This window comes from Geothrix alkalitolerans (genome assembly GCF_022808885.1).
GTDB lineage: Bacteria > Acidobacteriota > Holophagae > Holophagales > Holophagaceae > Geothrix > Geothrix alkalitolerans.
This window is the reverse complement of record NZ_JAKZLE010000002.1, coordinates 267692-324578: the sequence shown is the minus strand read 5'-3', so window position 1 is coordinate 324578 and position 56887 is coordinate 267692. Positions and strand designations below refer to the sequence as shown.

General features: G+C 67.6%; 48 protein-coding genes and 1 other RNA gene (1 of these 49 only partly in view). 25 read left to right on the top strand and 24 right to left on the bottom strand.

What is annotated here, in order from left to right:
- Nucleotides 1-280, bottom strand: partial view of a nucleoside 2-deoxyribosyltransferase gene (locus MLJ35_RS05545; protein ID WP_243383483.1) — the 5' end (the start) only. It extends 767 nt beyond the left edge of the window; only the first 280 of its 1047 coding nucleotides appear in the window; its start codon is at nucleotides 278-280; its stop codon lies off the left edge, out of view.
- A 34-nt stretch (nucleotides 281-314) separates the two neighbouring features.
- Nucleotides 315-3716: an adenosylcobalamin-dependent ribonucleoside-diphosphate reductase gene (locus MLJ35_RS05540; protein WP_243383482.1), complete on the bottom strand. Its 3402-nt coding sequence runs from the start codon at nucleotides 3714-3716 to the stop codon at nucleotides 315-317.
- A 283-nt stretch (nucleotides 3717-3999) separates the two neighbouring features.
- Here MLJ35_RS05540 and ffs point away from each other — a divergent pair.
- An RNA gene (gene ffs / locus MLJ35_RS05535) (signal recognition particle sRNA small type) lies at nucleotides 4000-4103 on the top strand.
- 212 nt (nucleotides 4104-4315) lie between these two features.
- On the opposite strand, the gene MLJ35_RS05530 is transcribed toward ffs, so the two are convergent.
- A complete protein-coding gene (locus MLJ35_RS05530) occupies nucleotides 4316-5188 on the bottom strand; it encodes a TIGR02757 family protein (RefSeq protein ID WP_243383481.1) in 873 nt (290 codons plus the stop codon).
- Nucleotides 5189-5393: 205 nt separating this feature from the next.
- On the opposite strand from MLJ35_RS05530, the gene MLJ35_RS05525 reads away from it, so the two are divergent.
- Nucleotides 5394-5726, top strand: a complete 333-nt coding sequence (locus tag MLJ35_RS05525; protein WP_243321475.1) for a hypothetical protein — start codon at nucleotides 5394-5396, stop codon at nucleotides 5724-5726.
- Nucleotides 5727-5799: 73 nt separating this feature from the next.
- On the opposite strand, the gene MLJ35_RS05520 is transcribed toward MLJ35_RS05525, so the two are convergent.
- The gene (locus MLJ35_RS05520; RefSeq protein ID WP_243383480.1) at nucleotides 5800-6315 is read right to left on the bottom strand and encodes a hypothetical protein; all 516 of its coding nucleotides are present in this window, start codon (nucleotides 6313-6315) and stop codon (nucleotides 5800-5802) included.
- 111 nt (nucleotides 6316-6426) lie between these two features.
- Between MLJ35_RS05520 and hemH the strand changes: the two genes are divergently transcribed.
- The 6 genes from hemH (at nucleotide 6427) to MLJ35_RS05490 (ending at nucleotide 11507) form a co-directional block, all read left to right on the top strand.
- The gene (gene hemH / locus MLJ35_RS05515) at nucleotides 6427-7374 is read left to right on the top strand and encodes a ferrochelatase (protein ID WP_243383479.1); all 948 of its coding nucleotides are present in this window, start codon (nucleotides 6427-6429) and stop codon (nucleotides 7372-7374) included.
- Nucleotides 7371-8630, top strand: coding sequence for a protoporphyrinogen/coproporphyrinogen oxidase (locus tag MLJ35_RS05510; protein ID WP_243383478.1), 1260 nt, complete (start codon nucleotides 7371-7373; stop codon nucleotides 8628-8630). Before hemH ends, MLJ35_RS05510 begins: the two co-directional genes overlap by 4 nt.
- A gap of 44 nt (nucleotides 8631-8674) precedes the next feature.
- The gene (locus MLJ35_RS05505) at nucleotides 8675-9538 is read left to right on the top strand and encodes a DUF481 domain-containing protein (RefSeq protein ID WP_243383477.1); all 864 of its coding nucleotides are present in this window, start codon (nucleotides 8675-8677) and stop codon (nucleotides 9536-9538) included.
- Between the two features lie 59 nt (nucleotides 9539-9597).
- Nucleotides 9598-9993, top strand: a complete 396-nt coding sequence (locus tag MLJ35_RS05500; protein ID WP_243383476.1) for a DUF2914 domain-containing protein — start codon at nucleotides 9598-9600, stop codon at nucleotides 9991-9993.
- 119 nt (nucleotides 9994-10112) lie between these two features.
- The gene (locus MLJ35_RS05495) at nucleotides 10113-10589 is read left to right on the top strand and encodes a DUF421 domain-containing protein (protein ID WP_420843023.1); all 477 of its coding nucleotides are present in this window, start codon (nucleotides 10113-10115) and stop codon (nucleotides 10587-10589) included.
- A 30-nt stretch (nucleotides 10590-10619) separates the two neighbouring features.
- On the top strand, nucleotides 10620-11507 hold the full coding sequence (locus tag MLJ35_RS05490; protein ID WP_243383474.1) for an SPL family radical SAM protein: 888 nt from the start codon (nucleotides 10620-10622) through the stop codon (nucleotides 11505-11507).
- Between the two features lie 48 nt (nucleotides 11508-11555).
- Here the strand turns inward: MLJ35_RS05490 and gltB are convergent, their stop codons facing one another.
- Nucleotides 11556-15953 (bottom strand): glutamate synthase large subunit, encoded by a 4398-nt coding sequence (gene gltB / locus MLJ35_RS05485; RefSeq protein WP_243383473.1) that lies wholly within the window; start codon nucleotides 15951-15953, stop codon nucleotides 11556-11558.
- Nucleotides 15954-16087: 134 nt separating this feature from the next.
- Between gltB and dnaX the strand changes: the two genes are divergently transcribed.
- Nucleotides 16088-17710 (top strand): DNA polymerase III subunit gamma/tau, encoded by a 1623-nt coding sequence (gene dnaX, locus MLJ35_RS05480; protein WP_243383472.1) that lies wholly within the window; start codon nucleotides 16088-16090, stop codon nucleotides 17708-17710.
- On the opposite strand, the gene MLJ35_RS05475 is transcribed toward dnaX, so the two are convergent.
- From MLJ35_RS05475 to dnaG, 6 genes are all read right to left on the bottom strand, one after another.
- On the bottom strand, nucleotides 17711-17932 hold the full coding sequence (locus MLJ35_RS05475) for a MoaD/ThiS family protein (protein WP_243383471.1): 222 nt from the start codon (nucleotides 17930-17932) through the stop codon (nucleotides 17711-17713).
- A gap of 45 nt (nucleotides 17933-17977) precedes the next feature.
- The gene (locus tag MLJ35_RS05470) at nucleotides 17978-22075 is read right to left on the bottom strand and encodes a translocation/assembly module TamB domain-containing protein (RefSeq protein WP_243383470.1); all 4098 of its coding nucleotides are present in this window, start codon (nucleotides 22073-22075) and stop codon (nucleotides 17978-17980) included.
- Nucleotides 22075-23049, bottom strand: a complete 975-nt coding sequence (locus MLJ35_RS05465) for a serine/threonine protein kinase (protein WP_243321450.1) — start codon at nucleotides 23047-23049, stop codon at nucleotides 22075-22077. Before MLJ35_RS05465 ends, MLJ35_RS05470 begins: the two co-directional genes overlap by 1 nt.
- 53 nt (nucleotides 23050-23102) lie before the next feature.
- The gene (locus tag MLJ35_RS05460) at nucleotides 23103-24722 is read right to left on the bottom strand and encodes an MFS transporter (protein WP_243383469.1); all 1620 of its coding nucleotides are present in this window, start codon (nucleotides 24720-24722) and stop codon (nucleotides 23103-23105) included.
- Between the two features lie 132 nt (nucleotides 24723-24854).
- On the bottom strand, nucleotides 24855-26576 hold the full coding sequence (gene rpoD, locus MLJ35_RS16110; RefSeq protein WP_338028441.1) for an RNA polymerase sigma factor RpoD: 1722 nt from the start codon (nucleotides 26574-26576) through the stop codon (nucleotides 24855-24857).
- A 147-nt stretch (nucleotides 26577-26723) separates the two neighbouring features.
- Nucleotides 26724-28463 carry a DNA primase gene (dnaG, locus tag MLJ35_RS05445; RefSeq protein WP_243383468.1) on the bottom strand — a complete coding sequence of 580 codons (1740 nt, stop codon included), beginning with the start codon at nucleotides 28461-28463 and terminating at the stop codon, nucleotides 26724-26726.
- A gap of 68 nt (nucleotides 28464-28531) precedes the next feature.
- Between dnaG and MLJ35_RS05440 the strand changes: the two genes are divergently transcribed.
- A complete protein-coding gene (locus tag MLJ35_RS05440; RefSeq protein WP_243383467.1) occupies nucleotides 28532-29527 on the top strand; it encodes a hypothetical protein in 996 nt (331 codons plus the stop codon).
- A gap of 37 nt (nucleotides 29528-29564) precedes the next feature.
- Here the strand turns inward: MLJ35_RS05440 and MLJ35_RS05435 are convergent, their stop codons facing one another.
- On the bottom strand, nucleotides 29565-30908 hold the full coding sequence (locus MLJ35_RS05435; protein WP_243383466.1) for an MFS transporter: 1344 nt from the start codon (nucleotides 30906-30908) through the stop codon (nucleotides 29565-29567).
- 70 nt (nucleotides 30909-30978) lie between these two features.
- Entirely contained in the window at nucleotides 30979-31524 is a 546-nt protein-coding gene (locus tag MLJ35_RS05430; RefSeq protein ID WP_243321437.1) for a hypothetical protein, read from the bottom strand.
- A gap of 100 nt (nucleotides 31525-31624) precedes the next feature.
- On the opposite strand from MLJ35_RS05430, the gene MLJ35_RS05425 reads away from it, so the two are divergent.
- Nucleotides 31625-32818: a glycine C-acetyltransferase gene (locus MLJ35_RS05425; protein ID WP_243383465.1), complete on the top strand. Its 1194-nt coding sequence runs from the start codon at nucleotides 31625-31627 to the stop codon at nucleotides 32816-32818.
- Between the two features lies 1 nt (nucleotide 32819).
- Here the strand turns inward: MLJ35_RS05425 and MLJ35_RS05420 are convergent, their stop codons facing one another.
- Genes MLJ35_RS05420 through asnB form a run of 3 tightly spaced genes read right to left on the bottom strand, consistent with a single transcriptional unit; the run spans nucleotide 32820 to nucleotide 35227 of the window.
- Nucleotides 32820-33065, bottom strand: a complete 246-nt coding sequence (locus MLJ35_RS05420) for a hypothetical protein (RefSeq protein WP_243383464.1) — start codon at nucleotides 33063-33065, stop codon at nucleotides 32820-32822.
- A 51-nt stretch (nucleotides 33066-33116) separates the two neighbouring features.
- On the bottom strand, nucleotides 33117-33488 hold the full coding sequence (locus MLJ35_RS05415) for a PilZ domain-containing protein (RefSeq protein ID WP_243383463.1): 372 nt from the start codon (nucleotides 33486-33488) through the stop codon (nucleotides 33117-33119).
- Nucleotides 33488-35227: an asparagine synthase B gene (gene asnB / locus MLJ35_RS05410; RefSeq protein WP_243383462.1), complete on the bottom strand. Its 1740-nt coding sequence runs from the start codon at nucleotides 35225-35227 to the stop codon at nucleotides 33488-33490. Before asnB ends, MLJ35_RS05415 begins: the two co-directional genes overlap by 1 nt.
- Nucleotides 35228-35499: 272 nt before the next feature.
- On the opposite strand from asnB, the gene tdh reads away from it, so the two are divergent.
- Nucleotides 35500-36531 (top strand): L-threonine 3-dehydrogenase, encoded by a 1032-nt coding sequence (gene tdh, locus MLJ35_RS05405; RefSeq protein WP_243383461.1) that lies wholly within the window; start codon nucleotides 35500-35502, stop codon nucleotides 36529-36531.
- A gap of 80 nt (nucleotides 36532-36611) precedes the next feature.
- Here tdh and MLJ35_RS05400 read toward each other — a convergent pair whose 3' ends face one another.
- Nucleotides 36612-37235 carry a type II secretion system protein GspG gene (locus tag MLJ35_RS05400; RefSeq protein WP_243293629.1) on the bottom strand — a complete coding sequence of 208 codons (624 nt, stop codon included), beginning with the start codon at nucleotides 37233-37235 and terminating at the stop codon, nucleotides 36612-36614.
- Between the two features lie 55 nt (nucleotides 37236-37290).
- Here MLJ35_RS05400 and udk point away from each other — a divergent pair, with 55 nt between their 5' ends.
- The 5 genes from udk (at nucleotide 37291) to MLJ35_RS05375 (ending at nucleotide 40520) form a co-directional block, all read left to right on the top strand.
- Nucleotides 37291-37944: a uridine kinase gene (gene udk / locus MLJ35_RS05395; protein ID WP_243321426.1), complete on the top strand. Its 654-nt coding sequence runs from the start codon at nucleotides 37291-37293 to the stop codon at nucleotides 37942-37944.
- A complete protein-coding gene (locus MLJ35_RS05390; protein WP_243383460.1) occupies nucleotides 37937-38254 on the top strand; it encodes a rhodanese-like domain-containing protein in 318 nt (105 codons plus the stop codon). Before udk ends, MLJ35_RS05390 begins: the two co-directional genes overlap by 8 nt.
- Complete coding sequence (locus MLJ35_RS05385; RefSeq protein WP_243383459.1) at nucleotides 38254-38883, top strand: NUDIX hydrolase; 630 nt, start codon at nucleotides 38254-38256, stop codon at nucleotides 38881-38883. The genes MLJ35_RS05390 and MLJ35_RS05385 overlap by 1 nt, the downstream gene beginning before the upstream one ends.
- Before the next feature lie 133 nt (nucleotides 38884-39016).
- A complete protein-coding gene (locus tag MLJ35_RS05380; protein WP_243383458.1) occupies nucleotides 39017-39514 on the top strand; it encodes a YajQ family cyclic di-GMP-binding protein in 498 nt (165 codons plus the stop codon).
- 10 nt (nucleotides 39515-39524) lie between these two features.
- On the top strand, nucleotides 39525-40520 hold the full coding sequence (locus MLJ35_RS05375) for a polyprenyl synthetase family protein (RefSeq protein ID WP_243383457.1): 996 nt from the start codon (nucleotides 39525-39527) through the stop codon (nucleotides 40518-40520).
- Nucleotides 40521-40530: 10 nt separating this feature from the next.
- On the opposite strand, the gene MLJ35_RS05370 is transcribed toward MLJ35_RS05375, so the two are convergent.
- Both MLJ35_RS05370 and MLJ35_RS05365 read right to left on the bottom strand, forming a co-directional pair.
- On the bottom strand, nucleotides 40531-41886 hold the full coding sequence (locus tag MLJ35_RS05370; protein WP_243383456.1) for a TPR end-of-group domain-containing protein: 1356 nt from the start codon (nucleotides 41884-41886) through the stop codon (nucleotides 40531-40533).
- 194 nt (nucleotides 41887-42080) lie between these two features.
- The gene (locus MLJ35_RS05365) at nucleotides 42081-43562 is read right to left on the bottom strand and encodes a type IV pilus twitching motility protein PilT (protein ID WP_243383455.1); all 1482 of its coding nucleotides are present in this window, start codon (nucleotides 43560-43562) and stop codon (nucleotides 42081-42083) included.
- Nucleotides 43563-43662: 100 nt separating this feature from the next.
- Here MLJ35_RS05365 and sucC point away from each other — a divergent pair, with 100 nt between their 5' ends.
- The 5 genes from sucC to MLJ35_RS05340 all read left to right on the top strand — a co-directional run bounded on the left by sucC (nucleotide 43663) and on the right by MLJ35_RS05340 (nucleotide 48364).
- Nucleotides 43663-44820 (top strand): ADP-forming succinate--CoA ligase subunit beta, encoded by a 1158-nt coding sequence (sucC, locus tag MLJ35_RS05360; RefSeq protein ID WP_243383454.1) that lies wholly within the window; start codon nucleotides 43663-43665, stop codon nucleotides 44818-44820.
- A 43-nt stretch (nucleotides 44821-44863) separates the two neighbouring features.
- Nucleotides 44864-45736, top strand: coding sequence for a succinate--CoA ligase subunit alpha (sucD, locus tag MLJ35_RS05355; protein WP_243321408.1), 873 nt, complete (start codon nucleotides 44864-44866; stop codon nucleotides 45734-45736).
- 112 nt (nucleotides 45737-45848) lie between these two features.
- The gene (locus MLJ35_RS05350) at nucleotides 45849-46247 is read left to right on the top strand and encodes an acyl-CoA thioesterase (RefSeq protein WP_243383453.1); all 399 of its coding nucleotides are present in this window, start codon (nucleotides 45849-45851) and stop codon (nucleotides 46245-46247) included.
- Nucleotides 46248-46265: 18 nt separating this feature from the next.
- Complete coding sequence (locus MLJ35_RS05345) at nucleotides 46266-47144, top strand: radical SAM protein (protein WP_243383452.1); 879 nt, start codon at nucleotides 46266-46268, stop codon at nucleotides 47142-47144.
- Nucleotides 47144-48364 carry a CapA family protein gene (locus tag MLJ35_RS05340; RefSeq protein ID WP_243383451.1) on the top strand — a complete coding sequence of 407 codons (1221 nt, stop codon included), beginning with the start codon at nucleotides 47144-47146 and terminating at the stop codon, nucleotides 48362-48364. The genes MLJ35_RS05345 and MLJ35_RS05340 overlap by 1 nt, the downstream gene beginning before the upstream one ends.
- On the opposite strand, the gene MLJ35_RS05335 is transcribed toward MLJ35_RS05340, so the two are convergent.
- The 5 genes from MLJ35_RS05335 to MLJ35_RS05315 all read right to left on the bottom strand — a co-directional run bounded on the left by MLJ35_RS05335 (nucleotide 48361) and on the right by MLJ35_RS05315 (nucleotide 52680).
- A complete protein-coding gene (locus MLJ35_RS05335; RefSeq protein WP_243383450.1) occupies nucleotides 48361-48918 on the bottom strand; it encodes an HD domain-containing protein in 558 nt (185 codons plus the stop codon). The two genes, MLJ35_RS05340 and MLJ35_RS05335, sit on opposite strands and share 4 nt — an antisense overlap.
- A gap of 8 nt (nucleotides 48919-48926) precedes the next feature.
- The gene (locus tag MLJ35_RS05330) at nucleotides 48927-49757 is read right to left on the bottom strand and encodes a tRNA pseudouridine synthase A (RefSeq protein WP_243383449.1); all 831 of its coding nucleotides are present in this window, start codon (nucleotides 49755-49757) and stop codon (nucleotides 48927-48929) included.
- Between the two features lie 2 nt (nucleotides 49758-49759).
- Nucleotides 49760-50158, bottom strand: coding sequence for a response regulator (locus MLJ35_RS05325; RefSeq protein ID WP_243321396.1), 399 nt, complete (start codon nucleotides 50156-50158; stop codon nucleotides 49760-49762).
- Nucleotides 50159-50189: 31 nt separating this feature from the next.
- Nucleotides 50190-51041 carry a PHP domain-containing protein gene (locus tag MLJ35_RS05320; RefSeq protein WP_243383448.1) on the bottom strand — a complete coding sequence of 284 codons (852 nt, stop codon included), beginning with the start codon at nucleotides 51039-51041 and terminating at the stop codon, nucleotides 50190-50192.
- Nucleotides 51042-51156: 115 nt separating this feature from the next.
- Nucleotides 51157-52680: a cellulose synthase family protein gene (locus MLJ35_RS05315; protein WP_243322259.1), complete on the bottom strand. Its 1524-nt coding sequence runs from the start codon at nucleotides 52678-52680 to the stop codon at nucleotides 51157-51159.
- Between the two features lie 126 nt (nucleotides 52681-52806).
- Between MLJ35_RS05315 and MLJ35_RS05310 the strand changes: the two genes are divergently transcribed.
- From MLJ35_RS05310 to MLJ35_RS05300, 3 genes are all read left to right on the top strand, one after another.
- A complete protein-coding gene (locus MLJ35_RS05310) occupies nucleotides 52807-54708 on the top strand; it encodes a serine/threonine-protein kinase (protein ID WP_243383447.1) in 1902 nt (633 codons plus the stop codon).
- A gap of 612 nt (nucleotides 54709-55320) precedes the next feature.
- The gene (locus MLJ35_RS05305; protein ID WP_243383446.1) at nucleotides 55321-55821 is read left to right on the top strand and encodes an ankyrin repeat domain-containing protein; all 501 of its coding nucleotides are present in this window, start codon (nucleotides 55321-55323) and stop codon (nucleotides 55819-55821) included.
- A 266-nt stretch (nucleotides 55822-56087) separates the two neighbouring features.
- Entirely contained in the window at nucleotides 56088-56465 is a 378-nt protein-coding gene (locus tag MLJ35_RS05300; RefSeq protein ID WP_243383445.1) for a hypothetical protein, read from the top strand.
- The last annotated feature ends 422 nt before the right edge of the window (nucleotides 56466-56887 follow it).

Here is a 56887-nt window from a genome sequence, read left to right as displayed (position 1 = left end):
AGTCTTTAATGTCTTGAGTAAGCATAATCACGGGTCTCTGAAGCGCATGAGCAATTCCAAGTTCATAATAAACATTGGGATTCGCGCCTGTCAGGTCCGCTACAATCAAATGAGAATGAGCGATTGAAGAAATAATATCTGAGAGTATGTTTTGAGAATTATTAATATCATCAGCGCGGAAGACTTCGTAACCGCATCCAGAGAGGGTCTCAGCTAAAAATAGATTATATACATCATTAAAATCCGATGAAAAAGGCATTATTACAAAAGCCTTCGGCATTGAGACTCCTGATGTTTAACGAGCAACAATCCTGCTAGCTGCATCCCGTCGTGGCACCACACGTCTGGCACTTCATGCAGGCGCCGTTGCGGACGAGGGTGAGGTGGCCGCACTCGGGGCAGGGGTCGCCGGTGTAGCCCTTCTCGCGGGCAGCCTGCGCCGCGGAGACGGCCTTGGCCGCACCCACGAGCACGGGCTGGAGGACCGGCTGCGGCGCAGGGGCGGGCGCAGCGGCGGCGGGTTCGGCGCCGGCCTCGGGGAAGGGCAGGGGCGTGCCCGTGGGCAGGCTGGGCAGGGCACCGGCTAGGCCGGGCGCCTGGCTGCCGGGGCGCAGGCCCGTGGCGGCGTTCACGATCTGCTCGGGCTCCACATGGGCCAGGTCATAGCGGCCCAGGTAGCTGATGGCCAGCTCGCGGAACACGAAGTCGATGATGCTGGTGCTCATCTTGATGGTGTCGCTGCCCATGACCATGCCGCCGGGCTCGAACCGGGTGAACAGGAAGGCGTCGCAGAACTCTTCCAGGGGGACGCCGTGCTGGAGGCCCATGCTCACCGCGATGGCGAAGCAGTTGAGCACGGCACGGAAGGCGGCGCCCTCCTTGTGGATGTCGAGGAAGATCTCGCCGAGGCTGCCGTCCTCATATTCGCCGGTGCGGAGGTAGAGCTTGGTGCCGCCCACGGTGGCCGCCTGGGTGTAGCCGCCCCGGCGGTTGGGCATGCGGCGCCGGTAGGTGCGCACCAGCTGCTGGGTGAGCGCCTGGGCCACGGCGGGGGCCTTCTCGGTGGCGGTGGCGGACTCGTCCAGCAGCGTGTCGGCGCCGTCCAGCAGGTCGAGGTTGGTGGCCATGGCCTGGCTCATCTTGGAGCCGTCGCGGTAGAGCGCCACGGCCTTGAGCATGAGCTGCCAGCTGGCCTCGTAGATCTTCCCGATCTCGACCACGGTGGCCTCGGCGGGCAGGTTGATGGTCTTGCTGATGGCGCCGCTGAGGAAGGGCTGGGCGGCGCCCATCATCTTCAGGTGGCCCATGGGGGCGATGTAGCGCTTGCCGGTGCGGCCGCAGCGGTTGGCGCAGTCGAAGATGGGCAGGTGCTCGTCCTTGAGGTGGGGCGCGCCCTCCACGGTCATGGTGCCGGCCAGGGCCAGCAGGAAGGTCTCCACCTGCTCGGCGCTGAAGTCCTTCTTCAGGCGCTCGACATCGATGGCGTAGGCGGGATCGAAGGCCGTGGGGAGCTTCTGCTCCACGACGGCGATCTCCTCCTCCGCCCAGCCGGCACCCTTCAGCATGGAGCGGGTGATGCCGGGAGTCTCGTCGGTGATCTGGAGCCAGCCCACCACGTGGCGCTCGATCTCGTGGATCTGCGCGGGGGCGTAGCCCAGACGGGCCAGGGCCTCGGGGATGGCACGGTTCACCAGCTTGAAGTAGCCGCCACCGGCCAGCTTCTTGAACTTCACGAGGGCGAAGTCGGGCTCGACGCCGGTGGTGTCGCAGTCCATGAGCAGGCCGATGGTGCCCGTGGGCGCCAGCACGGTCACCTGGGCGTTGCGGTAGCCCCACTGCTCGCCGTAGGCGAGGGCGGTGTCCCAGCTTTCGCGGGCGGCCTCGACGAGGCTCTTGGGCACGCCGGCGCCGGTGAGGCCCTGGGGCACGATGGAGAGCTGCTCGTACTCGGAGTCCGGGGCGTTGTAGGCGGCGCGGCGGTGGTTGCGGATGACGCGCAGCATGTGCTGGGCGTTCTTCTGGTAGCCGGGGAAGGGGCCCAGCTCCCGCGACATCTCCGCGCTGGCGGCGTAGGCGTCGCCCGTAAGGATGGCCGTCAGGGCCGCGCACCACTGGGTGCCTTCGGCGCTGTCGTAGGGGATGCCCATGCGCATGAGCATGGCGCCCAGGTTGGCGTAGCCGAGGCCCAGGGTGCGGAAGTCGTAGCTCCGCTGGGCGATGGCTTCGCTGGGGAACTGGGCCATGAGCACGCTGATCTCGAGGACCACGGTCCAGAGGCGGATGGCGTGTCGGTAGCCCGCCAGGTCGAAGCCGCCGTCGTCCGTGAGGAAGGTGCACAGGTTCAGGGAGGCCAGGTTGCAGGCGGTGTCATCCAGGAACATGTACTCGGAGCAGGGGTTGCTCGCGTTGATGGGGCCGTCCTCGGGGCAGGTGTGCCAGTCGTTGATGGTGGTGTTGAACTGGATGCCGGGGTCGGCGCAGGCCCAGGCGGCCTTGTTCACCTTCTCCCAGAGGTCCCTGGCCCGGAGCTTCTTGCTGGTCTTGCCGTCGATGCGCCGCTTCAGGTCCCAGTCGCCATCGATCTCCATGGCGCGCATGAAGGCATCGGGCACGCGGACCGAGTTGTTGGAGTTCATGCCGCCCACGGTGTAGTAGGCGTCGCCATCCCAGGAGGTGTCGTAGCCCTTGAGGTCGCGGTCGAAGTCGCCGTCGGCCAGGCGGCCCAGGCACTGGGTGAGGAAGGCCGGCGGCACGCCCTCGCGCTTGGCGCGGGCCAGGGCCTTGCGCAGGGCCTCGTTGGTCTTGGGATCGGCATCCTTGCTGGTGGAGCCCTCCACGGACTGGCAGAGGGCGTCCCAGTGGCGGCGCACGACGGCGCTGCCGGCGGCCAGCATGGCGACCTTGCGCTCCTCGGTCACCTTCCAGTCGATGAAGGCCTCGATGTCGGGGTGATCCAGGTCGAGGCAGACCATCTTCGCGGCGCGGCGGGTGGTGCCACCGCTCTTGATGGCGCCCGCGGCGCGGTCGCCCACGGCCAGGAAGCTCATGAGGCCCGAGCTGCGGCCGCCGCCGGAGAGGGGTTCCTCCGAGCCGCGCACCTTGGAGAAGTTGGTGCCTGTGCCGGAGCCGTACTTGAAGATGCGGGCCTCGCGGGTCCACAGGTCCATGATGCCGCCCTCGTTCACGAGGTCGTCGGCCACGCTCTGGATGAAGCAGGCGTGGGGCTGGGGGCGCTCGTAGGCCGAGGTGGACCGAGTCATCTCGCCGGTCCGCGGGTCCACGTAGCTGTGCCCCTGCGCCGGGCCCGAGATGCCGTAGGCGAAGTGGAGGCCCGTGTTGAACCACTGCGGGGAATTGGGGGCGCACATCTGGTCGGCGAGCATGTAGGTCAGCTCGTCGTAGAACGCCTGGGCATCGTCGGCGGAATCGAAGTAGCCGTGGGTCTCGCCCCAGTGGCGCCAGCAGCCCGCCAGCCGGTGGAAGACCTGGCGCGCGTCCTTCTCCCCGCCGTTCTGGGCGTCGATGCCCTTCCGGCGGAAGTACTTCTGGGCCAGGATGTCCACGGCCACCTGGGACCAGGCCTCCGGCACCATCACGTCCTTGGCCTCGAAGACCACGGTGCCGTCGAGCTTGGAGATCCGGCTGGTCCGGGGGACGAAGCGGAAGCCTTCCAGGGGGTCGTGGCCAGCCTTGGTGAAATGGCGGGAGATCTTCATGGTCGGTCCTGGGGGTCGGGGTGGGGGGGAGCGGTTCGAGGAGAGGGCATTCCCGGAGGCGCGCAGAGCCATCCCCTGTACCGGGGCGCTTTGGGGGGTGACCTCTATGGGTTGTGCCGGGAGAAAAGGATGGCCCCAACATGTGGGGGTGTCAAGGGTGCCCCACCGGATTTTTCCAGCAATTAAAAAACCCCATGAAATCCGTCACTTCGAGGGCCGGTGCGCCTCCGCGGTGGCCCCTTTCCCTGGCGCGACCTGCCCCTTCCGGACTACCCTGTACCCAAGCCGGGCCCCATGCATCGGGGTGCGATGAACCGGGTCAGGTCGGAAGAAGCAGCCCTAAGTCGTTAGGGCGGCCCCCCGAGTGCCGTGGCAAGCCCGGCCCTTTTGCGCCTGCGCAGAAGGGCCGGGCTTGCCACCGCTCAGGCTGCGCCTACGCGAATCGGCACTGGCCTGCGCTTCCAGTGGGTCCCCGCTCCGCAGAGCCCCCAGGGCTCTGCTCCGCGACCCACTTGGGTCGCGCACATGACCAGCCCGGCCCTTGGTTCCAACGACCGCAAGATGATTGGAATAGGGATCTTGGACTTGATTTGCTTTTCCTATCTCGGAATCCGCGCAGCGGATTCCGAGCCGGCACGACACACCGTGTACAGCGGACACTCCGCGCACGTGCTTCGGTGGCGCACCCCGGGGCAATCGCCCAGGATGCCAAGGTGGCTGAGGGCGAAGTCGTAGCGGAGAGGATCGACGGGATCGAGGCGGCGCAGGGCCTCGGTGATCTCCCGGGCCATTCGGCCGTCGGGCGTGGCGCGGCGGGTGAGGCCGATGAACCGCGACACGCGGGCCACGTGGGTGTCCAGCGGGATGACCAGCTGGTGGGCCGGATAGCGGGTCCAGAGGCCGAGGTCGGGCCAGCCCGGGCGGACCATCCAGCGCAGGAACATGCGCCAGCGCTTGCAGGCGGCGCCTTCCAATGGGTCGGGCAGGGAGAACCGGGATCCGTAGGAATCCGGCAGCTCGGTCCGGAGGCGCTGCACCAGTCGAGAGAGCGCGAGGTCGGGATCTTCGCTGGGCTGGGGCTGGAGGTGGGCCTCCAGGCCGCTCCCGCTCTGCGCGTCCAGCCGCTTCCAGGCCAACAGCCAGGCCGCGAGGTCGTCGGCCGTATGGAACCGCCAGGCCCAACCGGCCAGCGAGCCGTTCAGGCTCCGCCTGAGCTCGGCCTCCGACCGCTCGCGGAGCCAGGCGGCCGGCTCACGGCCAAGAGGCGCCAACGCGGCCTGCACGGCCCGGATCATGGGGGCGACCCGACCGTAGGCGAGATGGGCCGCCACGAACGCGGCCACTTCCTGGTCCAGCGGCGCGTCATAGGCCAGGGCCACGGAGAGGGGATCCTTGGCCAGGGCCCCTGCCGTGTCATATCGCTCGCACAGGCCGTCGAGGCGGGCTTTCAGGGTGGCTCGCGAGGTTCCCATTCCGTCCAGTGTCCCAGCAGGCGGCCGTTGGCGGCAAAAAACCGCACCACGTGTCTAAAATCACTATGTAAGCAAATGCGTTGCCGTTATCCTGATGAACGGTGGCCCGTGGCCCCATTGGGAGAAGCAACCGCACATGATGAACCTGCGTGGCCTTGGAAACCTGGCGAAAATCCTCGAAGAAGCAGCAAAGCCCGATTCCGTATTGCGTGAAGACCGCGAGAAGCCCAAGCCCAAGGTTCTCAAGAAGGGAGAGAAGGCCGCGAACACCCGGACCATCGATCCCAAGCGGAAGGTCTGGTACGAGAAGCGCCTGAAGGAGATCACGGCGAAGGCCGCCGCTCCTGAAGCCCCCGCCGCTGGCCCGGTGAGCGCCCCGGCGGTCCCCGCCGCCCCGGCCCTGGCCAAGAGCGTGGCCTCCAAGGTGGGCGGCTCTCTGCTGCAAACCCTGGCTGCCGCCAAGGACGCCAAACCCAAGACCGACAGTCCCAAGCGCTCCGAAGCCTGGCGCCGCAAGCCGGGCGAATCGATCTTCTAGGCTCAATCCATTCATGAAAAACGAGGCGGCTCTGCCGCCTCGTTTTCGTACCGCGGGGCGGTCGCCCCGAGTCTCAAGCCTGTGCAGAGGCAGTCCGCAGGTGTTTCCGTCCGATCCAGGTGGCGGCCAGGGGGCGCTCGAAGCGACCGCTCCGGAGGTCACCGAGGGTGAGCAGGGCGAGGTCCAGGATGGGCGTGCCTGCGTCCAGGGTGCCGTCCGCCAGGTGGGCTTCCAGGTCCGTGCGAGCGAAGGTTCGCACGTGGCCTGACACGCGGGCGACGACGGTCTGGGGGTCGAGGAGGCCCAGCCCCAGGCGCCCGGCCGCCTGTCCCACGCTCCGGAGCATGCCGTCGATGGCGCAGCCCGAGGGGTTCGAAGCCAGGGTGGGCTCTGCGATGGCCAGGATGCGATCCTCCAGCAGGGTCCAGATTCCCTGGTACTGGACGCCCTTGTGGCGCCAGCGGCCCATGAGCGCGTCCATGTCCGGGGCCAGGAGCGCCGCGTCCACCGGCCGGTCGAAGGCCACGAGCCAGAGCCGGGCCTCGTCGGGCAGGGCGGCGAAGGCGGACAGGGAGGCGGGGGTGGCCATGGCGGACTCCAGTGTCAGAACAGTTTATGGGATGCCGGGCATGCCGTCGTCATGCCGAGTCCGGGTTTCCGTGACGAAAGTTCCGCCATGTCTCGCGTAAGGTGGAAGGTGATGCGAGATACCGCGATCCTGCTCCTGAACCTCGGCGGTCCAGTGAACCTGGACCAGGTCGAACCCTTCCTCGCAGCCCTGTTCGGCGACCGGGACCTGATCCGGCTGCCCGGGCCCGCCTGGCTACAGGGCCCCTTGTCGAGGCTCATCGCCCGGCTCCGGGCTCCGGGCGCGAAGGTCCGCTACGGGCAGATCGGGGGCGGCTCGCCGCTGCTCCGGGAGAGCGCCCTCCAGGCCGCGGAGCTGCGCACCGCCCTCCGCGCCGCCGGCCGTCCCGAGCTGGTGAAGCTGTGCTTCCGCTATGCCGCCCCCCGGGCCGAGGGCCTGCTGAAGGCCCTGAAGCGCGATGGTGTCCGCAAGGTGGTGCCTGTGACCTTGTATCCCCACGACTGCCGCGCCACCACGGGTTCCAGCCTGCGCGAACTGGTTGTGGAAGCGGCGAAGGCGGGGATCGAGATCCTGCCGGGGATTGAGCACTACGCCACGGACCCCGACTACCTGGACGCTCTGGAACGGCCCCTGCGCGCGGCGCTGGAGGACCTGCCCGAAGCCACCGTGATCTTCAGCGCCCACAGCCTGCCCGTGCGCCAGATCGAAGCCGGCGATCCCTACGAGAAGGAGATCGCGGCCACCCGCGAAGCCCTGATCGCCCGCATCGGCCCCATCCCCGGCGGCTACCTCCAGGCCTACCAGAGCCGCACGGGCCCCGTGCGCTGGCTGGAGCCGCCGCTGAAGGACGTCCTGGAGACCATGGGCGGCAAGGACGTGATCATCGTGCCCATGAGCTTCGTGAGCGAGCACATCGAGACCCTGCACGAGCTCGACATCGAATACCGCCACGTGGCCGACCAGGCAGGCATCCGCACCTACCGGCGCGTGCCCACGCCGGGTACCGATCCGGCCTACATCCGCTGCCTGACGCGGCGTGTCCTGGAGATCCTCCCATGAGTACCCTCATTCTCGGCGGCGGCGTGACGGGCCTGGCCGCGGCCTGGCATCTGCAGCGGAAGGGCGAATCCGTCGAAGTGTGGGAAGCCGCGGCCTCCGTGGGCGGCTGGATGAAGACCCTGCCCTGGGAGGGCGGCCACTTCGAGACAGGGCCCCAGGGCGTGCTGTGGCAGAAGGGCACGGCTGTGGACCGCCTCTTCAGCGCCATCGAGCTGCCCTTCAAGTCGCCGGGCACCGGCGCCCGCTGGGTGGGGAAGGGCGGGCGCCTGATCCCCGTCCCGGCTTCGCCCGTGGGCCTGGTGACCTCGCCGCTGATGTCGGTCGGCGCCAAGCTCCGGATGATGCTGGAGCCGTTCCAGCCCGTGCGTCCGGCTGAGCCGGAGGAGGGCCTAAGCGCGTTCATCCAGCGGCGCCTTGGCAAGGGCGTGGCCACGGAGCTGCTGCCGTCCATGATCGCTGGCGTCCTGGCCGCACCCGCGGAGATCCTCTCCGTGGACGCCATCCCCAAGTTGCGCCAGTGGGAGGCCACCGGCAGCCTGGTGAACGGCATCCGCAAGGGCGGCGTGAGCCACATGGTGGTGCCCGAGGGCGGCATGGGGCAGCTGCCCATCCGGCTGGCTTCGAAGCTCGCCGCCGTGCGGGCAGGCCTGCGGGCCGAGCGCCTGGAGGCCCTGCCGGAAGGCCGCTGGCGCGTGAGCGGCGGGGGCGAGGTGCGCGAGGCGGATCGCGTGGTGCTGGCGCTGCCTGCCTACGAGGCGGCGACCCTCCTTGGGCCCGTGGCGCCGACGAGCGCCGAGGCGCTGGCGGCCATCCCCTACACCTCCGTGGACCTCTGGCACAGCCGCCACGCGCCGCTGCCCGCCCTGAAAGACAGCTTCGGCTTCCTCATCCATCCGCCCGAAGGGCGCGGCTACCTGGGCTCCCTCGTGCCCTCCTGGATGGATCCCCAGAGCGCGCCGGAGGGCGCCATGCAACTCCGCAGCTTCATCGGCGGAGCCTTCGGCAAGCCGGCGGACCTGGAGGCCTGGGAGGGCGTATACGCCCGCCTCAAGCACTGGGTCCCCACGCTCAGCGACCCCGCGGCCGTGCGCCACGAACGGGCCGAGCGGGCCATTCCGCGCCCCGAACTGGGCCACCGCGCGCGGGTCCGGACGGCCCTGGAGGGCCTGCCCGCCGGCGTGGACTGGCTGAGCAACGCCCGCTTCGGACCCGGGGTCCGCGACATCCTGGAGGGGCTGGAGGCCTGGATCGGCTAAGAGGTCCAGAAGGGTGGTATGGTCGCTTATTTCCAGGAGGAAGTATGCGCCATGCCTGTCTCCCGGTCTTTCTGGCGTCGAGCCTTCTCGTCCCTTCCTGGGCCCAGGAGGCGGCTCCCAAGCGGCCCTGGTCGGACAAGGCGGCCCTGAGCTACGTGGCCGTGGGCGGCAACGCCTCCAGTCAGAGCCTGGGATTCTCGAACGAGTACAAGTACCTCTGGACCGACGCGACCTTCGCCTTCAACGCGGGAGGCGTCCGCGTGTCCACCACCTCCATCGACCGCACGGCTTCTGGGCCCAGCCTCGGCGCCGCCACGGTCGTCGAGACCCGCACCACCAAGACGAGCACGGAGACGTACTACGCGAACCTCCGCTACGACCACAACATCACGGACCGGCTTCAGTGGTTCGGTGCGGCGGGCTGGGAACGGAACATCCCCGCCGGGCTCGAGGCCCGCATGACCGGGCTGGGCGGACTCGGCTACTGGTGGATCAAGGCGGACCGGACGAAGTTCTTCACGGACGCGGGTGTGGGCTACACCAAGGAGAACCTGGTGTTCCGCCCGGCGGGCACGGATGACCGCTTCGCCACGTTCCGGGTGGGGGCGAAGTTCGAGAAGAAACTCTTCGACACCTCGATGTTCACCTCCGAGCTGAGCATCTCCGACAGCTTCAAGGACTCGCAGAACTACCTTGGCGTGTGGCGGAACGCCCTGACCACCAGCCTCTCCTCGAGGCTGGCCTTGAAAGTGGGCTACGACATGACCTACAAGAACAAGCCGGCCTTCGTGGGGGTGCCCGTGGTCCAGACACCGGTGTCCACACCGCCGGTGATCCTGGGCGAGGTGCCCTTCCAGTTGAAGAAGACCGACACCGTGTTCACCACCTCCCTGGTCATCACCTTCTGATGACATCCGCGGCGGCCGGGAGCAGAATGGGGCGTCTTTCCTTTCCAAGGAGCTTTCCCATGCGCAAGGTCCTCCTCCCCCTGCTTGCCTGTGCGGCCCTGGTCGCCCAGGCGCCCGCCCCCAAGGCCGAAGCCAAGGCCAGCGCCGAGGTCAAGGTCGGCACCGGCGTGGAGAAGATGGAGATCCAGGGCGAGTCCGCCTCGTTCAAAGTGCCGGCCGGCACCAGGATCTACGCCTGGACGAAGGTGGCCGGCGCCGCCGACAGCACCGTCACGGTGGTGTTCAGCAAGGGTGAGCGCACCTCGAAGCAGGAGCTTAAGGTGCCCCGCTCGCCCTATCGCACCAACGCCTATCGCACGTTCCGGGCCGGCGATGCCGGTGATTGGACGGTGAAGGTGCTGGGCGCGGACGGGGCGGAGCTGGGCAAGGCGGAGTTCACCGTCGAGATCCAATAGGAAGCCAGGCTCGATCCCGGTGTCCGACGAGGGCGGTGCCTTGACTGGCACCGCCCCTTTGTGTGGGAGGGCCCATGCCCGTCGCCGCGCTCATCGACGCCCTGCCCGTGGGCTCTTCCATGTGGCGCCTCGCGCAGCCTTGGTGGGAATTCGTCCTCCGGGCCCTGCTGGTCTACGGATTCCTGATGGTGATGCTGCGCCTCACGGGCAAACGCCAGGTGGGCCAGCTGGCCCCCTTCGACTTCGTGATGCTGCTGGTCCTGAGCAATGCCGTCCAGAACAGCATGAACGCCGGCGACAACACCGTGTCGGCGGGCTTCATCCTGGTGGGCACCCTCCTGGTGCTGAACGCCCTGATGGCCTGGCTCACATGCCGCAGCAAGCGGGCGGAGACCTTCCTGGAAGGCAGGCCCCAGATCCTCGTGCATCACGGCGTCCCGGACGAGGCCATGCTCGCCGCTGAGCGGATCACCCACCATGAGCTCATGGCGGCGGTCCGGCAGGCAGGCGTGGCGGATCTCGCGGACGTGCGGGTGGCCATCCTCGAAACCAACGGCCGCATCAACGTCATCCCCAAACCGCCAGGCACCCCTTGACTTGACGAATAAAAAGCGAAAACTGAAGGCATGACGCCGCTGCCGCTGCCTTCGGAACCGCCCCCTCTCTTCCAGGGCCTGCTGGTGGAGCCCGAAGAAGCGCGGTCCATCCTGCGGCCCCAGAAGGACGAGCGCTACGGATTCGGCTTCGCCCTCAGTCCCTACCGCGGCTGCAGTCATGGGTGCCGCTACTGCTATGTCCGCGAGTACCCCAATGCCCTGCACCGGCCCGAGGACTGGGGCAACTGGGTGACGCCCAAGTTGAACGCCCCGGAGCTGCTCTGGTCCCAGCGGCACCGGTTGCACGGCGAGCGGGTCTTCATGGCCTCAGCCACCGATCCCTACCAGCCGCTGGAGCGGCAATTCCGCCTCAGTCGCCGCTGCCTGGAGGTACTGCTGCTCTGCCCCACCACCGATGTGATCGTCCACACCCGGTCGCCCCTGGTGCTTCAGGATCTCGACCTGCTGAGGGCCTTCGGTGACCGGCTGACCGTGGGCCTGTCCATCCCCACGGATGACGATACCGTGCGACAGGCGGTGGAGCCCCATGCTCCCGCCATCCCCAGCCGATGGGCAGCCGTCGAGCGCCTGGCCGCCGCGGGCATCGGGGTGACCGTGGCTGTGACACCCCTCATGGCGGTGCACGACGCCCAGGCCTTCGCCCGGCGGGCCAAGGCCAGCGGAGCTTCCGGCGCCTGGGTGGGCGGCCTCCGGCTCCTGAAGCAGGATCCTTTCTACAAGGTGCTGGCGGATCATGGCTGGCTGAAGGTGCTGGATCCGACCTATGCGGAAGGCATCCGGGAGGCGTTCCAGGCGGCGTTCCCGGCCAGGCGGCGCGTTCGCGAGCGGCCCGTGAAGCCTGCGCCGCCCCCGCCGCCACCCATCCGCCAGCCCGGGCTGTTCGACCGGGTGGGCTAGGGCGGTGTAAGGCGGGCGAAGGGGCAACCTCCGTTCCGAGGTGACGCTCTAGAGAACCTGGGCCTGGGGGCTGGCGGCCTTCGCCACGGCCACGGGCACGAAGGGCGAGAAGGCGGCCAGGGCCGCGGGCCAGTCTTCCAGCAGGGCCGCGGCGGTGCGGCTCCCGGTACCGGCGGCATGGGCCTCGAGGAGGTCGCGGAAGAGGGCCTCCTCTTCGGGCCGCCAGGCGATGGGGGCGAGGTAGTCGCGGTTCACCTGGTCGCCGCGCTCCCGCCGCAGGAACAGGCAGCCGCCGGTCATGCCGGCCCCGGCATTGGTGAGGACGGGGCCGAGGATGGCCACGGCCCCGCGGGTCATGTACTCGCAGGCGTGGTGGCCCGCGCCTTCGACCACGGCCGAGGCGCCGCTGTTGCGCACCGCGAAGCGGTCGCCAGCCAGGCCGAGCACCAGCAGCGTTCCGCCCGTGGCGCCGTAGAGGGCGCCGTTGCCCACGATGGCGTTGGTCTCGGGGGTATAGGAGGCTTCCGGATGAGGCACGAGGATGACCCGGCCGCCGGACATGGACTTGCAGACGGAATCGTTGGCCTCGCCCTGCAGGCGGACGTCGAGCCCCTCGGTGAGGAAGGCGCCGAATCCCTGGCCCGCGCTGCCGGTGAAGTCGAGCCGCAGCTGGCCGGGAACCGTCGGATCCTCGCCCTGACGGCGCCGTTCTCGCACCTGGCGGGCGATGGCTCCGGCCAGGGTGGCCAGGATGCCCCGATCGCCGGTGGTGATGGCGTAGCGGTGGTGATGGACGCCCCCTCTCGCGAGGAAGGGCCCCGCGTCCGCCAGGACCTGCTGGTTCAGAGGGGCGACTCCCTCCTGGTTGAAGGGGATCGGGGAGGCCCCGTTCGTCGCGGGGCGGGGCTCCAGGAAGCCCGACAAGTCCAGCTTGCGATCCCTGACGAAGGTCGCGTGCTCGGGGGCCACCTGCAACAACTCCACGCGGTCCTGCAGCTCGGAAAGGGAGCGGACGCCCAGGGAGGCGAGGTGGCGGCGCGCATCCTCCGCCAGGTGGACGAGCATGCGCTGCACCGCCTCGGGACTTCCCGTGTAGCGGGCCTTGAACTTCGGGTCGTGGGTGGCGATGCCAGCGGGGCAGGTGTTCTTTTCGCAGATGCGGGCCATCATGCAGCCTTCGGCCACGAGCAGGAGCTTGCCGAACTCGAACCCCTCGGCGCCCAGGATGGCCGCGGTCACCAGGTCCTTGCCCGTGAGGAGGCCGCCGTCCACGCGCAGCTCCACCTGGCCGCGGAGCTGATTCTCCCGCAGGGCCTGGTGGGCCTCGATGAGGCCGAACTCCCAGGGGAGGCCCGCATGCTTCATGGAGCCCAGCGTGGCGGCGCCCGTGCCGCCGTCGCCGCCGGCCACGTAGAGGATGTCCGCCCCGGCCTTGGCGACGCCGACGGCGATGGTGCCGATGCCCGTGCCGGACACCAGCTTCACGCTGATCTTCGCGCCGGGATGGACCTGCCGCAGCTCGTGGATGAGCTCCTTGAGGTCCTCGATGCTGTAGATGTCGTGCAGGGGTGGCGGAGAGATCAGGTCCACGTCCGGCAGGGAGAACCGGGCTTTCGCGATGGTGGCGTCCACCTTCACGCGCATGAGCTGGCCGCCCTCGCCGGGCTTGGCGCCCTGGGCCACCTTGATCTGGATCTCCTCGCCGGAGACGAGGTACTCCGCCGTAACGCCGAAGCGGGCGGAGGCCACCTGCTTGGTGGAGGCGGTGATGCCGTCGGTCCAGTAGAAGGGATTCTCGCCGCCTTCACCGCTGTTGCTGCGCCCGCCGACGGCCTCCATGGCCAGGATCAGGTCGCGCTGGCTCTCCGCGCTGACGGCCCCGAAGGACATGGCGCCAGCGCCGAAGCGGTGCAGGATGGCCGAGGCATCCTCCACCGCCTCCAGGGGCAGGGGCGTCGCGGCGGTCCGGAAGGCCAGCAGGTGCCTCGGGTTGATGGGCTCGTCGGCCTTCAGGGAGGCGAGGTACTCGCTGTAGAGCTTCCTGGCTTCGTCCGTCCCGGGATCGAGCTCCACCAGGCGATGGAGCAGCCTCGCGCGCGCGGAGGTGAGCCCATGGTGTTCGCCCTCGCCGGGCCGGGGTGATTCCCGGAACTGGTGGGTGTGGAGCAGGCGGTCCATGAAGCCGGCCTGGGCCGCCAGGCTGGTCTTCCGAAGCACATCGCCGGCCAGCTCTTCGTAGCCGATGCCGCCCAGCGGGCTCGCGTGGCCCGGGAAGAAGGTCTCCATCAGCTCGGGCCCCAGGCCGATGGCGGTGAAGAGCTTGGCGCTCATGTAGCTCTGCACCACCGAGATCCCGCTCTTGGCCATGATCTTGAGGAGGCCCGATTCCAGGGCTCCGACGAAATGCTTCTCGCGCTGGTCCGGCGTCAGGCTCCCGAAGCTGGGGTGCTGGTCCTGGCGGGCGATCTCCAGGGCCAGGTAGGGGCAGACCGCCGAGGCGCCGAAGCTGATGAGGGCGGCCAGGTGGTGGGAGGTGCGGGCCTCGCCGGTGTGCATCACGATGGAGGCGTTGAGGCGCAGCCCCGATTCGTTGAGGGTGTGCACCACGGCCCGCAGGGCGATGAGGCCCGGGATGGGCGGCCGCTCGACGCTGGCTTCCCGGTCGCTGAGGATGATGACGCTGGTGCCTTGTTCGACGGCCTTTCGCACGTCCGCGGCCAGCTGCTCGACGGCCGCATGGAAGCCGGCCACGCCGTCCTCCCTCCGGAAGACCATGGGGAAGGTGCGGGGGATGATGTGGGATTCCGAGGGGCGCAGGCTCTGCATCCGCTCCAGGAAGCGCATCTGCCCCAGGTCGAGGATGGGCCGCGGCAGCTCCAGGGCCTCGTTCAGGGGCACCAGGTCCTTGGGGAAGAAGATGTTCGGCGCCCGGCCGAGGAACACCCGGAGGTCGGTGATGTTGCCCTCCCGGATGTAGTCCAGGGGCGGGTTCGTGACCTGCGCGAAGTGCTGGTAGAAGTAGTCGAAGAAGGGCCGCGGCTCCGAGGAGAACACGTTGGGCCGGGCGGTGTCGCCCATGGAACCGATGGCCTCCTTGCCGGTGACGGCCATGGGGTACAGGATCTTCTCCAGCTCCTCGCGGGAGCAGGTGAAGAGGGTCTTCTTGAAGGCGCTGACCGGGCCGGGCCCATCGGTTCCCGGGAGCGATCCGATGGGCCGGGTGCGGGCGTCGAAGGTGGCATCCCGGTGCTCGCGGGAGCGGCCCGGGTCGCGGAAGTGGATCCTGCCGCTGGCCAGGTCGAGCGACACGCCGGTTCCGGCGTAGAGGATGCCCTTGCGGCGGACGGCGGCTTCGTCCACGGGGAAGGAGCCGGCCTCGGAAGCCAGGTAGAAGCGGTCGTCTGTCATGGCCCACCGGGCCGGACGGAAGCCGTTGCGGTCCAGGCGTGCCCCCACGCTGCTCCCGTCGGAGAAGACCAGGAACGCCGGGCCGTCCCAGGGCTCCATGGCGCGGCTCCAGAACGTATAGAAGGCGCTTTGTCCCTCGGCGGGAGGCATCATGATTGCGAGGATGTCCTCCATGTGCGGGATGCTGCTGCGGTAGTGCAGGGCCTCGGCGATCTCGTTCAGGCTGCCGGAATCGCTGATGGAGCCGTGGGTCACGAGCTGATCGGCCTTGAGGCCGATGGACATCTCGCGCGAGATGGCGCGGGACCGGTTGCCCGCGATGGTGTTGATCTCGCCATTGTGGGCGATGAGGCGGAAGGGCTGAGCCTTGTCCCAGGACGTCCGGGTGTTGGTGCTGAAGCGCCGGTGGATCATGGCGAAGCGCGTGACGAACCGGGGATCCTGCAGGTCCAGGTAGAAGCGATCCAGGTCTGCGGCGCGAGTCAGGGCCTTGTAGACGATGGTGCGCGCCGACAGGGAGGCGAAGAAGAACTCGTTCTGGATGCCCTGCTCCACCAGCTTGGTCCGGAGGACCTGCTTGGCCGAGTAGAGCAGCTTGTCGAAGGAGGCGTCCGTCCGGCATTGCACCGGGCGTCGGAGAACGGCCTGGCGCATGGAGGGCATGGAGCGCCGGGCCTCCTCGCCGAGGACGGAGGGATCCACGGGCAGCTCGCGGTAGGCCAGGACATCCAGGTCAAAGAAAGCGAGGGTGGATTCGAAGATCTCCATGGACCGGCGCAGGCGGTCCGGATCCTGGGGCATGAAGAGGCTGGCCACGGCGATGTCGCCGGGCTGGTGGCCCAGCATCTCGAAGGGGATGTCGGCCATGACGCCAGCCCCGTCGCTGCTGACCTGGTCCGCCGCGCAGCCGCCGCGATGCTCCACGCACTTCAGCGCGTGGAGGGCGTCCTCCAGGATGTCGCGGCTGGCCGTGCCGGTCCGGCTGGCGATGAAGCCAACCCCGCATGCGCTGTGCTCGGATCGCGATCCCTCAAGCATCATCTTTTCCTTTCGGGATCAAGCCATCCTAACGAGAATCAGAACGCCTGTGCCTTTGAAACGCCGTATGGAGTTATCAGGCGCGCTTATAGCCCCTGACGGTCCCCTGGACGTTGTGGGAGACTGGACGTCCCATGACCACCCTCGCCCTCAAGTACCGCCCGCGCCTGCTCTCCGACCTGGTGGGGCAGGAGGGGAGCGTGAAGGCGCTCGCCAATGCCCTGAAGCGGGCGAAGGAGAGCGGGCGGATCCACCAGGCCTACCTGTTCGCCGGGGTACGGGGCACGGGCAAGACCAGCACGGCCCGCATTCTGGCCCGGGCCCTGAACTGCGTGGAGGGCCCCACGGCCACGCCTTGCGGCGTCTGCGACCCCTGCCGGGCCGCGGAGCAGCCGGACCAGAACCTGGACATCGTCGAGATCGACGCGGCCAGCCGGGCCTCTGTGGCCGATGCCCGGGCGCTGCGAGAGCAGGTGCAGACGCGCCCCGCCTTCTGCCGCTACCGGGTCTACATCATCGACGAAGTGCACATGCTCAGCACCGAGGCCTTCAACGCCCTGCTGAAGGTCATCGAGGAACCGCCGCCCCACGCCATCTTCGTGCTGGCCACGACGGAGCTGCAGGACGTGCCGGACACCATCAAGAGCCGCGTCCAGATCTTCCCCTTCCGGCTGATCCCCGTGGGGCTCATCGAGGGCCGCCTCAGGCACGTCTGCGAGCAGGAAGGCGTCGAGGCCGAGGGCGGCAGCCTGAGGCTGGTGGCCGAGGCAGGGCAGGGCTCCATGCGCGACGCGCTCACCATCCTCGACCGCGTCATCGCCGCAGGGGACGGGAAGGTGCTGGAGGAATCCGTCCGCGAGCAGCTGGGCATCGTCAGCGCCCACCTGGTGCAGGGCGTGATGTCCGCCCTGGCCATCGGCGACACGGCGGCCCTGGTGGAGGCCTGCCGTGAGCTGAACGAGCAGGGTGCCGACTGGGCCACGTTCTGGCGCGAGCTGGTGCTGGCCTTCCGGGACCGGCTGGAGCAGGAGGCTCGCGCTGCCCGCGGCCCCCAGGACCTGCTGCGCTGGGCCCGCATGCTCCAGCTGCTGCTGAGCCGGGAGCGAGACCTGCGGGACAGCAGCCTGCCGCGGGTGGTGGTGGAGCTGGCCCTGGTGACCGCGGCCCAGCTGCCCCACCTGGCGCCCCTCGATGCCCTCGTGTCGGGCGCTCCAGCCCGCCCTTCGACCCCAGCGGCCGGGCCGCCGCCGGTCCCTTCCAAGGGTCCCCAGGCCGCGCCGGCGCCTGAGGGGCCCCGCAGGCCCACGCCGGCCTCCCCGCAGACCCCTGCCTCTGCGCGCGTCCGGGCTGTGCCCCCGGGCCCGGCCGCTGCCTTGGCCCAGGATCCGTCCGCTCCGCCCCAGCTGCGCATGGCCTGCAGCGAGGCGCTGCGGGGATTGCCCGGGCTGCGTTCCCTTGGCACCGCCCCGCAGATGGCCACGGATTTGCGTTGGGATCCGCCGATCCTGCGCCTCCGCTTCCCCGGCAACGTGCGGCAGACCCTCCAGGACCTGGAGCGCGAGCGGGCGAATCCCCATGTGCTCGCCGCGCTGGCGGCCGTGCTTCCGGGGCTGCGGGAGCTGGAGATCCGTTTCGACGAGGAGCCGGCGGAAGCCCAGCCCGAGCGGCCGGAGGATCGGCTGCGGCGCGAGCCCGGCTTCCAGGACCTGCTGCGGCTCAGTGGGGGCGAAGTGCTGGAGATCCGGCGCGAGGGGTGATCAGCCGCCTGACACGGGGGGCATGAGGGCCACTTCGTCGCCGTCCGCCAGGGCAGTGCTCCGATCCGCGAAGCTCTGGTTCACCGCCAGGAGGGCGTCCTTGGGCAGGGCCGCGAAGCGCGGATCCGCCAGCAGGTCGCCCAGGGTGGATGGCGAGGGCAGGCTGAGGTCGCTGAAGCCCAGCAGGGCGCGGTACCGGGCGAAGCACTTCACCGTGATCATGGAGCCTCCACCTCCACGCTAGCGCCTCCAGCCGTTCGCCTCCAGCTAGTTCGGACTCCAGGAATGCCGGATCTCGCCCGAGGGAGTCAGGCCGGCGCCGCCGCCTTTGCTGGCGCCCAGCTGGAGGATGAAGTTGCCGAAGCGCCACTCCACCTGGCCCGAGGTGATGCTCAGGTTCCCGCTCTTCTTGTGGGAGACCACGAAGGCGCTGCGCTGGCCGAACAGGTTGATGCTCTTGCCCATGGTGACTTCGGTCTCCGTGGTGCCGAGGCTGGTGGTGCGCACGGCCACGTTGACGCGATCCAGGCCCAGGGTGCGGCGCAGCTGCTCCTGGAAGGGCGCGAAGGCCAGGGTGGAGATGAGGCCCGAGCCCGCACTGGCCAGGCCCGAGGTGATGGCGCCCTGGGTGGCGCCGGAAGACGCGCTGGCGGTGCCCACGTTCGCGGCGTTGCCGGGGTTGATGAGGATGGCCACGATCTCGTCCTGGCGCAGGCTCGGCGTGGAGCTGGGCACGATGGCCAGGTTGCTGAGGGTGCCGTGGATGTCCAGGTTCACCGTATACCCGGGAATGGCGGTCACGCTGCCCTGGAGGCTGATGACGGGGTCCAGCGGGCGCAGTTCGGAGAAGGTCAGCGAGCCCCGGTCCACCACCATGTCGCCGGCGGGGAAGATGTTGGTGACCCGGCCGCCGGGCTGGAAGACCAGGATGCCCTTGGGGATGGGGTGCGCCAGGGTACCCACCACCTGGAAGGGGCCCTCGGTCCGCCCGTCGAGCTTCAGGAGGTTGGTGTTGAAGCTCCACGGGTTCCGGAGGTCCAGGTCCAGGTCCAGGCGGATGCGGTCCAGGGGGTCGTCCAGGTCCAGACCCGTCAGCCCGCCGCTGTCGCTCAGGGCGCTGCGGAGGATGAGGTCCGCCAGCTTCACCTCGGTCTGGTAGTTCAGCCGGTCTGCGCGCAGCCGGCCCTTGAGCACGCCCCCGTCCTCGTCGCCATCCAGGGTGGCGCGCAGGGTGCCTTGAATCTCCAGGCCTTCGGGCACATCGCGGAGCTGGAAATTGGCCAGGGAAGCCTTCAGGGCATAAGTGTCCAGGCCGCCCAGCTTCCAGGTGACCCCGCCGGATACCTTCAAGTCGCCGTGGGCGAGGGTGCCCTGCAGGGGCTTCTCGGCCGGGATGGAGATGGTGTGGTCCTTGAACATCACCTCGGCCTGAAGGTCCTCGACACCCTGGTAGCCCCTCAGGTTCAGCCGCCCCTTCTCCAGAGCGAGCCGGCCATCCAGCAGGGGATCGCCATAGGTCCCGTGGACCAGGAGGTCGAAGCGGCTCGTCCCCTGGATCCGGACTTCGGAAAGCAGGCTGTACTCGTCGACCTCCATCACGCGATCGAAGATGGTCTTGAGGTGGGCCAGGTTCGCCCCGCCCTGAGCCCGGAGACCGAGGGGCGCGGCCATGGAGAAGGGCAGGGTGCCCGACAGGCGCAGCCCCGCGGCCTGGGCTTGGGAGGCGTCCGCGGGCATCCGTGCGCCGCCCTCCAGGCTGATGTCCACCTCGGCACCGGCCGCATCGCCATGAAGGGCTGAAGGTTGCGCCTGATGCAGCTCGAAGACGTTGAACTGGGCCGCCAGCCGGTTCAGGGTGCCCGTCCACGCCAGGGCGCGCCCATCCCAGCGCCCATCAGCCGTGGCCTCGAGGGTCAGGTCCTCCAGCAGGTCCTCCGTGAGGCTCCGCGCGAGGGTGTCCGTGCGGGCGCTGTCCGAGGCGATGGTCAGGGCCAGGTGGCCCGCCAGGCTCGGGCCGTCCGGCCGGACCTGGGCCTCCACCACGGGACGGGCCATGCCCTCGATGCCGAGCCGGCCCTCCAGGTGGCCCCGCTCCAGCTTCAGGGAGCCCTCGAGACCCTCCAGGCTGCGGCCGCCGAAGAACATGCGGCCCCGGCTCACCGTGACCCGGCCCTCGGGCAGATCCAGGGATCCGAAGGGACTTGTGATGGGACCCAGCAGGCGCGACTCCACCTGGGCCTGCACCCGGGGTCCGGGCAGATTCAGGAGCTGCGAGTCCAGGCGCCCGGCCAGGTCCACCCACCAGGTCCAGCGCTTGAAGTCCATGTCGGCCTTGCCCGCCAGGGCGAGGGCCCCCTCGGGCTCGGTGCCGGGCCCGCCCAGCAGGTCCAGCCGTTCGCCGATGCGCACATCATCGAGCCGCAGCCGAAGGCGGTCGAGGTCCATGGAGAAGTCCGAGGAGGCCGCTGGAACTTTAATCCCATAAACTTCACCTAACTCGACTTGGGCGGATCCGTTCATCGTGATGTGATCGAACGGGCCCTGGAGGCGGACCCACCCCCCGCCGAGCCCTGTGATGGGCAGCTCCCGGCCGTCGGCGTCCTTCACATCTGCCGCCCGGAGGCCTTCGGCCACGGGGAGGCGGAAGGCCGTGTAGCACATGTCCATCTGCTTCTGGCCCGGGGCGGTCCGGGCCCAGGTGAGCCATAAGTCGCCACCTCCGCGGCCTTCGTCCTTCTTCAGGTCGATATCCGTGACCCGCAGCTCCGTGTCCCGGATCTGGATCTTCGCCTCGACGCTGTCGGCCCGGGCCCCGTGCCAGCGCGGATGAGTGACCTCCCCGGAACCGTCCAGCTCCAGGCCGGTGCCGCGGCTCCAGCGCACCTTGGCCTTGGCCCGGGTCTGGCCTTCCATGTCGAGGTCCACCACCTTCCAGGCGCGGAGGGCCTGGGCCACCTGGCCCGCCCCGACCTCCACCGTGCCATCGGCCTCCAGCTGGATCAGGCCACGGGGCCCGAGCTGCGCCCATCCAGCGCCATCGGCCTTGAGGGCTTCCAGGTCCAGGTGGAGCTGGTCCAAGGTGGCCTGGCCGTTCCGGAGGGTGGCGTGCAGGTTTCCGGCCTCGAGGCCGTGCTGGGCCAGGCTGAGCTGGACCGTTCCCTGCCAGCGATCCGGCCGGCGGAGCACCTCGGGATCCGCAGGCCCCTCCACCTGGGCCTTGAGGTTGCCGCGGAGCCCCTGGAGCTCCGGCAGCCGGAGGAGCCGCCCCAGGACTTCCAGGTCCAGGTCCTGTCCCGTGAGCGTGCCCTTGGCTGGCTGTTTCCGGGACCAGCCGCCTTCCAGGGAGATGTCGCCCTGGGATGACAGCCAGCGGAGGTGGCTCAGCTGGAAACCCTCGAGGTTTCCGCTGCCGCGAAGATCGAGGTTGCCTGGGGCCAGGGCGCCTTCAGAGGGCCGCAACCCCGCGCCGTCGGCGCTCACGGTCCATCGGAGGTCCGAGAACGTTCCTCGCGCGGAGACGTCCAGGTCGAGGTCGCCGGTGAGCGGGGGGCGCTTCATGCCGCCCCAGTGGGCCGCCTGGGCTAGGGCCATGACGCCGGTCGCCCGGGCGTCCAGGCGCTCTGGGGAGCCGGGCTTCTTCACGTCGAAGCGGCCATGCAGCCGGATCTGGCTCTCCCCCAGACGGAAGTAGCCCTCCTTCAGGACCACGAACTGTTCGGCGACTTCGCCGTTCAGGTCCAGGCGCCCCTTCTCCCATCCGTTCGGCCCCCTGACCATCCACTGCGGACCCGCCACGTCCACGCGGAGCTGGTTGGGAGCCGTCCCAGTGGCCTTCACCTCGAACCGGTACTGCATGGGTGGCAGGCCCCGGAGCGGTTCAGGGATGTCGATCTCGCCCCCGGTGATGCTGAGCAGGTCCAGACGCACCTGGGGCAGGGGACCTTTGCGGGGCGGGTGCTCCTTGAGGTGGATGGCCGCCAGACCGGCTTCCGTCAGGCGCAGGTGGGGATGTTCCACCCGGATCGAGAAGATGCGGTGCGTGGGGGCGAGGAGGGATGTGAGGTTCGCCTGGACCTCCACGCGCTGGACTGTCAGGAGGTCCCCACCCAGCCGCACGTCCCGCATGGAGGCGGATCCGAAGAGCGGATGCAGCTCCAGCTGGCCCACTTCCAGGGAGAGCCCTGTCTCCTCCCGCACCAGCCCATCCAGCTTCGAGATGGCCCAGCGCAGCACCACGGGCCGGGTGGCCACCCAGGGGACGATGGTCACGGTGGCGACGCCGGCCACCAGGACGTAGGAGATCCTCCGTACCCAGCGGCGACCCCAGAGTCGCTGCACGGCTTCCTTGGTGGGATGCCACACCATCAGCGTTCAATCTTTTCGCGACAGCTGGGGCAGCTCTTGGCCATGCGGGGCAGCTGGCGGAAGCAGTAGGGGCAGAGCTGGGCCTGGGTGGTGGCGCGAAGGGTCGGATGGGGGCCGGAGCTGTTCGTGGAGAGCACGGCGGTGCCCAGGGGCCGGGTCTCTCTGGCCACACTGTCCCGGAGCCGGCGCAGCGCCTCCAGGAAGGCCTGGGCCGACAGGTAGCGCTCGCCGAGGTTCACAGCGAGGGCTTTCATGACGACTTCGGAGAAGGCCTTGGGGACCACGGGGTTGCGCAGGTGGGGGGCCGTGATCTGCTGGCTGGTGAAGGCCTGGGCGATCTTGAGGGGATCCGCGTCGTAGAAGGGCACGGTGCCCGTGAGCATCTCGTAGAGGGTGATGCCCAGAGACCAGAGGTCGGACTGGAACACAGCCCGGCCGCGGAAGTGCTCGGGCGCCATGTAGGGGGGAGAGCCGATGCGCGTGGGCGCGTAGGGCACGTGCTGCAGCTCCAGCACGCGCGAGGTGCCGAAGTCGGTGACCTTGGCCACGCCTTCGCGGTTCACCAGGATGTTGGCGGGGCGGAGGTCCCGGTGCAGGATCTGGTGGCCGTGGGCGAAGGCGATGGCGCTGCAGACATCCAGGCCGATCTCCAGGGCCCGGGTGGGCGGCAGCGTACGCTCCCGACGGATCATGCGGTCGAGGCTCTCGCCTTCGACGTATTCCAGGACCATGAAGAAGATCCCGTTCTTCCGCTCCACGGTGATGAGCTCGACGATGTTCGGATGCTTCAGGCCCGCCATGATGCGCGGTTCCTTGAGCAGGTCCACGATCTCGTCCTGCTGCTGGTGCGGCACCTTCAGGGCCACCTTACGGTTCACCCAGGTGTCCATGGCCAGATAGACAGCTCCGAAACCGCCCGAGCCGAGGCGGTCCAGGATCTGGTATTTCCCCAGGGTCTGGTCCTTGGAAAGCACGGGCGCGGGCTCCGAAGCGATGGAACCAGCATGACCGAAATGGACTGCGAATCCTATTCCAGGATGCGGTCCAGGATGGAGTCCCGCCCTTCCCAGGCGGCGGTCAGGTGGCGGACTCGGGGCCTCGGCTCCACGCACAGGCTGTAGGCCCTGCGCAGGAACGCCCGGTCCTCCACCGTGGCGCGATGATGCTGGCGCAGGTGTTCGCCCCAGCTGGAGCTGAGGAAGCTCTCCACGAACCGCACCTGGCCCGGATCGGGCGGCACGAGATCCTGGAAGAGCGACCACCGCACGGCGCCGTCCCGGTTGCGGATGCGGCGGACCTCGCGCATGGCCTCCCGGAAGGCGGTCTTGTTCGGCTCGGGGACCCGGTACTCGAGCACCGTGAGGATGGGGCCCTCGTGGGGGTCGATGGGGCCGGGGGAGTGGGGCTGGAGGTGGTGGGGGCTCAAGTCCAGGGGCTGGTGGAGCGCCTGGATCTTCAGGCGGGCCGTGGCCAGCAGCATCAGCAGCATGCCGATCCCCGCGCCGGCGAAGGCGACGTGGATGCCCCAGCGCTCGCCCACGGCGCCCCAGAAAGCGGCCCCTCCGGCCATGGCCCCGCCCCAGACGGTGATGTAGACCCCGAGTGCCCGGGCCCGCACCCAGGACGGCACCGAGAGCTGGACGCCGGTGTTGCAGGTGCTCAGCACGGTCAGCCAGCCGGCCCCGCCCACCAGGAGCACCAGCCCGACGGCGGGGGCGTGGTTGAGGAAGGCCAGGGCGAGGAGCCCCGCCGCGAAGGTCGCCGTGGCGAGGGCCATCAGCTTGTTGGGAGTGAAGCGCCGGCGGAGCCCGGGAAGCACCAGGGTGATGCCCACGGCCCCGGCCCCGGTGCAGCCGAGAAGAAGGCCGAACGCTGTGGAACCGAGGTTGAGCCGGTGGATGGCCAGTGTCGGCAGCAGCGAGAAAATCGGGCCGCCGAAGAACACGAATCCGCCGCCCCGCAGGAGGATCACCTGGAGCGGCTTGCTGTGCCAGGCGTAGCGCAGGCCCACCTTCATGGCCGCGCTGAACCGCTCCGCGGGCAGATCCGTGGTGACGGGTTGGCGCTTCCAGCCCTTGAGGACCAGGAGGACCCCGACGAAGGAGACGGCGTTGAGGGCGAAGGCCCAGGTAGCTCCCAGCCACCCCACCACCAGGCCCCCGAGAGCCGGACCCACGGCCCGGCTCACATTGAACCCGGCGCTGTTGAGCGCGACGCCCGCCGCGATCTGCTCCTTCGGCACCAGGTCGGGCACCGAGGCCTGCCAGGCGGGCGAGTTGAGGGCCGCTCCCACTCCCAGCAGCAGGGACATGCCGATGAGCACGCCGGGCGTGACCAGGTGGAGGGCCGACAGGACCGCCATGGCAGCCGCGGCCAGCAGCATCCAGGCCTGGGTGGCCAGGAGCATCCGGCGCCGGTCCACGATGTCGGCGATGGCGCCGCCCGGCATGGAGAGGACCAGCATGGGCAGAGTGGCGCCCGTCTCGATGAGGCTCATGAGCAGGGGAGATCGCGTGATCTCGCCCATGAGCCATTTTTCGCCGACGCTCTGCACCCAGGTGCCCACGTTCGAGGCCATGGCCGCGATCCAGATCGCGAAGAAGATGCGGCTGCGGAGCGGGGCGAAGGCGCTTTTGGACTCGGTCACGGGCTAAGGCTACTCACAGAATGAAGGGAAAACACTCGCAGAGGCTGCAGAGAAGGAAGAGGGTCGCAGAGGAAAAATAGTGTTTTCTTCCTCTGCGACCCTCCGCTGCCTCCACGCCCTCGGCGTGTGTTCTTAACCCAAGAAGGCCTTCAGGGTCTTGGAATACCGCGGGTGGCGGATCTTTCTCAGAGCCTTGGACTCGATCTGCCGGATGCGTTCGCGGGTGACGGCGAACTCGCTGCCGACCTCTTCAAGGGTGTGCTCCGAGCCGTCGTCGCCCACCCCGAAGCGCATGCGAAGGACGCGCTCTTCGCGCTCGCTGAGGGTGTTGAGCACGTTGCGGACAGTCTCCTTGAGGCGCTGCTGGACCACCTGCTCCACGGGGGAGACGACCGTCTTGTCCTCGATGAAGTCGCCCAGGTGGGAATCCTCCTCCTCGCCGATGGGGGTTTCGAGGGAGATGGGTTCCTGCGCGATCTTCATCACCTTGCGGACCTTGCCCACAGGCATGTCCATGGCGTGGGCGATCTCTTCGCTGGAGGGTTCGCGGCCCAGCTTCTGCACCAGCTCGCGCTGGGTGCGGATGAGCTTGTTGATGGTCTCGATCATGTGGACGGGGATGCGGATGGTGCGGGCCTGGTCCGCGATGGCGCGGGTGATGGCCTGCCGGATCCACCAGGTGGCGTAGGTGGAGAACTTGAAGCCGCGGCTGTACTCGAACTTGTCCACCGCCTTCATGAGGCCGATATTGCCCTCCTGGATGAGGTCCAGGAACTGCAGGCCGCGGTTGGTGTAGCGCTTCGCGATGCTGACCACGAGGCGGAGGTTGGCTTCGATGAGCTCGGCCTTGGCGGCGCGGCTGATGCTCTCCGCGGCCTTGAGCCCGTTGAAGTCCTTGTGGAAGTTGTCGCTGGTGGTCTCGTACTTGGCGAAGAAGTCCTCCAGCGTCTTCTCGATGTGGGCCAGCTCGTCCTTGTAGCGGTCCTTGAGCTTGGCGAAGGCGGGGTTCTTGAGGCGGTCCCGCAGCTCGCGGCATTTCCGCTCGCCGGCCATCACCTGGCTGTGCTGGTGGGTGATCTTGTCGATGAGCCGCGTGACGGCCAGGCTGTTGAGCCCCAGCTTGCGGATCTGGCGGGACAGGCGGCCGCGGGCCTGGAGGATCTCGCGGTCGAGCTTGCGCTTCTTGGGCAGGGTCTTGGTCCCGGCGTCCACCTGGAGCTTCACCTCCAGCAGGTCCTGGAGAGCCTGGTCGTAGACCAGCAGCTTCTCGAACTGGTGGTGCACATGCTGGGTGGCGGAGGTGCTCTCGGCATCCTCGTCGTCATCCACCTCGTCGGAAAGGCCCACCACCTCGCGGATCTTGCCGGGGTTCTCCTTCAGCATCTTGCCGATGTCGATCAGCAGGCTGGCGGCCAGGCGGCTGCGGGAGAGGGCGCGCATGACGCTGCGGACGCCCACTTCGATGCGCTTGGCGATCTCGACTTCGTCCTCGCGCTTGAGGAGGGGCACCGTGCCCATCTCCTTGAGGTACATGCGGACGGGGTCGTTGAACTTGTCGCTGTCGGGGCTGTCGATCTCGATCTCGAGGTCCTTGTCGCCCTTGCCACCCTCGACCATGACGAATTCGGGCTCGATGGCCTCGCGGGCGGCCTGGGCCTCCTCCTCCGTGGCGCCGATGCCGACGCCCAGACGGGCGAACAGACCCATGACCTGTTCCAGGTCCGTGGGGCTGGAAGCGGTATCGGGGAGGAAGTCATTGAGCTGGTCGACCAGCAGGAATCCGTTTTTCCTTCCGATGGAGATCAGGGCTTTGGTCAGGGCGTAGTAGGCATCGCGTGGTGGCGTCGGAACCATTCGGACCTCAAAGAGCGCTGCATGCATCGGGCCAGTGGGGCGGGGGAACCCGGGGCCGAGGGGAAAACAGAACACGGCCAATGTACCGGGCCGAGTCCGGAACTTTTCAGTATAGGAGATCTGTACGTTCAGGCAAGGCCCGGATCTTCAGGGCTGTCCCCCCATCGCCCCCCGCCGGCGGCGCGAGAGATCCTTCTGGCGGGCCAGCAGCTCGTTCTGGCGGGCCATGATCCGGTTCGTGAGGGCGGCATCCACCAGGGTGCGTGGATCCTGCAGCAGGCGGTTGTTGGCCTGGAGTTCCCGATCGACGTACCGGGTCTCCAGCCTGGTGAAGAGCGCATCGGCGTCACGGCCGGCCTCGTCCTGCCGGCTGGCCTGAGCTTCCAGGTGCCGGATCGCCGCCAACGCCCCCTCGGGAAGGCGGGCCGGGTCCCCCTCGGCATCCAGCAGAGCCTGGAGCAGGGGGGCCCCGTCCAATCCTTCCCACCACGTGGGTGGCAGCTCCTGCACCCGGTGCCAGTGGCCGGCGGTGCTGAGGAGCAGCAAGCTGCGGATCAGGTCGTCCATCACGGGCAGGGGGGCGGCGCCAGCTGGGGCCTGCTCCGTTTCTCCCGCCGAAGCCTGCCGGCCACGCACCGCCCGATCCAGTTCCTGGAGGGGCACCTGGAGTTGATGGGCCAGGCTGGCGAAGAGGTCGCGGCTCTCGGTGGTGCGGGGCAGGTAGGGCAGGAAGTCCAGCAGATCCTTGAAGGCACCCATGCGATCAGAGATGCGGCGCAGGTCCTTGCCTTCCATGGCCCGGTCGATCATGAAGGCCGTCCAGTCCGGCGCGGTCCGCAGCAGGTCCTGGAAGGCCTCGCCGCCCAGCTTGAGGCACCAGGTGTCGGGGTCCTCGCCCTGGGGCAGCTCGAGCAGGCGCACCTCGAAGCCCAGAGGCAGGGCCAGGCGCAGGCTCTTCTCCATGGCCCGGCGGCCGGCGGCGTCGCCATCGAAGCAGAGGATGACCCGCCGGGCGAAGCGGCCCAGGGCCTTGAGGTGCTCTTCGGTGAGGGCCGTGCCCAGAGGCGCCACGGCCTGGTGGATGCCGTGCTGGTGGAGCTGCAGCACGTCGAAGTAGCCCTCCACCACCAGGGCCCCTTCCTTCATGGCGCCCTTGGCCCGATGGAAGCCGAAGAGGGTCTCGCCCTTGTGGAAGAGGGCCGTGTCACGGGTGTTGAGGTACTTGGGCTGGCCCTCCCCCATGATCCGCCCGCCGAAGGCCACCAGCCGGCCCCGCGCATCGTGGATGGGGATGGTCAGGCGGTTGCGGAGGAAGTCGATCTGGGTGCCGCGCTCACTGCGGCTGGCCAGGCCCGCCTGCTCCAGCAGCTCGCCGGAGAAGTTCAGGCCGCGCAAGTGGGTCACCAGGGGGTCCCAGCCGTCCGGCGCCATCCCGAAGCCGGCCTCGGTCACGAAGGGACCCTCGTAGCCCCGCTGGCGGAGGTAGGCCCGGGCCGCCTCGTGGCGGTCCAGCTGCCGCTCGTAGAAGGCCTGGGCCGCTTCCAGGGCGGCCCGAAGCCGGGTCTCCAGGTCCACCTCGGCCGCCGGCCGCTCTCGGCGCTGGGGCAGGTCGATGCCCGCGGCCCGGGCGAGCTGCTCCAGGGCCTCGGGGAAGGTCATGCCCTCGCGCTCCATGAGCCAGGCGAAGGCGTCCCCGTGCTTGCCGCAGCCGAAGCAGTGGTAGAAGCCACGGTTGGGCACCACCTGGAAGCTGGGGCTGCGCTCGGCGTGGAAGGGGCAGAGGCCCACGAAAGCCGAGCCCTGCTTGCGCAGCTTCACCGCCTGACCCACCAGGGCCAGCAGATCCGTCGCGTCCCGGACGCGCTCGACGATCTCGCGGTCACGCATGTACCAGGCATATCACGAGCACGGCGGAAAATGGCGTGGCATGCTTGAGGATTCGTACGGTGAATCCCATGAGCCAGCTCCTCGACACGATTCTCCTCTTCAGCCTGCCAGCCTCAGGCAAGTCGGAGGTGCGCCGCTACCTGGCCAGCCTGACGCCGGACCAGTGCCGGAACGACTTCCACATGGGCCCCACCCTGCAGCTGGACGACTACCCATACGTCCACCTCATGCACCGGATCGACGACGAGCTGAAGGCGAATGGCCTGGGTTACGCCTACTACCACGGGCCCAGCCGCCCCTTCCGCGACAACTGGACCTGGGCGGTCCTCATCGAACTGCTGAACGAGGACCACGCGAACCTCATGGCCAGCCGCCAGATCGAAACGGCCAGCGCGGCCCAGCACCTCTTCGACCGCCTGGACACCGCCCACGCCAAGGTGGGCCTGCCCGAGTACCTGGGCGATCTCCCCCACCGCATCCGGATCCGCATGGCCGAGGCCCTCGAGGCCGAGTGCCGAGCCGAGCTGGATGCCCTCAACCGTCAGAACGCCCAGGACAAGGCTGGCCGCACCCTGGTGATCGAGGCCGCCCGGGGCGGGGCCCATGGTTCCGCCTTCCCCCTGTGCCCGCCCCACGGCTACGAGACCGCCTTCCAGACTCTGGATCCCGCCATCCTCGAGAAGGCTGCCGTGCTCTATGTGTGGGTGGATCCCTCCGAGAGCCGCCGCAAGAACATCGAGCGCGGCCGCCCCGACGGCCAGGGCAGCATCCTGCACCACAGCGTTCCCATGGAGGTCATGCTGGGACAGTACGGCACGGACGACATGGCCTGGCTCATGGAACAGAGCGACCGGGCCGGCACCATCCGCGTGGAGCGCGTCGTTCCCGCTGGCGACCGCCACGAGACCAAGGTCTACCACCTTCCCGTGGCCCGCTTCGACAACCGGAACGACCTGACCACCTTCGTCCGCGAAGAGCAGAAGCTATGGAAGCCCGCCGACGTGCAGGCCATCCACAGTGGCCTGAAGGCGGCATTCGACCAGCTGGCGTCCGCCGGACGATAACTGACAGCCGATAGCCGATGGCTGACAGCTCCTGAATTCAGTGCGCCCCGGCCCCCGCTTTGGCGTTCCAGATGCGGGTCATGATGAAGGCGCCGATGAGGCTGAAGGGGATGATGGAGCCAACCCAGACCCAGGCGTGGCCGGGCTGGTGGCCGACGGCGGCGACGCCGTCCCAGCCGTAGGTCTTGAGGATCCAGCCCAGGCCGAAACCCGTGAGGCCCGAGCCGATGTACTGGATGCCGTCCAGGGCGCCGGCCACCGAAGCTGCGGCCTTGCGCCCGCCGAAGTCCATGCTGGCCGTGCCGCTGAGCATGCCGTGGACGCCGAAGATGAACATGGCCGTGAGGCCCAGCAGCACCACCGCCCAGACCTGGCCGCCCCAGGTGCCCTGGCCCAGCGCCATGCCAAGCAGCCCCAGCATCACCACCTGCACCAGGTAGAAGAGGAAGGCCACCGGCGGGCGGCGCGACTGAAACAGCTTGTCGCTCATCCAGCCGCAGAGCAGGCCGCCCAGGATGCCGCCACCCATGAAGGCGATGCCCGTCCACCAGAAGAGGTGGTCCTTTTTCCCGAGGTGGTAGACCTCCTGCAGGTATTCCGTGAAGTAGAGCATCACGCCCTGACGGACGAACCCCGTGCAGAACTCCGCGAAGATGAGGGAGACGACGATGGGGTTGTGGAAGACCTTCCGCATGAGGTCCCCGAGGGGCAGGGGCGTCTCGTCGGCGGAGCCAGCATTGGAGCCGTCGCCGGTGTCGAAGTCCGCGTGGCCGGCATGGCTGGGGCGGTTCCTGACGAGGAACCAGTCCACGCAGAACATGAAGGCCATCGCGGCGGCGGGCACGAACCAGATGACCGTCCAGCTGTGGAAGCTGGCCAGCAGCCAGGCGCCGATGGTCGTCGCCAGGAAGTAGCCCGAGCTGATCATGATGCCGAAAATGCCGCCGAAGACCCCGCGCTCGCTCACGTGGAACCAGGTGCTGTTCACCTTGACCACGGAGAGGGCGCCGAAGCTCTGGAAGTACATGTTCAGGCTCCAGAGCAGGCTCATGCTCAGCAGAATCTGAGTGACATGGTTGTTCAGGAACATGAACCCGATCATCAGGTTCAGGAGGGCCGCGCCGATGGCGCCCACGAGGATGGCCTTGCGTCCGCCGATGCGGTCAGCCAGCGGCCCGTTGAAGGCCACGGCCAGGCCGTAGGTCCAGAAGCCGGCCGAGGCGATGAGGCCCATCTGCGCCTTGTCCAGGTGGTACCAGGCGCCGATGTCGTTCTTCACGATGTTGAAGTTGTAGCGGCCCATGTACATGGCCGCGTAGGTCAGTCCCAGGGGGAACCAGTTCAGGAACCGGCGGAAGCGGAAGGCGGGACTGTGATCCAAGGGAACCTCGATGCCTTCAAGGGTAATGGAGGGCCCCCCGGGGACCCAAGCAACGAGGATGTAACGGGGATCACTCCGCCTTTCGGAAGGCCTCGTCGGTGCCCGTCAGCTCCCAGCCTCCCCGGCGCCGCTCGAAGGTGGCGTGGCGCTGCTTCGTCTGGCCGATCGGGGCGTCCGGGTGCAGGGACTGGAAGATCGGGAACTGGGCGGTGGGCTTGTCCAGGCGGATCTCGTAGGTCACGCGGGCGCCCTCGCGGGTGGGCTCCATGCGGACCGCGCGCACGAAGACAGCCTCGGCCGCGGGCATGGAAAAGCCCTTGGGCGCCGCCTTGATGTCCTTCGGGGCGGATGGTTTCAGGCGGAAGGTGAAGGTCTCCCGGCCGCCCTCGGCCTGGACAGCGCTGTCGAACCAGCCGGTCTTGTCCAGATTCTCCTTCAACGTCACCAGGCGCAGGTGCTCGGGGCTGCCCTTCTCGGCGGAGGCCTTCTCGGGCACGGTGACAGGCACAACCACGGGATAGCCCTTGCGGATCAGGTCTTCGGCCTTCGCCCGCTCCAGTCTGGAGCTGCAGGCCAGCGTCAGGAGGAGGACGGGCAGGAGCAGGGCAGGGCGCATGGATGGATCCTTTCCAGTTCGCAAGGATGGTGACACAACCGGGCGCTTGTCACGCAACCTCGCAGTATCCTATGGGGCTCTGAATGCTGAGGAGACCGCCGTGAACCCTGCCTACCTGGCCCACCTGACCCGCGAGATCGAGCAGCTGAAGGAGGCGGGGCTCTACAAGACCGAGCGTGTCATCACCTCGCCCCAGCAGCCGCAGATGAAGGCGAACGGCAAGGATGTGATCTGCCTCTGCGCCAACAACTACCTGGGCCTGGCGAATCATCCCGAGGTGATCGCGGCCGGCAAGTCCGTGATGGACGGGCACGGCTTCGGCATGGCCTCGGTGCGATTCATCTGCGGCACCCAGGACATCCACCGGGAGCTGGAGCAGAAGCTGGCCGCCTTCCTCGGCTTCGAGGACACCCAGCTCTACTCCAGTTGCTTCGACGCCAACGGCGCCATCTTCGAAGGGCTCCTGGGCGAGGAGGACGCCATCATCAGCGACGCGCTGAACCACGCCTCCATCATCGACGGCATCCGCCTCTGCAAGGCCCAGCGCTTCCGCTACGCCAACTCCGACATGGCCGACCTGGAGGCCCAGCTCAAGGCCGCCGACGCTGCCGGGGCGCGGTTCAAGTTGGTGGTGACCGACGGTGTGTTCAGCATGGACGGCTACATCGCCAAGCTCGCGGAGATCTGCGATCTGGCCGAGAAGTACGGCGCCATGGTCATGGTGGACGACAGCCACGCCGTGGGCTTCATGGGCGCCAATGGCCGGGGTACCCATGAGCACTGCGGTGTCATGGGCCGCGTGGACTTCATGACCGGAACCTTCGGCAAGGCCCTGGGCGGCGCCTCCGGCGGCTACATCGCCGGGAAGCAGATCGCCATCGACTGGCTGAGGCAGAAGGCCCGTCCCTACCTGTTCTCCAACTCCGTGGCTCCCGCCATCGTGGCCGCCACGCTGAAGGTGCTCGACCTGCTCAAGAACAGCCAGGGCCTCATCAAGCAGGTCCACGAGAACGCCCGCTACTTCCGCGCCGGTATGGAGAAGGCCGGGTTCAAGCTGCTTCCGGGCGAGCACCCCATCGTGCCGGTCATGCTCTACGACGCGCCCCTGGCCCAGGAATTCGCCAAGCGGCTGCTGGACGAGGGCGTCTACGTCATCGGCTTCTTCTTCCCCGTGGTGCCCAAGGGCCAGGCCCGCATCCGCACCCAGATGAGCGCCGCCCACACGAAGGCCGATCTGGACCACGCCATCGCGGCCTTCACCAAGGTGGGGCGCGAATTGAAGGTGATCGCCTGACCTACAGCACGATGTACCGGTAGATCCCCGGCTCCTGCTCCTTCAGCAGGAGCTGGATGGTCCAGCGGCCGTCCGGGTAGCGTTCGTACATCGTGGCGCTCAGGACGGACTCTTTCAGCCACTCCCGGATGTCTTCGTAGCGCTCGAAGGCGGGCGGTGTCCAGGTTTCGCCCCCGGCCCCCCGGGCGGCGGATCCTGGCTTGATGTAATCCAGCAGGCGCGCCAACGCGGCTTCGGGTGTCGACATGGAGGCTCCGGGCGATCAGTTCGGACAGGAGGGCGGTTCGAGGCGGAACGGCTATCCCTGGAGATGGTTCCGGGCTTCGAAGGCCTGGTCGGCCTCGGGGGAGACGGACCGGATCAGGGCCCTCAGCGCGTCGACGCCACTCGGCTCGAGCTCCCGCGAGAACTGGATGGCCATCCCATTGGGATCGGAGCGCACGACGGTTCCCCGGGTCACCACTCGCCTGCCGGCCTCGGCCTCCTCGAGCAGAATGGCCACGCCGCAGGCTGTGCCCACGGGCAGCCGATCCGGGCCGCCGATCAGGATGCCGCCCATGCTGATGTTGATGGCGGACGGAAACGCGATGATGCGTTCGGGGGTCACCACCTTCACGCGATAGGCGATGGGAACGCGGGGGTATTGTCGCTGGTCGGGAGTCGTGCTCATTAATGGGCTTCCGGGTTCGGCTGGCCCGGTGATGATAGCGCGGAGCCATGGCCCTGAAGGTGGACATCGGTCACGGCCCTCCCGGAGGGGTCAGCCTGGTTGGCGAATGAAGCATCCCACCGCAGGGCGGTTTCCGTGCTGCAGGCCACGCTGCGCTCGAAGGGCACGCAGTTCACGGCCGTGGCGCTGGGGAAGTGGTGCTCGAAGATCTGGCGGTAGAAGTAGGCCTCCTTGGTCTCCGGAGTCTTGACCGGGAAGCGCTCCGCCGCCCCGCGCATCATGGCGTCGCTGATCTCGCGCTCCGCCGTGGCCTTGAGGCTGTCGATCCACCCGTAGCCCACGCCATCCGAGAACTGCTCCTTCTGCCGCCAGAGCACCTCGTCCGGAATGAGGCCGTCGAAGGCCTGGCGCAGCGGGTACTTCTCGATGGGCCTGGGCCGCGGAGCGTTCCGGGGGAGTTTCACGGCGGGATCCAGTCGCATGGCCACGTCCAGGAACTCCCGGTCGAGGAAGGGCACGCGGGCCTCCACGCCCCAGGCCGCGCTGGACTTGTTGGCCCGGGCGCAGTCGTAGAGGTGCAGCTTCTGGAGCTTGCGGACGGTCTCGGCATGCAGCTCCGGACCGTCCGGCGCCTTGTGGAAATAGAGGTAGCCGCCGAAGATCTCGTCGGCACCTTCGCCCGACAGCACCATCTTGATGCCCATGGCTCGGATCTTTCGCATCATGAGGTACATGGGCGTCGAGGCCCGGATCGTGGTGATGTCGAAGGTCTCCAGGTGGTGGATGACATCTGAGAGGGCATCCAGCCCTTCCTGAACCGTGAAGTGGATCTCGTGGTGAATGGCGCCGATGTGATCCGCCACCAGGCGGGCGGGAGCCAGGTCCGGCGCGCCCTTCAGGCCCACGGCGAAGCTGTGGATCCGGGGCCACCAGGCGGGCGTGGCGCCCCCCTCCTCCACGCGGCCGTCCCGGTACTGGGCGGCGATGGCCGCCACCAATGAGGAATCCACGCCCCCGGAGATCAGGACGCCGTAGGGCACGTCGCACATGAGCTGCCGCCGCACGGCGGCTTTCAGGGCTTCGCGGAGTTTCGCCGGCTCGTAGGGCTCCTGGGGGACGTAGCCGGGCTGGGCCCAGTCGGGCTCGTAGTAGCGCTGGAAGCCCTTGTCCGCCTCATGGGCCAGGAAGTAGTGGCCCGGAGGAACCTCGCGGATCCGCTCGCAGTGGCCCACGAGGGCCTTCATCTCCGAGGCCACGTAGAGCCGCTCCTCCCGGTCCCAGCCCAGGTAGAGGGGGATGACGCCGATGGGATCGCGGGCGATGAGGTAGGTCTCTCGCTTGGGATCGTAGAGCACGAAGGCGAAGATCCCGTTCATGCGGTTGAGGAAGTCCCTGGGCGACAGCTCGTCGTACAGGTAGAGGATCACCTCGCAGTCCGAGAGGGTCTGGAAGTCGTGGGCCTCCCGCAGGCCCCGCCTCAGCTCCTTGTGGTTGTAAATCTCGCCGTTGACGGCCAGGACGGTGCCCTGGAGGGTGTCGACGAGAGGCTGGGCGCCGTGCTCCACGTCCACGATGGAGAGGCGCTCGTGGACGAGGATGGCCCGGTCGTCGCTGTAGATGCCGCTCCAGTCCGGCCCGCGGTGCCGGATCTTGCGGGCCATGGCCAGGGCCTGGCGCCGGAGTTCCGCCGCGTTCGAGCGCGAGGGGTCGATGTCGAGGATGGTGAGGACGCCGCACATGGGAGCTCCGAGGGGGATAAAGAAAAACCCCCGATCCGCTTTCGCGAATCGGGGGTGGTCCGGGAATTCAGGTGTCTAGGTGAGACCCTCTCCGGCCCACGCGCGATTCGCGCGAGGGAGCGGATTATTGAAGTTGCGGTTGGTCCGCAGAGAGGGGAAGGTCATGGGCCGCCTGAAAGAACCATATCGGGAGGCTTCACGAACCGTCAAGCACGGATGCGGTGGTGGCCGGTCTTGCCGTTGATGATGATAATGGTGCGGTTGGAGGCGCCATGAAAGCCCTGTTGAAGACCAAGCGGGAGGAAGGCATCTGGATGGGCGAGGTGCCCATGCCGGAGATGGGCCCCAACGACGTGCTCATCAGGGTTCACAAGAGCGCCATCTGCGGCACCGACGTGCACATCTACAACTGGGACGACTGGGCCCAGAAGACCATCCCCGTGCCCATGGTGGTGGGCCACGAGTACTACGGCGTCATCGAGAGGGTGGGCGGGGAGGTCGAAGGCTACAAGCCGGGCGACCGCGTGAGCGGCGAGGGTCACATCACCTGCGGGCACTGCCGGAACTGCCGCGCCGGCAAGCGCCACTTGTGCCGGAACACCGTGGGCGTTGGCGTGAACCGCACGGGCTCCTTCGCCGAGTACCTCTCCATCCCCGCTTTCAACGTGTTCAAGGTGCCGGACAACGTGCCGGACGAGGTGGCCTCCATCTTCGATCCCTACGGCAACGCCACGCACACGGCCCTCAGCTTCGACATGGTGGGCGAGGACGTGCTGATCACCGGCGCGGGCCCCATTGGCATCATGGCCGTGGCCATTGCGAAACACGTGGGCGCCAGGCACGTGGTCATCACCGACGTGAACGAGTACCGCCTCGACCTGGCCCGGAAGATGGGCGCCACCGTGGCCGTGAATCCCATGAAGAAGGGCCTGCCCGAGGTCATGAAGGATCTGGGCATGACTGAGGGCTTCGACGTGGGCCTGGAGATGAGCGGCAATCGCAATGCCTTCGAGTCCCTGCTGGAAGCCATGCATCACGGTGGCCGGGTGGCCCTCCTGGGCATCCTCCCCGGCGACTGCGCCATCGACTGGAGCCAGGTGATCTTCAAGGGGCTGATCCTGAAGGGGATCTACGGCCGCGAGATGTTCGAGACCTGGTACAAGATGGCCGCCATGGTGCAGAGCGGCCTGGACATCACCCCCGTCATCACGCACCGCTTCAGCATCGACGACTTCCAGAAGGGCTTCGACGCCATGCGGAGCGGCCAGAGCGGGAAGGTGATCCTGGACTGGGGAGTGAAGTAGCTCCTCCCGGCCGGACAGAACGGCGAAAGGCGGTCATGCTGCCGCGTTTCGCGTGCTTGCGCGCGAAGCGCGCAAGCACCTCAGCGTACCGGCTGAGGCTGAGGGATGGGCGGGTAGGGGCCGTCGGTCCAGGGAGCGCCGTCCTTGATGAGGATGTCGCCCGCCAGCCCCTCGCCGCCGGGCAGTCCGTCGGTGCCGAGGCAGGCCAGGTAGTAGCCGTCCAGCTTGGTGTTGAACTTCTGCCGCGCAGGACCCCGCTTCACCTGGACGTCCTCGATGGGTCGGGCGACATAGGGCCGGTAGAGGAACGGATGGCCCCAGGGGGCCTCGGGAACCTGGTCGAGGTATTCGGGCACGAGGCCCTGCAGGGTCTCGGGGTACTCGCCGGTCTTGGCCTTGTAGCGGATCAGGGCATCCGTGATGCGCTTGAGGGCGGCGCGGACCTGCTTCTGGCGGTCGGCCAGGTCGCGGCTCACGAAGGCTTCGATGAGGAAGAGGTCCTTGGTGGCCTGGTGGGCGGCGTCCGAGTCGGGGTAGCGATCCACCAGCTGCTTCATCATGGCCCGGGCTTCGAGGCTCCGGCCCTCCAGGTTCAGCTTCCGGGCTTCTTCGTAGAGGTTCCCGGGGAGCCTGGGGTCCTCGGAGCTGCATCCGGCGAGCAGGGCAAGAAGGGCCAGGGCAGGGACGAAACGCGCGCGGTTCATGGCATGAACCTTAGCAGAGGCGCGGGACGGTAGGATGGAAGGATATGGGGGGCACATGATCGACAGGCCGATGCTGGTGGGCATCGTAGGGGGGTCAGGCAGCGGGAAGACGTCTGTCGCGGCGGAGCTGGTCGAGCGGCTGAAGCGCCGGTCAGTGGCCACACTCCTGCTGGACATGGACGCCTACTACGCCCCGCTGGAACTAGTGAAATCCCGATTCGATGGCCTGCCCGTGAACTGGGACCACCCCCATGCCTTCGACCTGGAGCTCATGGCTGCGCACCTGTCTGCCATGCGCCGCGGGGAGAGCATCCGCAAGCCGATCTATGACTTCACCATCTCCGACCGGACCGGCTGGGGCGACCCGCTCCCGCCGGGCCAGGTGGTCATCCTGGAGGGCCTGCTGCTCTTTGCCCTGCCGGAACTGCGCGACCAGCTCGACATGAAGGTGTTCGTGGACACGGACGCCGACATCCGCATTCTCCGCCGCATCAGGCGGGACACGAAGGAGCGGGGCCGCAGCCTCGAGAGCGTCATGGACCAGTACGAACAGAGCGTGCGTCCCATGCACCTGGAGTTCGTGGAACCGAGCAAGCGCTGGGCGGATCTCATTGTCCCGACGGGGGTGGAGAACCGCACGGCGCTTGACGTCATCACCCACCACATCTTCAGCCGCGTGCTGGACCAGGGAGACCCTCATCGTGTTTGAGCACGGCATCCACCTTTCTCCTGAGACCTACCGCGACCTCCCTGAAACCGTGCAGCGCCTGGATGTGCGCGAGCGGTGGGAGTACGACCTGGCCCACCTTCCAGGTGCCACCCTCATCCCGCTTGGCGAACTGGCGAGCCGCCTGGGCGAGCTGGATCCGTCCCGTCCCGTGGCTGCCTACTGCCACCACGGCTCCCGCAGCCTCCACGCGCTCCGGTTCCTGCATGGAGCGGGCTTCACGGACATCGCGCACCTGGCCGGAGGCATCGACGCCTACAGCCTCATGGATCCTTCCGTGCCGAGGTACTGATGCGGTTGCTTCACCGTCATCCGGAGGGGTTCGATCCGAACGCAGCCTGGACCCAGGAGTCCGAGAGCGTGCGTCAGGATTCCCGGCTCTTCCGGCAGATCGTGGCCCAGCGGCGCAGTCCCCACACAGGGCGGCAGCACGCGTTCTACCGCCTGCAGGGCCCGGACTGGGTGAACGTGGTGGCCTTCACACGGGAGGGTGACCTGCTGGTGGTGGAGCAGTTCCGGCACGGCATCGATGCCCCGACGCTGGAGATCCCGGGCGGGGGCTGCGATGCGGGGGAGGCTCCGGAGTCGGCGGCCCGGCGGGAGCTGCGGGAGGAGACGGGATTCCGATCCGACCACTGGGTCTCCCTGGGCTCGTGCACTCCGAATCCGGCCACCCAGAACAATCGCTGCCACACCTTCCTGGCCCTGGACTGCGACCCGGAGGGAGCCCTGGCGCTGGATCCCGCCGAGGAACTGCAGGTCTGGGCCTGCGGCTGGCCTGAGTGGCGCGCCCGCATGGCCCATGGGGAGATCCACCACGCCCTGGTGCTGGCGGCCTTCCAGCTCCTGTCTCTCTGGGAGGGCTGGCCCGCGCTGCTCGGGGTGCTGGAGGCCTCGGCCGAAAAGCGCAGGCAGGATTGACAGGGTTCAAACGAAGTTCAGAGCCCCACTCATCCTGTTAGTCCGGCTTTTCATCCGGTGAACCCGGTCTCCGCCTTTTCCTGGGTTCGGCCAAGGCGCTAGTCTGAAAGGTGTATCCCTGTGAGGAGTGCCCATGGCCAGCGAATGCTCTTTCGATGTGGTGTGCAAGGTGGACCTGGACGAGGTGAAGAACGCCGTGTCCCAGGCCATGAAGGAGATCGGGCAGCGCTACGACTTCAAGGGTTCGGTGTCGAAGATCGAGCTCAAGGATGACAAGGTGCTGGTGCTCACCAGCGATGACGAGGTGAAGCTCAAGGCCGTCATCGACGTGCTCCAGACCAAGCTCCACAAGCGGGGCGTGAGCATCCGCAGCATGACCTACGGCAAGATCGAGCCCGCCGCGAAAGGCAGCGTCCGCCAGGAGGTCACCATCCAGCAGGGCATTCCCGTGGAGAAGGCCAAGGGGCTCATCAAGGCGCTGAAGGATTCGAAGATCAAGGTCCAGGCCAGCATCCAGGGCGACCAGCTCCGGGTGAGCGGGAAGAGCCGCGACGACCTGCAGGAAGTCATCGCCCTCTTCAAGAAGGACGATCAGGGATTGGACCTGCAGTTCACCAACTACCGGGGCTAGGAGTTCTTCGTTGAGCCGACTCGACCTCTCCCGCTACTTCCTCCCCATCGCCCCCAAGCTGGGTGGCGTGGAGGCGGAGCTCCAGCGCATCCTCCAGAGCGACGTGGAGGTGGTCCAGAAGCTGGCCGACCATGTCCGGGGAGGGCAGGGGAAGCGCCTGCGGCCAGCCCTGGTGATGCTGTCGTCCCGGTTCTGCGGCGTGCCCAACGACGAAGACGTGCGCTTCGGCGCCGTCTTCGAGCTGATCCACACGGCCACCCTGGTGCATGACGATGTCATCGACCACGCCCAGCTCCGGCGGGGCATGCCCACCCTCAACCGCCTGTGGGGCAACACGCTGACGGTACTCTTCGGGGACCTGCTCTACCTGGTGGCCATGAGCGAGGCCATCGCCGGGCGCAGCTGGCGGATGATGGAGATCTTCGCGGAGGTCACCACCCGCATGATCGAGGGTGAGCTGATCCAGAACGATGTGCTCTTCAAGCTCGATACCAGCCGCAAGGACTACTTCGACATCCAGGAGCGGAAGACCGCCTTGCTGTTCAGCGGCTGCACCGAGACCGGCGCCGTCCTCACGGGCCGGAGCCAGGAGGAATGTGTCGCCATGCGCCAGTACGGCCTTGAAGTGGGCCGGGCCTTCCAGCTGGTGGATGACCTCCTGGACTACACCGCCACCAGCGAGCAGCTGGGCAAGCCGGCCTTCAGCGACCTGCGCGAGGGCAAACTCACCCTGCCCATGCTCACCCTGCTGGAGAAGGCACCGGACGAGGCCCGATCCCTGGTCCGGACCATCTGGGATCGGGGCGAGGAAGTGCCCATCCCGCCCGACGAGGAGGCCCGGCTCCGGGATCTCATCACGCGGCATGACGCGCTCTCCGAAACGAGGGAGCTGGCCCTCAAGGCCTCACGGAACGCCGTGGTCCAGGTGTCGGCCGTGAAGGGGGACGACGCCACCGGGGCCCTGCTGCGGGAGATCCCCGAGGCCCTTCTGTCGCGGAGCATGTGAGGCTCCAGGCTCAGTTCCCGAGGCGGACCATCAGGGCCTGGAACTGAGGGTGCGACCGCACGGAGTCCAGGTCACCGTCGTGGAGGAACCAGCCCTTCTGGGTCAGCCCCCCGGCCACCGCACGTTCAAGGCAGTCCAGGCTCTCCTCCGGGGCATCAGCCAGGGCGTGGATGCAGCCCAGGTTGTAGAGGAGCATGGGGTCGTCGGGGTCCAGGCTCCGGGCCATCCGGGCCCAGGCCAGGCCCTTCTCCCGATCGCCCAGCGCGACCAGGGCGTTGGCCCCCAGGTAGCGGGCCCGCACATCGTCGGGCACCCGCTCCAGGCGCTCCTCCACAAGGGCGAGGCCGGCCCTGCGGGCGCGTTCCGCCTCATCCTCCAGACCCAGGCTGTGGTAGACCTGCGCCACGAGCAGGATTGCCTGGAAGTCCTCCGGGCGGAGGGCCGCCGCCCATTCGAAGAACTCGATGGCCCGCTCCGGCTTGCCGCTGGCGAAACAGTGGCGGGCGTAGAAATAGGCCGCCTCGTAGAGGTTGGGGTCCAGCCGGAGGGCCGTCTCGAAGGCCTCCTCCGCCTCGTCAGCCAGGCCGGCTGCCGAAAGAGCCACTCCCCGGGAAGCATGGGCCTCAGCCAGGCCGGGATCCAGCTCCAGGGCCTTCCGGCTGCAGGACTCTGCCAACTCCCTCTGCGTCTCGGCACGATCGAGGTAGATGTAGCTGTAGGCCGCGCAGTTGGCCAGGCCTGCCCAGGCGGAAGGGAAGGCCGGGTCCAGGTCCAGGGAATGCCGGAACATCTGCGCCGCGAAACCCATGCCCTGGCGGCTGAAGCGGAAGTAGTACTGGCGGCCCCTCAGGTAGTAGTCGTAGGCGTCCAGTCCCACCGCGTGCCTGGCCTGCCCGGGAGCGGGCACATGCAGGGCCGAGGCCACGCACCGGATGACATCGTCGAGGGTGGCGAAAAGCTCCTGGCGGCTGAAGACATAGGGCTTGGCCCAGGCCACCTTGCCCGATTTCACATCCACCAGGGTCGTGTTCAGGGTCAGGAGGGTCCCTTCCTGCATGAGCGAGCCGGCCAGGATGGCGGTGGCGTGCAGCCGCCGGCCGACCTCCGCGGGTGAGAAGGGTGAGTCTCCATACCGGAAGGAGGTGGTCCGGGACAGGACCTGGAGACCTTCGATCCGGTTGAGGCCCTGAAGCACCTCATCGGCGGTGCCCTCGCCGAGGTGGTCGTCGACACCATCCGGTCGCGGATTCAGGAAGGGCAGGACCGCGACCACCGCCAATCCTCTTCGCGCTTTCGGATGGAGCAGGGAGCCCTTCGCGGCGGCCGATCCATATGAACGCGGGGACTTGCCCAGGTGCAGGGTCATGTTCCACCTCCAGGGCGGATGTCATGGCGTGAGGGTGCGGCTTCCCGAATGCATCATTGTGAATAGAAAAGACTTTTGGCGTGTCCCCGTCAGCGGGATCGGAAACCGGAGGTCGAGGTGGACGGACAAACGAACCCTCACCCGCAGGTGGTATCCAGCATGGGATGCAGGTTCAGCCGCGCAAGGGGCTGGTCCTAGCTCTCGACTTCCCCCAACCGCAGATCGAACGGGATCCCGGCCCGCTTGCAGGCCGCGATGAAGCTCTCCTTGTCGGGGCACTTGAGGTAGGCCTCCATGGGCTCCACCTTCTTGTCCTTGATGAGCTCGACCAGGGCATCGTTCATGAGCCTCTGGCCGTAGCTCCGACCCGTCTGCATGGCGCTGGGGATCTGGAAGTTCTTGCCCTCGCGGATGAGGTTGGCGATGGCGGGGCTGATGAAGAGGGTCTCCAGGGCGGCGATGCGGCCCCCGCCGATCTTCTTGAGCAGAGTCTGGCTCACCACGCACTTGAGGGCATCCGCCAGCATCACGCGGATCTGCTGCTGCCGGTCCGCCGGGAACTGGTCCACGATGCGGTCGATGGTGCCGATGGCGCTGCTGGTATGCAGGGTGCCGAAGACCAGGTGGCCCGTGATGGCGGTCTCCAGGGCGATGGCGATGGTCTCCAGGTCGCGCATCTCGCCCACGAGGATGATGTCGGGATCCTCGCGCAGGGCCGCACGGAGGCCGTTCTTGAACCCGTCCGTATGAGTCCCCACTTCGCGCTGGTTCACCAGGCAGCCCTTGCGGGGATGCACGAACTCGATGGGGTCCTCGATGGTGAGGATGTGGTCATGGCGCTTCTGGTTGGCCAGGTCGATGATGGCTGCCAGAGTGGTGGACTTGCCGCTGCCCGTGGGACCGGTCACCAGCACCAGCCCCTTGGAGAGGTCGCAGAGGCGCCGCACGGGATCCGGGAGGCCCAGCTTGTCGGGGTCGGGGAGCTGGTTCGGGATGACGCGGCAGACCAGACCAGGGCCGACGCGATCCATGAAGTAGTTCACGCGCAGGCGGCAGCCGCCTGCCTCGTAGGCATACGCGAAGTCCGCGTCGTGGTGTTCCTGGAAGTGATGCCAGGCCGCGGGAGTGGCCAGGGCCTCCATCATCTCCAGCAGGGTGGCGGGTTCCAGGCGATCGAAGCCCTCGATTTCCTTCATGTCCCCATGGACGCGGACCAGGGGGGGCTCCATGGACGTGCAGTGGAGGTCGGAGCCCTGCTTCGAGAGAAGCGCCGAGAACAGGCGTTCCGCCAGGGGATGGCCCTGGCCTCGCTCGGTCCGCAGGGGCGAGGCCGCTGAAGCGGGCGGGGGGGTGGATGGACGGGGAGACGCCGGGCCCTGCCATTCCGCGATGAGGACCGGAATCCCGCCTTCCCGATCGAGCCGGATTCCGAAGATTTGGCCGTCCAGTTCGTGCTGGAACTGGGCCTTTCCTTCCATCTGCCAGGAGGCTTTGAGGTCTCCGGGAACCACTTCGCCAGCCAGAACCTCCACCATCAGCGCGGGGAGGGGGTTGGGCAGGAGGTCCATGACCTCGCCGGTCTTGAGCTCGAGGTGGGGTTTCTGGTCGGCCACCAGGTGGAGGCGGCGACCTCCGCGAGCGATGACGTGGGACAGCAGCCGGTCGATCTGGGGCATGGACAGCTCCTGCTTAAAGGATGCCACGAGTCACAGCCTTCAGGGTTCGGCGGCGCCGGCCCGGGCGGTAGACTGGAAGGCGACCTTTTCGGGAGTGAGCATGAATATCCACGAATACCAAGCCAAAGAGCTGCTGCGGCAGTACAAGGTGGCCACGCCCGATGGGAAGGTCGCCCAGGACGCTGAAGAAGCCCGCATGATCACCAAGGAGTTCGGCGGGGCCAGCGTCGTCAAGGCGCAGATCCACGCGGGCGGCCGTGGCAAGGGCGGTGGCGTGAAGTTCGCGACGGATCCCGACAAGGCCGCGGAGCTGTTCAAGGCCATGATCGGCATGCAGCTCGTCACCAAGCAGACCGGCGCCGAAGGCCGCAAGGTCCGCACGGTGTTCATCTCCAAGCCCATCGACATCGAGCGCGAACTCTACCTGAGCTTCCTCGTGGACCGCGTCACCAGCCGGGTCACCATCCTGGCCTCCACTGAAGGCGGTGTGGAAATCGAGGAAGTGGCCGAGAAGACTCCCGAGAAGATCGTCAAGGTCGCCATCGATCCGGCCCTGGGCCTCAGCGGCTTCCAGGCACGCCAGGTGGCCTTCGCCCTGGGCCTCGAAGGCGACACCTTCAAGAAGGGCGTGGTCTTCCTCCAGAACCTCTACCGGCTCTTCGTGGAGAAGGACTGCTCCATGGTGGAGATCAACCCCCTGGTCGTCACCAAGCAGGGCGATGTGACCGCGCTCGACGCCAAGATCGGCTTCGATGACAACGGCCTCGTCCGTCACCCGGATGTCCTGGCCTACCGCGACCTCAACGAAGAAGCGGAAGAAGAAGTGGAAGCCAGCAAGTACAACCTGAACTTCATCAAGCTGGACGGCAGCATCGGCTGCATGGTGAACGGCGCGGGCCTGGCCATGGCCACCATGGACATCATCAAGTACTGCGGCAGCTCCCCGGCCAACTTCCTGGATGTGGGCGGCAGCGCCACCGAGGACGCGGTGAAGAACGCCTTCCGCATCATCCTCCAGGACAAGTCCGTGAAGGCCGTGCTGGTGAACATCTTCGGCGGCATCATGCGCTGCGACATCGTGGCCTCCGGCATCGTGAACGCCGCGAAGGAGATCGGCATCAAGGTGCCGGTGGTTGTGCGCCTCGAGGGCACCAACGTGGAGGAGGGCAAGAAGATCCTGGCGGAAAGCGGCCTGAACCTCATCGTCGGAGCCGACCTGAAGGATGCCGCCGAGAAGGTGGTCGCCTCCATCAAGTAGGTCCATCCACGGAACCCGGAATCACATTTTCGAGAGGTATGACATGGCTGTTCTCGTGGGCAACCACACCAAACTCATCGTCCAGGGCATCACGGGCCGCGAAGGCCTCTTCCATGCCAAGGGCTGCCGCGACTACGGCACGAACGTGGTCGGCGGCGTGACCCCCGGCAAGGGCGGCACGGAGATCGAAGGCTTCCCCGTCTTCAACACCGTCAAGGATGCCGTGGCCAAGACCGGCGCCAACGCCACCATGATCTTCGTGCCCCCCGTGGCCGCGGCGGACGCCATCCTCGAAGCCCTCGATGCGGGCATCGAGCTGGTCGTCTGCATCACCGAGGGCATCCCCGTCCTCGACATGGTCAAGGTCAAGCGGGTGCTTCCCAACTACCCCAAGAGCCGCCTCATCGGCCCCAACTGCCCCGGCATCATCAGCCCCGGCCTGGCCAAGATCGGCATCATGCCCGGCCGCATCCACAAGCAGGGCCATGTGGGCGTCGTCAGCCGCTCCGGCACCCTGACCTATGAGGCCGTGGGCCAGCTCACCGCCCTGGGCATCGGCCAGAGCACCTGCATCGGCATCGGCGGCGATCCCGTCAGCGGCACCAGCCACATCGACGCGCTGGAGATGTTCAACAACGACCCCGACACCCACGCCGTCATCATGATCGGCGAGATCGGCGGCAGCGCCGAGGAAGACGCCGCCGCCTGGGTGAAGGCGAACATGAAGAAGCCCGTGGTGGCGTTCATCGCCGGCCAGACGGCCCCTCCGGGGCGCCGCATGGGCCACGCCGGCGCCATCATCTCCGGGGGCAAGGGCACCGCCGCCGAGAAGATGAAGGCCCTCACCGCCGCGGGCATCACCGTGGTGCAGAGCCCCGCCGACATGGGCAAGGCCCTCGCCGAGCGCCTGAAGTAGCCACAACGAAGAGCTTCACCACCAAGACACCAAGGCACCAAGAACTGCTTTTTCTTTTCTTGGTGTCTTGGTGTCTTGGTGGTTAATTTTCATTATGTTGATTTCACGGGAAATGGTCCTGGACCAGGACATCGGCCTCAACGCCACGCTGTTTGGCGGCGACATGATGTCCCGCATGGACAAGGTGGCGGGAATCACCGCCTCGCTCATGTCCCGGAACCGCCGATTCCTCACCCTCAAGGTCTCCGAGCTGGTCTTCCACAGCCCCGTGCGGGCCGGGGAGATCATCGAGTTCTACGTAGCGGTCGCCCGGCAGGGGCGCACCAGCATGACGCTCCAGATCGAGGTGCAGGTCTACCAGCCTGTGTCTGATGCCCGGCGGGCCGTCACCAGCGGCGAATTCGTTATGGTGGCCGTGGACGAAGGGCAGCATCCCGAGCCCATCCTGTGGAAACCCGAGGCGGTCCTGGCCGCCGCGGAGGCCCACCGGGCCCGGAGCGGCCAGGCCTGAAGGGCGTATCCTGGTGCCATGACGGATCTCATCAAGGCCCATCTGGATCACCGCCGCGTCTGGCGGGATTTCGACTATTGCTACCCTGTGATTTCACGGCGGAGCCGCGGGGTGAGCCTGGGTGTGAACCTGAACCCGGACAAGGTCTGCAACTTCGATTGCGTCTACTGCGAGGTGGACCGGCACACGCCCCCCAAGCGGAAGGATCTGGATCTGGACCTGCTGGACAAGGAGCTGGGCCTGCTGCTGGACCTGGCCACCAGCGGCGAGATCTATGGCATCCCGCCCTTCGATTCAGCCCGCCCGGAGCAGCGGCGGCTCAACGACATCGCCTTCAGCGGCGACGGCGAACCCACCACGGCCCGCGAGTTCGCCGAGGTGGTGGCGAGGGTCGCCAGCCGCAAGGAGCAGCGCGGGCTCGACCTGGTGAAGCTCGTGCTCATCACGGATTCGAGCCGCCTGCAGGCCCCCGAGGTGGTGAAGGGCCTGGAGACGCTCATGGCGAACCAGGGCGAGATCTGGGCCAAGCTCGACGCAGGCACCGAGGCCTTCTACCGAGAGATCTGCCGCAGCCAGGTGCCCTTCCAGAAGATCCTCGACAACCTCCTGGCCACGGCCCGGCGCTGGCCCATCCTCATCCAGACCCTCTTCCTCAGCTGGAAGGGGCAGGGACCCTCCGCCGCCGAGGTGGCCGCCTACTGCGAACGGCTGGAGGCCATCCAGGCCCAGGGCGGCCGGCTCCGGGCCATTCAGCTCTACACGGTGGCCCGGCCCACGCCGGAAGCCGAGGCCCGCCCCCTGTCCCGGCAGGAGATGGACGACCTCGCGGCGCAGGTTAGCGCCCGGCTGCCCAGCCTGCCGATCGAGGTTTACTACGGGCCGGAGGCCTGGGACTGATGCGCTCCCGATGGCCATTCGCTGCCGCGATCCTGGCCGCGGGGCTGGGCAGCCTGGTGGGCTGCCGGTCCCGCCGCACGCCCCCGCCACCCCCACCCCCGCCGCGCCTCCGCCTGGTGGCCGTGGGGGACATCCTCATGCACCAGGACGTCAAGGCCTCCGCAGAGCATGCGCCGCAGGGATTTCCGGCGCTCTGGGCAGATCTTGTGCCCCTCTTCCGTGACGCGGACCTGGCCTTCGGCAACCTGGAGACGCCCGTGGCGCCCACCACCGGCCGTCCTGGCGTGCCCTTCCAGTTCAATGCCCCGGCGGCCCTGCCGGGCGCCCTTCGGGCGAGCGGGTTCACCGTGCTCTCCACGGCCAACAACCATGCCTTCGATCAGGGGGCGAAGGGCGTTCGCGAGACCCTGGACCGCTTGCGGGCCGAGCAGCTGCTCGCGGTGGGCAGCGGGGAGGACCGGCCCAGGGCGGAGGCGCTCCAGATCGTGGAACGGCAGGGGCTGAAAGTGGCATTCCTGGGTTTCACGGACATCTTCAACGTGAACCTCGACCGCAAGGCCACTGAACCCTGGGTGCGCCCCCTGGACCTGGAACCTGCCATGGCCGCTGTGCGGGACGCGCGTTCCCGGGCCGACCTGGTGGTGGTGAGCGTCCACTGGGGCAACGAGTACCAGCGCCAGCCCACCAAGCGCCAGCGGGACATCGCCAGGCGGCTGGTGGAGGCGGGCTGCGACCTGGTGCTGGGCCACCACCCCCACGTCCTTCAGCCCGCGGAAATCCTGGAGGCAGGCGGCCGCAAGGCCCTGGTGGCCTATTCCCTCGGCAACTTCATCAGCAACCAGGACCGCATGTACCGGGCCGACCTGTTCCCGGTGGCGGGGGGCGATAGCCGCGACGGCGCGGCGCTCCAGGCCATCTTCGAGCAGCGCCGGGACCTGGATGGGCGGACGCATGTGGGCCTGTCCGAGGCCTCCTTCGAGCCTCTGTGGACCGAGAACAACTGGGGAGCCCCCGCAGCGAAGCGGGAGATCCGCGTCATCCGCGTGGCTGCGGCCGAGGCCCGGGCACGGGCCGAGGTCGAAGCCCTCTCGACGCCTCAGGAGGGCCCGGAGGCCCAGGCTCGACGGGCAGCGCTGCTGGAGAAGCAGGAATACCTCAGGACACTCATCCTCCGGCGCCGGCGGATCACCGAGACCTTGGGCGAGGCGTTCGTCCGCTAGCCCAGTCCCAGTTCAGCCCGGTTCTCGTGCAGCACGGCGATGATGCGGGCCAGGTGCTCCTCCTCGGTGCCTCCCACGGCCTCCAGGAGCATGCGGAAGCCTTCGGCCACCTCGAAGCGGTCCACGCCCGCGGCAAAGGCCTTGTCCTTGAGCTTCTTCTTCACGCTCTTCGGCTCCAGGCCCTCGGTGCGGGTGGGGCGCACCAGGGCACAGGCCATGACGAAACCCGTGATCTCGTCCGAGGCCAGCAGGGCCTTGTCCAACAGATGGTCGTAGGGGACGTTCCAGCGGGTGTAGTGGGCGCTGATGGCGTGGGCCAGCTCTGTCTCGCCCCGCTCGCGGAGCCAGGCGACGATGCGTTTGGGGTGCTCCTCGGGCCAGCTGTCGTAGTCCGCGTCGTGCAGCAGGCCCGCCAGGCCGAAGCGCCCGGTATCTTCTCCCAGCTTCTCCGCGAGGTCGCGCATGACCAGTTCCACGGCCCGGGCGTGGGTCCGCAGCTTCTCGGAGGGTGTCCATTGGCAGAGCAGGGTCCAGGCTTCATCGCGGGTGAGCATCACAGGCCTCAGTAGATGGGGATGGCCGGGCTGAGCGGCGCGGGTTCGGGATCCCCGGGATAGCGCACGGACTCCAGGAACAGGCCGGAGGCCGGGGCCGCCTTGGCCGCCCAGTACAGGTTCGCCGCCTCGGTGGGCGCATGGAGATCCTCCAGCACCCGACGGGGTTCCTCTTCGCCCAGGGCGCAGGCCACAGAGGCGCCGACCATGCGCCGCACCTGACGACGGAAGAAGTGGGTGGCGCAGACCCGCAGCAGCACGAGGGATCCGGATTCGGCGACCTCGCAGCGGAGGATCCGGCTCAGCCCATCCTCCTCGGCATCCAGGTCCGCGAAGGAGCCCAGGTCCTGGTCGCCCTCGAAGGCGGTCCAGGTCTTCCGCAGCCGGTCCAGGTCCAGGCTGCGCTTCACCCACCAGATCCAGGGCTTGCCGAAGGCGCTCCGCCGCCGGCTGATCTGGTAGAGGTAGGTTCGGTCGACGGCGTCGAACCTGGCGTGGAAGCGCGGCGCGCAGGATCGGACGTCACGGATGGCGATGTCCTGGGGGAGGGTGGCGTCGAAGATCCTGCGGAGCTCACCGGGCCGCGGCGCTCCCTTGGCCTCCAGGTGCAGGTGGGCGACCTGGCCCAGGGCGTGCACGCCGGCATCCGTGCGCCCCGCGCCGCCCAGGTAGACGAGCCGCAGGCCCGCCTCGTGGATCGCGTGCTCCAGGCTGCCCGCCACGGTGCGAACCCCCTCGCGGGTCTGCTTGGGGCCTTGTTTCTGCCAGCCGTGGAAGCGGCTGCCGTCGTATTCCACCAGCAGGCGGTATGCGGTGTAGGGTACGGGTTTCGCGGCCACCGTCAGGCTCCGGCGACGGATTTCACCGCCTCGATAAGGGTCGCGGGATCGTGGATCGGCTTCGAGATGTAGCCTTCCGCGCCCGTCAGCTCCAGGTACTTCTCCCGGTCTCCGAACATGGCGTGGGCGGTGGCCAGCAGCACGGGGATCCGGCGGGTGGCTTCGTCGGTCTTGAGCAGCTTGGTGATGAAGATCCCATCCACCTTCTGGCCCTGGTAGCTCGAGCGGGAGAGGCTCACGTCCATGATGATGGCTTTCAGGTCGGCCTCCCGGGCGAGCCGGAGGATCTCGTCGACTTCTTCCGACACCAGCACCTCGTAACCGCCCTTCTTGATCAGCACGGTCTGGATGAACTTGATGTTGATCGGGTCGTCCTCCACCAGGAGGATTCGCTCTGCCATGGCTGCCTCGTTTGCACCAGCCTATCGGCAATCAGTGGTAAGTGCCCTTTTTTTGCTGTCTTTCCAGGGCGTCCAGGAGGTTGTCCGGCACCTTGAGCCCGCCCCGGCCCGAACCCAGGCGCAGACCCGGTTTGTTGGCGCCGTGGTAGTCGCTGCCACCCGTGACCACCATGCCAAGCCGCGCCGCCAAGGCCACGAAGTGCTTCTGTTCCGCCGCCCGGTATTCGCCGTAGTAGCCCTCCAGGCCCTCCATGCCTTCGTGCTGGAGATCCTTCATGGCTTCGTCCCAGCGGAAGGAACCGCCCGCGAAGCGTCCCGGATGGGCCACGACGGGCACGCCGCCGGCCTCGCGGATCCAACGCGCCGCTTCCGCGGGGTTCAGCTCCTCCCGGGGCACGAAGCCCGGGCAGTCGTCTCCAATGAGGCGCTCGAAGGCCTCTGGCGCCCGTTTGACGAAGCCCCGGGCCGCGAGGGCCTTGGCGAAATGGACCCGGGAGATGAGGGGGGTCTCGGCCTGGGCCTGGACATCGTCGTAGGTGATGGGGCAGCCCAGCTCGGCCAGGCGGGCGAGCATGCGGCGATTGCGGTCATCCCGGCGCAGCCGCAGCTCGTCCAGGCGGCCCTGGAACCGGGCGTCGGCGGGATCCACCAGGAGGCCCAGCACGTGCAGCGAGCGGCCCAGGAAGCGGCAGCTCAGCTCGGTGCCCACCAGGAGGCGAACTTTCACCTTCGGCTGCATGGCCAGGAACTCCGGGATGCCGCCCAGGGTGTCGTGGTCCGTGAGGCAGAGGGCCGCCAGCCCGGCCTCCTCGCCAAGCAGCGCCAGGCGCTCCGGCGTATCAGTGCCGTCCGAGTGGAGGGTGTGGCAGTGGAGATCGATCAATGGGTACCAGGGAGATGGGTGGGTACCAGGTGGATGGGCTCGCCCCGGGGACGCCTCCGGCATGGACCGGAACGAGGACCCGGGGCGGGGCAGGGCCCCAGCTCGAAAGCTCGCGCTACTGGACGAAGTTCGAGGCGCTCTGGGCGTCGTCCACAGGCTCATCCATGGCCAGGCGGCGGAACAGCTTCACATCCGCCAGGGACAGGATGCTCATGTAGGCGAAGCCGCTGAAGAACAGCCAGAGGAAGGGCACGGAGGCCCACTTGCGGATGTAGATGGCCACGAAGAGTGCGACGAAGTAGTAGACCGCGAAGCCCAGCTCCAGGAAGGTCAGCAGGCTCTTGGGCACCTTGTAGGCCCGCTTGGTGACGGACTTGCCGTTGGCGTCCACGCCGTACTTGGGGGTGCGCTTGAATTCCTTGTCGTCCGTGAAGAAGCCTTCCATCACGGCCTTGGCCTGGTTCAGGGCGAGGCCGATGCCCAGGCCCATGAGGCCGGGGATGTACTTGAGGCGGGTCTTCCAGCCGGTGTTGTCGGTAAGTTCCTTCTGGGAGAGGCCGAAGTAGAGGCCCACGCTCACCGCGTTCAGCAGGAAGAAGGGACCGTCCGTGAGCAGCAGGACGTGCACGGGGGTCCCGGCCCGGAAGATCATGCTCGGCACCATGATGATGCTGAGGATCACCATCAGGATGTAGTTGCAGTTGGCCGTCAGGTGGAACCAGCACTCCAGCTTGGTGTGCAGGCTCTCGTCGGACTTCCAGATAGTCTTCATGAGCTTGCGGATGACCTGGGCATTGCCCTTGGCCCAGCGGTGCTGCTGGCTCTTGAAGGCGTTGACCTCCACGGGCAGCTCGGCGGGGACGACGAGGTCCTTGAGGTAGACGCCCTTCCAGCCCTTGAGCTGGGCGCGGTAGGACAGGTCCGCGTCCTCGGTGATGGTGTCGTGCTCCCAGCCGCCCGCATCGGCGATGGCGGCCACGCGCCACATGCCGGCGGTGCCGCTGAAGTTGAAGAAGGCGTGGGACCGGTGACGGGCCGTGTGTTCGAAGACGAAATGGCCGTCGAGCAGGATGGCCTGCACCTGGGTCAGCAGGGAGAATTCGCGGTTCAGGTGGGCCCAGCAGCCCTGGACGAAGGCCACCTTGCCGTCGGCGAAGTGGGGCACGGCCTTGCGGAGGAAGTCCTCCGTGGGCAGGAAGTCGGCGTCGAACATGGCCACCAGCTCTCCCTTGGCGACCTTCAGGCCTTCCGAGAGGGCGCCCGCCTTGAAGCCCGTGCGATCCGTGCGGTGCAGGTAGTGGATGTCGAAGCCCAGGGCCTTGTAGCGGTCACAGACGGCGCTGGCCACCTTGACGGTCTCGTCGGTGGAGTCGTCCAGCACCTGGATCTCGAGCTTCTCCTTGGGCCAGTCCATCTTCACGACGTGGTCCATGAGGCGCTCGATGACGTTCATCTCGTTGAACACCGCCAGCTGCACCGTGACCACCGGCAGGTAGGTCGCGTCGCCCACGGGCTGCGGCACGTCCTTCTTGTGGCGGTAGTAGAGCAGCAGCATCCAGAGGCGGTGCGCCCCGTAGATGCTCAGGATGGTGAGTAGCGTGAAGTAGGTGCCGAGCACGATGGTCTTGACGACTTCCATCACGGAATAAGCCTCCCAGGGCCCGGGCCAGCGGACCTGCCGTTATTGTGCCATGGAGAGTCGGAAAAACCACGAAAAACATGACAATCTACCACTTCATCCCGATGCGTCCGGTAGGATGCTGGCATGGCCGATCTCGACAACTTGAACTTCCCCAGGACCATCGGTCGCTACCAGGTTCTCCGCCTCCTGGGCTCGGGGGCCATGGGCAGCGTGGTGCTCGCCGAGGATCCCCGCATCAAGCGCAAGGTGGCCATCAAGCTCATGAAGCTGGACGCGGTGCGGACCGAGGCCGATCAGCACGAGCACCTGATGCGCTTCCAGCGCGAGGCCGAGGTGTCCGGCCTGCTGAACCATCCCGGCATCGTGGCCATCTACGACGTGGGCGAAGAGGAGGGCTACGGACCCTTCCTGGCCATGGAGTACGTGCCTGGCAAGCCCCTGGACGGGCTGATGAAGGAAGGCGGCCCACTGCCGAACATGGAGAAGCTCCGCATCGCGGCGGGCATCGCCGAAGCGCTCGACCACGCCCATGCCAAGGGCATCGTCCACCGGGACGTGAAGCCAGGGAATGTCATGGTGGGCGAGGACGGCCGCACCAAGCTCATGGACTTCGGCATCGCGAAGCGCGAGGACGCCAGCCTCACCCAGACGGGCACCTTCCTCGGCACGCCCAGCTACGCCAGCCCTGAGCAGATCCGCGAAGGCAAGGTGGACAGCCGCTCGGACATCTTCAGCTTCGGCGTGCTGGTCTTCGAGCTGATGAGCGGCCAGTCCCCGTTCCCCGGCACCTCCATCAACACCATCCTCTACCGCATCGTCAACGAGCCGCCCGCGGAGGTGCAGCCGCCGGTGCTGGGCGTCCTGCCCGACGGCTGGCACCGGGTCTTCGACAAGGTGCTGTCCAAGCGCCCCGAGGACCGCCACCCCACCTGCACGGCCTTCGTGCGCGACCTGCTGGACGCGGTGACGGACATCGCCAAGGAGGACCGCCGCGAGCTCCTGGGTATCCTCAAGATGAACGGCGAGGCGCCCATTCCCGCGATCCGCTCCACGGCCTACGACGAGACCATGGTGGTGGCCCGTCCCGAGCCCCGCGGCACCGGCCGGATCTGGATCGCCGCAGCCGCCGTGGCCGCCCTGGCCGTGGGCGGCTGGTTCCTGTTCCGGGGTCCGAAGGCCGCCCGCCTCCAGATCAATTCCCAGCCCACGGGCGCCAAGGTCTTCGTGAACGATCTGGCCGTGGGCGCCACGCCCATGAACCAGCCCCTCCAGGCAGGCGACACCCTGCGGCTTGAGCTCAAGGGCTACCGGCCCCTGACCTATGCCTTCAAGCCCGGCGAGGCCCCGCCCGTCTTCCCGTTGGAGGCCATCATCAGCGAGGAGGTCATCGATTCCGTGCCTTCCGGGGCCACGGTGGTGCTGGATGAGAAGGCCCAGGAGGGTCTGACGCCGCTGAAGGTGCGTTGGAACCAGGGCCAGCCCCACCGCCTGACCCTCACCAAGGAGCAACTCGGTTTCGCCTCGGACTTCGCCCCCGGCGAGGTCCCGGCCGGTCGTGCCTTCGAATTGAAGGAGGCCACCACCGCCGATACCCGCCAGGAGCCGGCCCTGGACCCCAACGCCCCCGGGATCCTCAAGCTGGCGGGTGCCTTCGGCGTGCGCGTGAAGGTGGATGGCAAGGACATGGGCGACCTGGCTCCCGGCGCCAAGCTGCCCCTCCCTCCCGGCGCCCACAAGGTGGAGCTGTCCAGCGCCCGGCACTACTTCAGGGACAGCCGGAACCTCAGCGTCACCGCCGGCCAGACCCTGCCCCTGAACCTGCCCGCCCTCGCCACCCTCACCGTCGAAACCTTCCCCGGCACCGGCAAAGTCCTCGTGGATGGCCAGGACACCGGCATCGAAAGCGACGGCAGCGGCGTCAAGCTTGCCGAAGGCCGCCACACCGTCACCGTCCGGGGCCCCAAAGGCACCAAGAGCGAAACCGTGGAGGTGCGGGGAGACAAGGGGTTGAGATTCCCGTTGTGAGTTGAGGGAAGGGGAGAGCCTTGGGCCTTCCCGGATTCCCTTAACCGCTATTTTTATTTCCCAATGGCAGCCATCCACAAACATTCAGATCAATTAGGCAGTCCAAACCACTTGCTGCTCAACCCCTAGTTTTACGGCTATCTAAGTATTTATGTTTATCTGTAAATTAAATGATGTGGTTTCAGGATTGGAAGAGATCGCCGTCCAAATTATAGTTAGGCATTCAACAATCATTTCTGGTGCCCATGTTCGATATCCTCGCAGCAGTCTATGAATTCATAGCAATGACACCAGTTCCATTGAGAGTGGTTGTTGCGCTGCTTCCCACTTTCCTCATCTCTGGCTTTGTATACTGGGTTCTTTCGAACTAAACAGTCGGGGCCTGGCTCCTAGGCACTCTTATCCTCATCGCGCTTGCCCTTGGCATTTGGTGGCATAACTGTGAAAGCAAATATGATCATCCAGCGTGAATGCCTAACCCTCCACTCAAGTCGGACCCCGCCTGCATTGGAGATCGCTCTAGCCAGTCTCCCGTTCCCCCGGTTCTGCTCAGCGCCTTAATATAAGGGACCCAGTGAGCCCTCTTCGTCAGGCATCCACCATCACCCAGGCATGAACCACAACCGAATTCATTCTGCATTCCTAGAAGGTGACCTGCGGGCGATTCGCAGCGAGCTCGGGGACCCTGTCGACTTCCCCAACTCACCTTGGGGTGAATGCGGCGATTACTGCCTTGATTACGCGCTCTATCATTCGCCGATATCTCTGGTGAGGGAGCTTTTGCAGCTAGGGGCTGATCCGAATTACCCGGACTCGGGTTTTCCCTCCTTGTTCGCCGCGCTCACGTCCAATCACCAGGATCGATGCGACCGGATCCGCCTGCTTCTCGATTTCGGCGCAGATATCCAGCAACGGGGGGTGAACGATTACACCCCCTTGCACTTTGCCGTCTCAAACGACAATGGGGACGCGGTGACGCTCCTGCTTTCCCGGGGTGCGGATGCGTCCGCCCGGACTCGCATCGATCACTACGCGACGCCGCTCGAGGAAGGGCTGCGGTTTGGGCATTCCATGGGCGTCGACGCCCTGCGCCGACATGGGGTGCACGCCTGAACCTCCGGCATGCTTCAGGCCGTTTCAACCATTCGGCCCCCAGAAACGACCGTTCGGCGGTTTCTGCTGCTGAGCGACCTCAGGTCCGGTTTCATGGGTGAGTCCCGCGAGGAGCCCACCCCGTGCCATTCCTTTCCAGTGACCTCCAGCCGCATCCGGCGCCCGCGCGCGTGGCGGCTTACGCCCCGTGGCTCAGGCCGAAGCGGTCGGGGTGGCAGGTCCCCCTGGCAGGGGCCGCGGCACATGACGCCCGCCAGGTTCTCCGGTTGGACCGGCTGCCGGAGCTCTCCAGCTTTGAGGCGTTCGAGGAGCACCTCGCCACGGTGCTGAACAGCGGCGTGTGCGTGTTCTTCGACGGGGCGGAGCCTCTGCTGTTGGCGGGGCAGAGCACTGCGGGCGCCGTGAGCGGCCTGCGGATCGTGATCGGGCTGGATGAACGCGGGGCTTCCCGCTTCCATGTCCTGGGCCCGGGCGTCGATGCCTCCTTCGCCATGGCCGACGGGGCCTTCCTGGCCGGTGAATCCGACCGCCGGCGGACCGACCTGATCCGTTACTGGTACCAGCACGCCAAGCCCCATCTCATCAAAGTCTGGAACGATTCACGGTCCTTCCACCCTCCGGTCGGACCTCACGACGCGGCCTAGGGAGGAAGAATTCCCTCCGCGTGACCCTGCGGGTGACGCGGAGGCCGCAGGGCTGGCTGCGCACGGGCCTCCGCCTGCGCCGGCCAGCCGGGAACAGCCCCCCGGGCTGTCCCCGGCTGGCCCTACCTGCGCGCCATCCCTGATTCGAATCCTCCAAGCGCCCCCTAACGAAAACGACCGCCTGGCGGCGGCCGTCTAGCTCGGTCATGGCATAGCCATGGCCGAGCGCGGGGGCCCCGGGGGTGTGCGCGGAGCGCAGGACCCCCGGACAGCACTCGTTGGGGAGGAAGGATTCCCTCCGCGTCACCCTTCGGATGACGCTCCGGCCGCAGGGCTGGCTGCGCACGGGCCTCCGCCTGCGCCGGCCAGCCGGGGGCCCCCCCCCCGGCGGGCCCCCGGGGGGCCGAACCGGGCGCCCACAC

Coding starts and splice junctions, on each gene's coding strand:
- MLJ35_RS05540 (WP_243383482.1), bottom strand. CDS start 3,716: ATGAAGATCTCCCGCCATTTCACCAAGGCTGGCCACGACCCCCTGGAA.
- MLJ35_RS05530 (WP_243383481.1), bottom strand. CDS start 5,188: ATGGGAACCTCGCGAGCCACCCTGAAAGCCCGCCTCGACGGCCTGTGC.
- MLJ35_RS05520 (WP_243383480.1), bottom strand. CDS start 6,315: ATGGCCACCCCCGCCTCCCTGTCCGCCTTCGCCGCCCTGCCCGACGAG.
- hemH (WP_243383479.1), top strand. CDS start 6,427: ATGCGAGATACCGCGATCCTGCTCCTGAACCTCGGCGGTCCAGTGAAC.
- MLJ35_RS05510 (WP_243383478.1), top strand. CDS start 7,371: ATGAGTACCCTCATTCTCGGCGGCGGCGTGACGGGCCTGGCCGCGGCC.
- MLJ35_RS05505 (WP_243383477.1), top strand. CDS start 8,675: ATGCGCCATGCCTGTCTCCCGGTCTTTCTGGCGTCGAGCCTTCTCGTC.
- MLJ35_RS05500 (WP_243383476.1), top strand. CDS start 9,598: ATGCGCAAGGTCCTCCTCCCCCTGCTTGCCTGTGCGGCCCTGGTCGCC.
- MLJ35_RS05495 (WP_420843023.1), top strand. CDS start 10,113: ATGTGGCGCCTCGCGCAGCCTTGGTGGGAATTCGTCCTCCGGGCCCTG.
- MLJ35_RS05490 (WP_243383474.1), top strand. CDS start 10,620: ATGACGCCGCTGCCGCTGCCTTCGGAACCGCCCCCTCTCTTCCAGGGC.
- gltB (WP_243383473.1), bottom strand. CDS start 15,953: ATGCTTGAGGGATCGCGATCCGAGCACAGCGCATGCGGGGTTGGCTTC.
- dnaX (WP_243383472.1), top strand. CDS start 16,088: ATGACCACCCTCGCCCTCAAGTACCGCCCGCGCCTGCTCTCCGACCTG.
- MLJ35_RS05475 (WP_243383471.1), bottom strand. CDS start 17,932: ATGATCACGGTGAAGTGCTTCGCCCGGTACCGCGCCCTGCTGGGCTTC.
- MLJ35_RS05470 (WP_243383470.1), bottom strand. CDS start 22,075: ATGGTGTGGCATCCCACCAAGGAAGCCGTGCAGCGACTCTGGGGTCGC.
- rpoD (WP_338028441.1), bottom strand. CDS start 26,576: ATGGTTCCGACGCCACCACGCGATGCCTACTACGCCCTGACCAAAGCC.
- dnaG (WP_243383468.1), bottom strand. CDS start 28,463: ATGCGTGACCGCGAGATCGTCGAGCGCGTCCGGGACGCGACGGATCTG.
- MLJ35_RS05440 (WP_243383467.1), top strand. CDS start 28,532: ATGAGCCAGCTCCTCGACACGATTCTCCTCTTCAGCCTGCCAGCCTCA.
- MLJ35_RS05430 (WP_243321437.1), bottom strand. CDS start 31,524: ATGCGCCCTGCCCTGCTCCTGCCCGTCCTCCTCCTGACGCTGGCCTGC.
- MLJ35_RS05420 (WP_243383464.1), bottom strand. CDS start 33,065: ATGTCGACACCCGAAGCCGCGTTGGCGCGCCTGCTGGATTACATCAAG.
- MLJ35_RS05415 (WP_243383463.1), bottom strand. CDS start 33,488: ATGAGCACGACTCCCGACCAGCGACAATACCCCCGCGTTCCCATCGCC.
- asnB (WP_243383462.1), bottom strand. CDS start 35,227: ATGTGCGGCGTCCTCACCATCCTCGACATCGACCCCTCGCGCTCGAAC.
- tdh (WP_243383461.1), top strand. CDS start 35,500: ATGAAAGCCCTGTTGAAGACCAAGCGGGAGGAAGGCATCTGGATGGGC.
- MLJ35_RS05400 (WP_243293629.1), bottom strand. CDS start 37,235: ATGAACCGCGCGCGTTTCGTCCCTGCCCTGGCCCTTCTTGCCCTGCTC.
- udk (WP_243321426.1), top strand. CDS start 37,291: ATGATCGACAGGCCGATGCTGGTGGGCATCGTAGGGGGGTCAGGCAGC.
- MLJ35_RS05385 (WP_243383459.1), top strand. CDS start 38,254: ATGCGGTTGCTTCACCGTCATCCGGAGGGGTTCGATCCGAACGCAGCC.
- MLJ35_RS05380 (WP_243383458.1), top strand. CDS start 39,017: ATGGCCAGCGAATGCTCTTTCGATGTGGTGTGCAAGGTGGACCTGGAC.
- MLJ35_RS05370 (WP_243383456.1), bottom strand. CDS start 41,886: ATGACCCTGCACCTGGGCAAGTCCCCGCGTTCATATGGATCGGCCGCC.
- MLJ35_RS05365 (WP_243383455.1), bottom strand. CDS start 43,562: ATGCCCCAGATCGACCGGCTGCTGTCCCACGTCATCGCTCGCGGAGGT.
- sucC (WP_243383454.1), top strand. CDS start 43,663: ATGAATATCCACGAATACCAAGCCAAAGAGCTGCTGCGGCAGTACAAG.
- sucD (WP_243321408.1), top strand. CDS start 44,864: ATGGCTGTTCTCGTGGGCAACCACACCAAACTCATCGTCCAGGGCATC.
- MLJ35_RS05350 (WP_243383453.1), top strand. CDS start 45,849: ATGGTCCTGGACCAGGACATCGGCCTCAACGCCACGCTGTTTGGCGGC.
- MLJ35_RS05345 (WP_243383452.1), top strand. CDS start 46,266: ATGACGGATCTCATCAAGGCCCATCTGGATCACCGCCGCGTCTGGCGG.
- MLJ35_RS05340 (WP_243383451.1), top strand. CDS start 47,144: ATGCGCTCCCGATGGCCATTCGCTGCCGCGATCCTGGCCGCGGGGCTG.
- MLJ35_RS05335 (WP_243383450.1), bottom strand. CDS start 48,918: ATGCTCACCCGCGATGAAGCCTGGACCCTGCTCTGCCAATGGACACCC.
- MLJ35_RS05325 (WP_243321396.1), bottom strand. CDS start 50,158: ATGGCAGAGCGAATCCTCCTGGTGGAGGACGACCCGATCAACATCAAG.
- MLJ35_RS05315 (WP_243322259.1), bottom strand. CDS start 52,680: ATGGAAGTCGTCAAGACCATCGTGCTCGGCACCTACTTCACGCTACTC.
- MLJ35_RS05310 (WP_243383447.1), top strand. CDS start 52,807: ATGGCCGATCTCGACAACTTGAACTTCCCCAGGACCATCGGTCGCTAC.
- MLJ35_RS05305 (WP_243383446.1), top strand. CDS start 55,321: ATGAACCACAACCGAATTCATTCTGCATTCCTAGAAGGTGACCTGCGG.